The organism is Novosphingobium sp. HR1a (assembly GCF_015594425.1).
In the GTDB taxonomy this organism is placed as follows: domain Bacteria; phylum Pseudomonadota; class Alphaproteobacteria; order Sphingomonadales; family Sphingomonadaceae; genus Novosphingobium; species Novosphingobium resinovorum_A.
This window is the reverse complement of sequence record NZ_JABXWS010000090.1, coordinates 55,989-113,659: the sequence shown is the minus strand read 5'-3', so window position 1 is coordinate 113,659 and position 57,671 is coordinate 55,989. Positions and strand designations below refer to the sequence as shown.

General features: G+C 65.7%; 45 protein-coding genes and 1 pseudogene (2 of these 46 cut by a window edge). 21 read left to right on the top strand and 25 right to left on the bottom strand.

The window, feature by feature from the left end:
- A protein-coding gene (locus HWN72_RS23590) for a response regulator transcription factor (RefSeq protein WP_211151553.1) crosses the window boundary here: on the bottom strand, positions 1 to 496 show its 5' portion. The gene continues 185 nt to the left of window position 1, outside the view; 496 of the gene's 681 nt are visible here — the first part of the coding sequence; its start codon is at positions 494 to 496; the stop codon falls past the left edge of the window.
- Positions 497 to 733: 237 nt separating this feature from the next.
- Here HWN72_RS23590 and HWN72_RS23585 point away from each other — a divergent pair, with 237 nt between their 5' ends.
- From HWN72_RS23585 to HWN72_RS23545, 9 genes are all read left to right on the top strand, one after another.
- Positions 734 to 1,312, top strand: coding sequence for an ANTAR domain-containing response regulator (locus HWN72_RS23585; protein ID WP_008828468.1), 579 nt, complete (start codon positions 734 to 736; stop codon positions 1,310 to 1,312).
- Positions 1,312 to 2,520 carry an ABC transporter substrate-binding protein gene (locus tag HWN72_RS23580; protein WP_036525173.1) on the top strand — a complete coding sequence of 403 codons (1,209 nt, stop codon included), beginning with the start codon at positions 1,312 to 1,314 and terminating at the stop codon, positions 2,518 to 2,520. Before HWN72_RS23585 ends, HWN72_RS23580 begins: the two co-directional genes overlap by 1 nt.
- Before the next feature lie 254 nt (positions 2,521 to 2,774).
- Positions 2,775 to 4,031: a NarK/NasA family nitrate transporter gene (locus HWN72_RS23575; protein ID WP_211151552.1), complete on the top strand. Its 1,257-nt coding sequence runs from the start codon at positions 2,775 to 2,777 to the stop codon at positions 4,029 to 4,031.
- A gap of 73 nt (positions 4,032 to 4,104) precedes the next feature.
- Positions 4,105 to 5,325, top strand: a complete 1,221-nt coding sequence (locus HWN72_RS23570) for a hypothetical protein (protein ID WP_211151551.1) — start codon at positions 4,105 to 4,107, stop codon at positions 5,323 to 5,325.
- A gap of 228 nt (positions 5,326 to 5,553) precedes the next feature.
- Positions 5,554 to 8,094 (top strand): nitrite reductase large subunit NirB, encoded by a 2,541-nt coding sequence (nirB, locus tag HWN72_RS23565; protein WP_008830578.1) that lies wholly within the window; start codon positions 5,554 to 5,556, stop codon positions 8,092 to 8,094.
- Between the two features lie 5 nt (positions 8,095 to 8,099).
- A complete protein-coding gene (nirD, locus tag HWN72_RS23560; protein ID WP_008830579.1) occupies positions 8,100 to 8,435 on the top strand; it encodes a nitrite reductase small subunit NirD in 336 nt (111 codons plus the stop codon).
- Positions 8,435 to 11,059: a nitrate reductase gene (locus HWN72_RS23555; RefSeq protein ID WP_008830580.1), complete on the top strand. Its 2,625-nt coding sequence runs from the start codon at positions 8,435 to 8,437 to the stop codon at positions 11,057 to 11,059. The genes nirD and HWN72_RS23555 overlap by 1 nt, the downstream gene beginning before the upstream one ends.
- Positions 11,046 to 11,846, top strand: a complete 801-nt coding sequence (gene cobA, locus HWN72_RS23550) for a uroporphyrinogen-III C-methyltransferase (RefSeq protein WP_008830581.1) — start codon at positions 11,046 to 11,048, stop codon at positions 11,844 to 11,846. The genes HWN72_RS23555 and cobA overlap by 14 nt, the downstream gene beginning before the upstream one ends.
- A gap of 4 nt (positions 11,847 to 11,850) precedes the next feature.
- Positions 11,851 to 13,074: a molybdopterin molybdotransferase MoeA gene (locus HWN72_RS23545; protein ID WP_211151550.1), complete on the top strand. Its 1,224-nt coding sequence runs from the start codon at positions 11,851 to 11,853 to the stop codon at positions 13,072 to 13,074.
- A 72-nt stretch (positions 13,075 to 13,146) separates the two neighbouring features.
- On the opposite strand, the gene HWN72_RS23540 is transcribed toward HWN72_RS23545, so the two are convergent.
- The 4 genes from HWN72_RS23540 to HWN72_RS23525 are packed head-to-tail and all read right to left on the bottom strand — an operon-like array spanning position 13,147 to position 19,545.
- Positions 13,147 to 14,556 carry an efflux transporter outer membrane subunit gene (locus HWN72_RS23540; RefSeq protein WP_008829794.1) on the bottom strand — a complete coding sequence of 470 codons (1,410 nt, stop codon included), beginning with the start codon at positions 14,554 to 14,556 and terminating at the stop codon, positions 13,147 to 13,149.
- Positions 14,553 to 15,722: an efflux RND transporter periplasmic adaptor subunit gene (locus HWN72_RS23535; protein WP_037519115.1), complete on the bottom strand. Its 1,170-nt coding sequence runs from the start codon at positions 15,720 to 15,722 to the stop codon at positions 14,553 to 14,555. The genes HWN72_RS23540 and HWN72_RS23535 overlap by 4 nt, the downstream gene beginning before the upstream one ends.
- Before the next feature lie 8 nt (positions 15,723 to 15,730).
- Positions 15,731 to 18,919, bottom strand: coding sequence for an efflux RND transporter permease subunit (locus tag HWN72_RS23530; protein WP_008829792.1), 3,189 nt, complete (start codon positions 18,917 to 18,919; stop codon positions 15,731 to 15,733).
- A complete protein-coding gene (locus HWN72_RS23525) occupies positions 18,916 to 19,545 on the bottom strand; it encodes a hypothetical protein (protein WP_211151549.1) in 630 nt (209 codons plus the stop codon). The genes HWN72_RS23530 and HWN72_RS23525 overlap by 4 nt, the downstream gene beginning before the upstream one ends.
- A 57-nt stretch (positions 19,546 to 19,602) precedes the next feature.
- Between HWN72_RS23525 and HWN72_RS23520 the strand changes: the two genes are divergently transcribed.
- On the top strand, positions 19,603 to 20,532 hold the full coding sequence (locus HWN72_RS23520) for a LysR family transcriptional regulator (RefSeq protein ID WP_008829790.1): 930 nt from the start codon (positions 19,603 to 19,605) through the stop codon (positions 20,530 to 20,532).
- Here HWN72_RS23520 and HWN72_RS31915 read toward each other — a convergent pair.
- Together HWN72_RS31915 and HWN72_RS23510 are read right to left on the bottom strand one after the other, a co-directional pair.
- On the bottom strand, positions 20,485 to 21,840 hold the full coding sequence (locus HWN72_RS31915) for an ATP-binding protein (protein ID WP_051211475.1): 1,356 nt from the start codon (positions 21,838 to 21,840) through the stop codon (positions 20,485 to 20,487). The two genes, HWN72_RS23520 and HWN72_RS31915, sit on opposite strands and share 48 nt — an antisense overlap.
- Before the next feature lie 8 nt (positions 21,841 to 21,848).
- A complete protein-coding gene (locus HWN72_RS23510) occupies positions 21,849 to 22,517 on the bottom strand; it encodes a response regulator transcription factor (RefSeq protein WP_008829788.1) in 669 nt (222 codons plus the stop codon).
- Between the two features lie 236 nt (positions 22,518 to 22,753).
- Here HWN72_RS23510 and HWN72_RS23505 point away from each other — a divergent pair, with 236 nt between their 5' ends.
- The 5 genes from HWN72_RS23505 (at position 22,754) to HWN72_RS23485 (ending at position 34,683) form a co-directional block, all read left to right on the top strand.
- Positions 22,754 to 25,375, top strand: a complete 2,622-nt coding sequence (locus tag HWN72_RS23505; protein WP_211151548.1) for a TonB-dependent receptor — start codon at positions 22,754 to 22,756, stop codon at positions 25,373 to 25,375.
- A 19-nt stretch (positions 25,376 to 25,394) separates the two neighbouring features.
- Complete coding sequence (locus HWN72_RS23500) at positions 25,395 to 26,396, top strand: YncE family protein (RefSeq protein ID WP_211151547.1); 1,002 nt, start codon at positions 25,395 to 25,397, stop codon at positions 26,394 to 26,396.
- 332 nt (positions 26,397 to 26,728) lie between these two features.
- Positions 26,729 to 29,365 carry a TonB-dependent receptor gene (locus tag HWN72_RS23495; RefSeq protein ID WP_289357122.1) on the top strand — a complete coding sequence of 879 codons (2,637 nt, stop codon included), beginning with the start codon at positions 26,729 to 26,731 and terminating at the stop codon, positions 29,363 to 29,365.
- A 319-nt stretch (positions 29,366 to 29,684) separates the two neighbouring features.
- The gene (locus HWN72_RS23490) at positions 29,685 to 34,109 is read left to right on the top strand and encodes an autotransporter domain-containing protein (protein ID WP_211151546.1); all 4,425 of its coding nucleotides are present in this window, start codon (positions 29,685 to 29,687) and stop codon (positions 34,107 to 34,109) included.
- 22 nt (positions 34,110 to 34,131) lie between these two features.
- Positions 34,132 to 34,683 (top strand): invasion associated locus B family protein, encoded by a 552-nt coding sequence (locus tag HWN72_RS23485; RefSeq protein WP_172705153.1) that lies wholly within the window; start codon positions 34,132 to 34,134, stop codon positions 34,681 to 34,683.
- A gap of 537 nt (positions 34,684 to 35,220) precedes the next feature.
- Here HWN72_RS23485 and HWN72_RS23480 read toward each other — a convergent pair.
- The 8 genes and pseudogenes from HWN72_RS23480 to HWN72_RS23450 all read right to left on the bottom strand — a co-directional run bounded on the left by HWN72_RS23480 (position 35,221) and on the right by HWN72_RS23450 (position 42,991).
- A complete protein-coding gene (locus HWN72_RS23480) occupies positions 35,221 to 35,559 on the bottom strand; it encodes a hypothetical protein (RefSeq protein WP_008832106.1) in 339 nt (112 codons plus the stop codon).
- The gene (locus tag HWN72_RS23475) at positions 35,556 to 36,308 is read right to left on the bottom strand and encodes an SDR family NAD(P)-dependent oxidoreductase (RefSeq protein ID WP_008832105.1); all 753 of its coding nucleotides are present in this window, start codon (positions 36,306 to 36,308) and stop codon (positions 35,556 to 35,558) included. Before HWN72_RS23475 ends, HWN72_RS23480 begins: the two co-directional genes overlap by 4 nt.
- 16 nt (positions 36,309 to 36,324) lie before the next feature.
- Positions 36,325 to 36,873 (bottom strand): nuclear transport factor 2 family protein, encoded by a 549-nt coding sequence (locus tag HWN72_RS23470; protein WP_211151545.1) that lies wholly within the window; start codon positions 36,871 to 36,873, stop codon positions 36,325 to 36,327.
- Positions 36,874 to 36,942: 69 nt separating this feature from the next.
- Complete coding sequence (locus HWN72_RS23465) at positions 36,943 to 39,438, bottom strand: TonB-dependent receptor (protein ID WP_172705150.1); 2,496 nt, start codon at positions 39,436 to 39,438, stop codon at positions 36,943 to 36,945.
- Between the two features lie 126 nt (positions 39,439 to 39,564).
- Entirely contained in the window at positions 39,565 to 40,236 is a 672-nt protein-coding gene (locus tag HWN72_RS23460; RefSeq protein WP_211151544.1) for a TetR/AcrR family transcriptional regulator, read from the bottom strand.
- Positions 40,237 to 40,488: 252 nt separating this feature from the next.
- A pseudogene (locus HWN72_RS31305) lies at positions 40,489 to 40,696 on the bottom strand (transcriptional regulator); the annotation flags it as partial.
- Between the two features lie 61 nt (positions 40,697 to 40,757).
- Positions 40,758 to 41,387 carry a ParB-like protein gene (locus HWN72_RS23455; RefSeq protein WP_197524480.1) on the bottom strand — a complete coding sequence of 210 codons (630 nt, stop codon included), beginning with the start codon at positions 41,385 to 41,387 and terminating at the stop codon, positions 40,758 to 40,760.
- A 2-nt stretch (positions 41,388 to 41,389) separates the two neighbouring features.
- On the bottom strand, positions 41,390 to 42,991 hold the full coding sequence (locus tag HWN72_RS23450) for a SulP family inorganic anion transporter (protein ID WP_211151543.1): 1,602 nt from the start codon (positions 42,989 to 42,991) through the stop codon (positions 41,390 to 41,392).
- Here HWN72_RS23450 and HWN72_RS32060 point away from each other — a divergent pair.
- On the top strand, positions 42,973 to 43,401 hold the full coding sequence (locus HWN72_RS32060; protein WP_202902832.1) for an SDR family NAD(P)-dependent oxidoreductase: 429 nt from the start codon (positions 42,973 to 42,975) through the stop codon (positions 43,399 to 43,401). The genes HWN72_RS23450 and HWN72_RS32060 overlap by 19 nt on opposite strands.
- Here HWN72_RS32060 and HWN72_RS23440 read toward each other — a convergent pair.
- The 4 genes from HWN72_RS23440 to HWN72_RS23425 are packed head-to-tail and all read right to left on the bottom strand — an operon-like array spanning position 43,311 to position 46,044.
- On the bottom strand, positions 43,311 to 43,880 hold the full coding sequence (locus HWN72_RS23440) for a DNA-3-methyladenine glycosylase I (RefSeq protein WP_036525206.1): 570 nt from the start codon (positions 43,878 to 43,880) through the stop codon (positions 43,311 to 43,313). The two genes, HWN72_RS32060 and HWN72_RS23440, sit on opposite strands and share 91 nt — an antisense overlap.
- A gap of 20 nt (positions 43,881 to 43,900) precedes the next feature.
- Positions 43,901 to 44,890: a trans-acting enoyl reductase family protein gene (locus HWN72_RS23435; RefSeq protein WP_069709353.1), complete on the bottom strand. Its 990-nt coding sequence runs from the start codon at positions 44,888 to 44,890 to the stop codon at positions 43,901 to 43,903.
- Position 44,891: 1 nt separating this feature from the next.
- A complete protein-coding gene (locus HWN72_RS23430) occupies positions 44,892 to 45,287 on the bottom strand; it encodes a VOC family protein (RefSeq protein WP_036525210.1) in 396 nt (131 codons plus the stop codon).
- Between the two features lie 13 nt (positions 45,288 to 45,300).
- Entirely contained in the window at positions 45,301 to 46,044 is a 744-nt protein-coding gene (locus HWN72_RS23425) for an SDR family NAD(P)-dependent oxidoreductase (protein WP_008828500.1), read from the bottom strand.
- 136 nt (positions 46,045 to 46,180) lie between these two features.
- Here HWN72_RS23425 and HWN72_RS23420 point away from each other — a divergent pair, with 136 nt between their 5' ends.
- Positions 46,181 to 47,074 (top strand): AraC family transcriptional regulator, encoded by an 894-nt coding sequence (locus HWN72_RS23420; RefSeq protein ID WP_248006272.1) that lies wholly within the window; start codon positions 46,181 to 46,183, stop codon positions 47,072 to 47,074.
- On the opposite strand, the gene HWN72_RS23415 is transcribed toward HWN72_RS23420, so the two are convergent.
- Positions 47,055 to 47,852, bottom strand: coding sequence for an IclR family transcriptional regulator (locus tag HWN72_RS23415; protein WP_069709351.1), 798 nt, complete (start codon positions 47,850 to 47,852; stop codon positions 47,055 to 47,057). The genes HWN72_RS23420 and HWN72_RS23415 overlap by 20 nt on opposite strands.
- A 129-nt stretch (positions 47,853 to 47,981) precedes the next feature.
- On the opposite strand from HWN72_RS23415, the gene HWN72_RS23410 reads away from it, so the two are divergent.
- The 4 genes from HWN72_RS23410 (at position 47,982) to HWN72_RS23395 (ending at position 52,127) form a co-directional block, all read left to right on the top strand.
- Positions 47,982 to 48,767: a 2-keto-4-pentenoate hydratase gene (locus HWN72_RS23410; RefSeq protein WP_036525212.1), complete on the top strand. Its 786-nt coding sequence runs from the start codon at positions 47,982 to 47,984 to the stop codon at positions 48,765 to 48,767.
- Positions 48,768 to 48,771: 4 nt separating this feature from the next.
- Positions 48,772 to 49,716: an acetaldehyde dehydrogenase (acetylating) gene (locus HWN72_RS23405; RefSeq protein ID WP_036525214.1), complete on the top strand. Its 945-nt coding sequence runs from the start codon at positions 48,772 to 48,774 to the stop codon at positions 49,714 to 49,716.
- The gene (gene dmpG, locus HWN72_RS23400; protein WP_036525216.1) at positions 49,713 to 50,741 is read left to right on the top strand and encodes a 4-hydroxy-2-oxovalerate aldolase; all 1,029 of its coding nucleotides are present in this window, start codon (positions 49,713 to 49,715) and stop codon (positions 50,739 to 50,741) included. Before HWN72_RS23405 ends, dmpG begins: the two co-directional genes overlap by 4 nt.
- A 243-nt stretch (positions 50,742 to 50,984) precedes the next feature.
- A complete protein-coding gene (locus HWN72_RS23395; RefSeq protein ID WP_211151541.1) occupies positions 50,985 to 52,127 on the top strand; it encodes an acyl-CoA dehydrogenase family protein in 1,143 nt (380 codons plus the stop codon).
- 53 nt (positions 52,128 to 52,180) lie between these two features.
- Here HWN72_RS23395 and HWN72_RS23390 read toward each other — a convergent pair whose 3' ends face one another.
- From HWN72_RS23390 to HWN72_RS23370, 5 genes are all read right to left on the bottom strand, one after another.
- Positions 52,181 to 53,188 carry a phosphotransferase family protein gene (locus HWN72_RS23390; RefSeq protein ID WP_211151540.1) on the bottom strand — a complete coding sequence of 336 codons (1,008 nt, stop codon included), beginning with the start codon at positions 53,186 to 53,188 and terminating at the stop codon, positions 52,181 to 52,183.
- Entirely contained in the window at positions 53,185 to 54,105 is a 921-nt protein-coding gene (locus HWN72_RS23385) for a hypothetical protein (protein WP_211151539.1), read from the bottom strand. Before HWN72_RS23385 ends, HWN72_RS23390 begins: the two co-directional genes overlap by 4 nt.
- A gap of 22 nt (positions 54,106 to 54,127) precedes the next feature.
- Complete coding sequence (locus HWN72_RS23380; protein ID WP_162177373.1) at positions 54,128 to 54,862, bottom strand: FadR/GntR family transcriptional regulator; 735 nt, start codon at positions 54,860 to 54,862, stop codon at positions 54,128 to 54,130.
- 127 nt (positions 54,863 to 54,989) lie between these two features.
- Positions 54,990 to 57,200 carry a TonB-dependent receptor gene (locus tag HWN72_RS23375; RefSeq protein WP_211151538.1) on the bottom strand — a complete coding sequence of 737 codons (2,211 nt, stop codon included), beginning with the start codon at positions 57,198 to 57,200 and terminating at the stop codon, positions 54,990 to 54,992.
- A gap of 182 nt (positions 57,201 to 57,382) precedes the next feature.
- Positions 57,383 to 57,671: the 3' end of a class II aldolase/adducin family protein gene (locus HWN72_RS23370; RefSeq protein WP_036525223.1), read on the bottom strand. Its footprint extends 371 nt past the window's final position; 289 of the gene's 660 nt are visible here — the last part of the coding sequence; its start codon lies off the right edge, out of view; it ends in the stop codon at positions 57,383 to 57,385.

Sequence of the window (57,671 nt, the reverse complement as noted above, 5' to 3'; positions counted from 1 at the left end):
CGTTGTGCATGAGGTGGGCCAGCAGGGAATATTGCTTGCGGTTCAGGATCATCGAACTTGCACCGTAGGCTACGCTGTGGCTGGCGACGTCCAGCTTCAGTGCCCCGATCTGCAGGATCGCCTTCCCCGCTTGCGGGGTGCCGCGGCGGACGATCGCCTGAAGGCGGGCATCCAGTTCGTCCATGCTGAACGGCTTGGCAAGGTAGTCGTCCGCCCCGGCCTGCAGCCCCTCGATGCGATTCTTGACCGACCCCAACGCACTCAGCATGAGGATCGGCATCGCACCTCCCTTCGCGCGGACCTGATCGATCACCGAAAGGCCGTTTATATCGGGCAGCATGCGATCGAGCACCACCGCGTCATAGACGCCATCGGCGATCGCCCTGGCCGCATCCGCGCCGGTTACGGCCAGCCTGGCGGTGTGGCCGCCCAGCTTCAGCCCGGAAACGATATGATCTGCGATGAGGGGGTCGTCTTCTACGACTAGAACATGCACGGCGCTTTTCTCCTTGCGCCTGTTCCTCGGAAAACATGACAGGAAAATGACGATCTCCGCCTGTAAGCGGTTCTCGTGCAGGGCGTCGTTGGCTGCCCGAAGCGGAACGGGAAGATGCGGCCTGTCACTCGGACGCTCCGGTCATGCTGCCGATGGCCTTCAAAGCGCCTCATATCTCTCGGCCTGCCGTTGACGTCCCATGAAAATCTGCTGCAGATAGCGAGCGAAGGGGCACTTATGCGCATTGTCATCATCGACGACAGCGGGCTGCGCGCGACCGTGCTCGAGGAGGGGCTGCGCGACGCGGGATATGACGACATCCATATCGTTCCCCCGCGCGGCGCTTTCGTGGCGCGGCTGGAGCGCATGGCGCCCGACGTCGTGCTCATGGACCTCGGCAGCCCCAGCCGCGATACGCTGGAGGAAATGCTCACCGTAAGCCGGGCGCTGGCCCGGCCGATCGCGATGTTCGTCGACCAGTCGGACGAGGCGATGATCGGTGCCGCCATCGACGCGGGCGTCTCCGCCTATGTCGTCGATGGCTTGCGCAAGGAGCGGGTGAAGCCGGTGCTGGAACTGGCGGTCCGGCGTTTCAACGCTTTCTCGCGCATGCAGACCGAGCTTGAGGAGGCGCGCACCGCGCTTGCCGACCGCAAGGTGATCGACCGCGCCAAGTCGATCCTGATGAACCAGCGCGCCTTGTCCGAACAGGACGCCTATGCGCTCCTGCGCTCCACCGCGATGAACCAGGGCAAGAAGATCGCCGAGGTCGCGCAGGCGCTGATTACCGCCAGCGACCTGCTGGGAGGGGTATAATGACGACGAATCTTCGCATCGCCTTCCTGCCGCTCAACGACGTCGCGGTGCTCGCCGCCGCCCGCGAACGCGGCTTTGCCGAGGAGGAGGGCCTTGCGCTCGACCTCGTGCGCACGACGAGCTGGGCGACCTTGCGCGACCGGCTGGTCTACGGACAGGTGCAGGCCGCGCACATGCTGGCGCCGCTGGCGGTGGCGGTGACGCTGGGCCTGAGCCAGCAGCCCGCCGCACTGGCCGCGCCGTTCAAGCTGGGCGTCAACGGCAACATGCTGGTCATGGCGAAGGACTTCGCCGCCGCCCTTGCGCCCGATCCCGCCGCGCGGCTGGCCGACCCGCTGGGCACCGCGCACGACTTCGCCGCTGCAATCGGGCTGTGGCGGCGCAAGCCGATCATCGGCGTCGTCCACCGCTTTTCCAGTCATGCGCTGATGCTCCGCTACTGGCTGGCCAGCGCGGGCATCGATCCCGACCGCGACGTGGTGCTGCGCGTGCTGCCTCCCTCGCTGACGGTCGAGGCGATCCATGCCGGCGAGATCGACGGTTTCATCGCGGGCGAGCCCTGGGGCAGCGCCGCGATCGAGTCCGGACGCGCGGAGGCGGTGGCGATCGGTCAGCGCATCTGGCAGCGCGGGGTGGAGAAAGTGCTGGCCTTCCGCGAACCATGGCTCGAGGAGAACCCCGAGATCACCGACCGCCTGCTGCGCGCGCTCGCCCGCGCCGCCGTCTGGTGCGACGAGCCGGACAACCGCGAGATACTGGCCGACATTCTCGCCGACCCGCGATATGTCGGGCAGCCCTCCGACCTGATCCTACGCACGCTGAGCGGCACGATCGTCCCCAGGGCGGGCGATGCGGCGGTGTCCTGCCCCGACTTCGTGCTGTTCTCCCGCGAGGCGACGCCGTTCCCATGGCGCAGCCAGGCGCTGTGGATCTATTCGCAACTGGTGCGCTGGAACATGGTGGAGCCTTCCGCCGAAACCGAGGCGCAGGCGGCGGCGGTGTTCCGTCCCGACATCTACCGCCGTGCGCTTGCGGGCAGCGACCTGCCGATGCCGGGAGCGAGCATGAAGCTGGAAGGGGCGGTGGATGCGCCGCTCGGCGTGGGTTCGCGCAAGGGCGACCTGCTGCTGGGGCCTGACCGGTTCTTCGACGGCCGCGTGTTCGATCCTGAACGGATCGAGGACTACCTCGCCGGTTTTGCCCGTTAGGATTTTTGGGCAGCATTGAAAATGCGATGACGCTGAAAACGCGTGCAATTTTACGTCTTGCCAGATCTGCGAAATCGCGTGACTATATAGGCGTCTCGCGATGAAGCGCGACCACACCGGATAGGCTGTCCCAAAGACGGGACGCCATCCTCACCGAAATTCGCAGCAAAGCCGCTGACCGGGCTCACCGCAAGGGTGACGTCCGGCCTGCGGCTTTTTTCGTGTCCGCTTTCATGATTTATGGGGGACGTACCATGGCAACCGCATTCTTCCGACCTGACGAAGACAATGACGTGCTTGCGCCCGCGCAGAAGCCCGCCGTCGGCTTCTGGAAGGCCGGCCACACGCCGACTCTGATCGCAGCTTTCCTCTATTTCGACCTCGCCTTCATGGTCTGGGTCCTGCTCGGCCCGCTGGCGCCGGAGATTTCGAAGACTCTCGGGCTCACGCCCGCGCAGAAGGGCCTGATGGTGGCGCTTCCCACGCTGGCGGGCGCTCTCCTGCGCGTCGTCAACGGGCTGCTGGTCGATCGCATCGGGCCGAAGCGCTCGGGCGCGATCAATCAGGTCATCGTCATCACCGGGCTGTTCTTCGCCTGGTCGATGGGCGTCACCAGCTTCGGCGGGACGCTGGCACTGGGCGTGATCCTGGGCTTTGCGGGAGCGAGCTTCGCGATCGCACTGCCGCTCGCCAGCCGCTGGTATCCGGCCGAGCATCAGGGCAAGGCGATGGGCCTGGCGGGCATGGGCAATTCGGGCACCGTCTTCGCCGCGCTCTTCGCGCCGACGCTGGCCAAGATGTTCGGCTGGAACGCGGTGCTGGGCCTTGCCTGCATCCCGCTGACCGTGGTGCTATGCATCTATCTCGCGCTGGCGAAGGACGCACCGAACCAGCCAGCGCCGCGCAAGCTGGTGGACTATGCGGCGCTGCTCAAGCAGGCGGACGCATGGTGGCTGATGGCGTTCTACGCGGTGACTTTCGGTGGTTTCGTGGGGCTTGCCGCGTCGCTGCCGATCTACTTCACCGACCAGTTCGGCCTCAGCACCGTCGTCGCCGGATATTGCACGGCGGGCTGCGTCTTCGCCGGATCGCTGGTCCGTCCGATGGGCGGCGCGCTGGCCGACAAGATCGGCGGCGTGAAGGCGCTGATGATGGTCTATGCGGTCGCGGCCATCGCGCTTGTCGGCGTGTCGCAGGCGCCGAGCCTGATCGCGGCGCTCGGGCTGTTCGTGGTGGCGATGCTGGCGCTCGGCACCGGCAACGGGTCGGTGTTCCAGCTGGTCCCGCAGCGTTTCCAGGCCGAGATCGGCGTGATGACCGGCCTCGTCGGCATGGCGGGCGGTGTCGGCGGGTTCTACCTCGCCAGCTCGCTCGGCCTTGCCAAGCAGTTCACCGGCAGCTTCGCGCCGGGCTTCCTGATCTTTGCCGGCCTTGCGGTCGTGGCTCTCGCCTCGGTGGCGAGCGTCAAGGGCCGCTGGCGCGCGACCTGGAACACCGGCGCGCGCATCTGAGCCGGTAACCGGGGCGGCGGCACCCCAGCGCCGCCGCCCCACTTCCTTTCGTCCTGAGGGGGACGCTTTCACCATGAAAAACATAAGAAAAGCGGCGGCCGTGCTGGTCGTCGGCGGGGTCGCTTGCGCGGGATCGGCGCAGGCCCAGGACATCACCGTCAAGCCGGTCGCCGAGGCGCGGGTACGCTACGAGCATGTCGATCAGGACGGCATCGCCGCCAAGGCCGATGCGCTGACCGTGCGGGTACGCGGCGGCGCGCAGGCCACCAGCGGGGCGCTGAGCGCCACCGTGGTCGCGCAGGGCAACCTCGCCGTGGCCGACGACTACTACGATGGCGTGAACGGTGCGGCCACGCGGCCGCTGGTGGCCGATCCGCAGAACATCGCGCTCTACATCGCGCAGTTGCAGTACAAGGCGAAAGGCGTGACGCTGACCGCCGGGCGCCAGAAGATCGCGCTGGACGACGAGCGCTTCGTCGGCAACGTCGCCTTCCGCGACAATGCGCAGACCTTCGACGCGGTGAGGGCCGAGGTCACCCCGGTCAAGGGCCTGAAACTGGACGTTTCCTACGCCTGGAGCGTGCGCACGATCTGGGGCATCGACGGCAACGCCGCGCGCCAGCAGGCGGTGGGCGGGGACAATCTGCTCGCCAACCTCTCGTGGGAGACACCGCTTGGGGTGCTGACCGGGTTCGCCTACCTCGTCGATCAGGATGAGGCGGCGGTGCAGGCGTTTCGCCTCTCCAGCCAGACATATGGTGCCCGTTTCGCGGGGACTCATGCGTTCGGCAAGGCGGTGAAACTGACTTATCAGGCGAGTTACGCGCGCCAGTCGGACTGGCACCGCAATCCCAGCGACTACAGCGCCGAATACTGGCTGGCCGACGCGACGCTCGACGTGAAGGGTTGGAAGGCCAATGCCGGTTATGAAGTGCTTGGCTCCGACAAGGGCGCGGCGCTGACCAGCTTCCAGACGCCGCTGGGCACCAACTTCAAGTTCCAGGGCTGGGCGGACAAGTTCCTGACGACGCCCGCGAACGGCGTACGCGATCTCTATTTCGGCGGCGGGTACGGTGCGAAACAGATCGGCGCACTGTCCGCCGTCACCCTGCAGGCAACGTGGCACCGCTTCGACAGCGACCGGCTGGACCAGCACTACGGCAACGAAATCAATCTCCTGGCCTCGGCAAAGCTGCGCAAGACGGCGATCGCGCTGCGCTATGCCCACTATGACGCGAAGACCCTCGCGACCGACACCGACAAGGTCTGGGTCCAGTTCGACTGGGCGATTTGACAGGTTCGTTACGGAATCGCTTGAGCCTTCGGGCGATTCCATTTATGTTGCAGTGCAAAGGGCAGCGTTGTCCTTCTTACATCGCCGAAATGTCCCACTGACGGGGCACGTAGGCACCGAATGATGGCAAGGCCGCCATCCTGACTTCCGGTTTCGAACCGGGGGTCTGGATGGCGGCCTTTTCTCGTTTTCAACTCCCTTTCCCATGACATTGCCGGAGTTTCGAACATGGACTTTCAGGACGGGATCGAACCCAATTCCGACTATGACGACGCGCTGATCGTGCCGAGTGACGATGCCAATGGTGATGACAGGCGCGAGCATCTGGTCGTCGTCGGCAACGGCATGGCGGGCTGCCGCGCGGTCGAGGAACTGCTGGCGCGCGATGCGGACCGCTACCGCGTGACGATCTTCGGCGCCGAGCCGCATGTAAACTACAATCGCATCATGCTTTCGCCGGTACTGGCGGGTGAGAAGACCTTCGGGCAGATCGTCATCAATACCCGCGAGTGGTATGACGAGAACGGCATCGACCTCATCACCGCCGATCCCGTCACCGCGATCGACCGGGCGGCGAAGACCGTCACCTCGCGCTCGGGCGGCACGGTGCATTACGACCGCCTGCTGATCGCGACCGGCTCCGATCCGTTCATCATTCCCGTGCCCGGCAAGGATTTGCCCGGCGTGATCTCGTTCCGCGACATGAACGACGTCGATACGATGCTGGCGGCTGCCGAAGCCGGAAAAGCGCAAGGCGGCGGCTCGGCCGTGGTCATCGGCGGCGGCCTGCTGGGCCTCGAGGCGGCGCATGGCCTGACCTTGCGCGGCATGAAGGTCACCGTCATCCACCTCATGTCCACGCTGATGGAGCGCCAGCTGGACGAGGCCGCGGGCTGGCTGCTCAAGTCCGCGCTGGAAGGGCGCGGCCAGACTATCCTGACAGGCGCCGACACCGCCGAGATCTATGGTGAGGGCAAGGTCGAGGGCGTGCGCCTCAAGGACGGGCGCGAGATTCCGGCCAGCCTCGTCGTCATGGCCGTGGGCATCCGTCCCGCCACCGCGCTGGCGCGCGAGGCGGGGCTGGACGTCGGGCGCGGCATCAAGGTCGACGACCACATGGTCACCAGCGACCCCTCGGTGCTCGCGGTCGGCGAATGCGTGGAGCATGACGGCAACGTCTACGGCCTCGTCGCGCCGCTGTGGGACATGTGCCGCAGCCTCGCCGACGGGCTGACCGACCGGCACACCGGCTATCGCGGCTCGGTCACCTCGACCAAGCTGAAGGTCGCCGGGCTCGACGTGTTCTCCGCCGGCGACTTCTCGGGCGGCGAGGGATGCGAGGACATCGTGCTGCGCGATGCCGCGCGCGGGGTCTACAAGCGCGTCGTGGTGAAGGACGACAAGGTCGTCGGCGCCGTACTCTACGGCGATACGGCGGACGGCGGTTGGTACTTCGACCTGCTGAAGAAGGGCGAGGACGTTTCCGAAGTCCGCGACCTGCTGATCTTCGGCCAGGCCTTCGCCTCGGGAGGAGGCGCGCTGGACCCTAAGGGGGCCGTTGCGGCGCTCTCGGACGATGCCGAGATCTGCGGCTGCAACGGCGTCTCCAAGGGCCAGGTCGTCGGTTGCATCGAGGCGGGTGCCTGCAGCCTCGACGCCGTGCGCGCCACCTGCAAGGCTTCGGCCAGCTGCGGGCAGTGCACCGGCCTTGTCGAGAGCCTGCTGGCGCTGACGCTGGGCGAAGAGGTCGAGGCAGGGCCGAAGACCTTGTGCAAGTGCACCAGCTTCACTCACGACGACGTGCGCCGCGAGATCGTGGCGCAGGACATGCGCTCGATCCCCGAAGTGATGCAGAAGCTGCACTGGGCGACGCCGGATGGCTGTTCTTCCTGCCGCCCGGCGCTCAACTACTACCTGCTCTGCGCGCTGCCCGGCGAATACGTGGACGACCAGCAGAGCCGCTTCGTCAACGAGCGTATGCACGCCAACATCCAGAAGGACGGCACGTATTCGGTGGTCCCGCGCATGTGGGGCGGCCTCACCAGCCCGCGCGAGTTGCGCGCGATCGCCGACGTGGTCGAGAAGTACGATGCGCCGATGGTGAAGGTGACCGGTGGCCAGCGCCTCGACATCTTCGGCATCAAGAAGGAGGATTTGCCCGCCGTCTGGGCCGATCTCAACGCTGCCGGGATGGTCTCGGGCCATGCCTACGGCAAGTCGCTGCGTACGGTGAAGACCTGCGTGGGTTCGGAATGGTGCCGCTTCGGCACGCAGGATTCGACCGGCCTCGGCGTCAAGACCGAGCGGATGACCTGGGGCAGCTGGATGCCGCACAAGTTCAAGATCGCGGTTTCCGGCTGCCCGCGCAACTGCGCCGAGGCGACGATCAAGGACTTCGGGATTGTCTGCGTGGATTCCGGCTACGAACTGAGCGTGGGCGGAAACGGCGGCATCAAGGTGCGCGCCACCGACTTCCTGTGCAAGGTCGCGACCGAGGAGGAAGCGCTCGAATATTGCGCCGCCTTCATCCAGGTCTACCGCGAGGAAGCGCGCTATCTGGAACGCACCGCACCGTGGATCGAGCGCGTCGGCGTCGACTACGTGAAGTCCCGCGTGGTCGAGGACGAGGCGGGCCGCAAGGCGCTCGCCGCGCGGTTCCTCTATTCGCAGAGCTTCAGCCAGGACGATCCGTGGGCCGAACGCGCCTCGGGCGATCGCGCCGACCTGCACCAGCACCTCCAACCTCTTGCTCTCGAAGCAGCGGAGTGAACGCCATGACCGACTGGATCGATATCGGAACCCTGAGCGACATCCCCCAGCGCGGCGCGCGCACCGTGCGGTTCGAGGGGGAGCCGGAGATCGCCGTCTTCCGCACCGGCGACGACAAGGTCTTCGCGCTCGTCAACGAATGCCCGCACAAGAAGGGGCCGCTCAGCCAGGGCATCGTCCATGGCCACGCGGTCGCCTGTCCGCTGCACAACTGGAACATCGCGCTGGCGAGCGGCGAGGCGCAAGGGGCGGACAGCGGCTGCACCCCGACCATTGCCGTGCGTGAGGAGAACGGTCGCATCCTGCTGGCGCGTCCCGAAGTGATGAGGGACGCGGCCTGATGCGCGAGGCGGTCCGCACGACCTGCGCCTATTGCGGCGTCGGCTGCGGCATCTCGGCCACCCCCACGGGTGCGCGCGAGGTGACGATCCGGGGGGACGAGGCACACCCGGCGAATGCGGGGCGCCTCTGCTCCAAGGGTACGCATCTGGGCGAGACGGTCGGGCTGACCGGCCGCCTTCTCCACCCGATGATCGGCGACAAGCGCGTACGCTGGGACAAGGCGCTGGACCTCGTCGCCAAGCGCTTTCGCGACACCATCGCCCGCCATGGGCCGGACAGCGTGGCGTTCTATGTCTCCGGCCAGTTGCTGACCGAGGACTACTACGTCGCCAACAAGCTGATGAAGGGCTTCATCGGTTCAGCCAACATCGACACCAATTCCCGCCTGTGCATGTCGAGCGCGGTCGCCGGCCACACCCGCGCCTTCGGCGAGGACGTGGTGCCCGCTACCTACGAGGATCTGGACAAGGCCGACCTCGTCGTGCTGGTCGGTTCGAACACGGCATGGTGCCATCCGATCGTCTACCAGCGCATCCAGGCGGCGCGTGCAGAGTGGGGCACGAAGCTGATCGTCATCGACCCGCGCCGCACAGAAACCTGCGAAGGCGCCGACCTGCACCTGCCGCTGCGCCCCGGCAGCGACGTGGCGCTGATGAACGGGCTGCTGGCATGGCTCGCCGAGCAGGGCATGGTCGACAAGGCGTTCATGGCTGCCCACGTCGATGCGCCCGAGGGTTTCTGGGAGCACCTTGCGACCGGCCATGACGTGTGGACCACGGCGCAGACCTGTGACCTCGATCCCGCGCTGCTGCTGCAGTTCTACGAGATGTTTGCCGCGAACCCGCGCACGGTCACGATGTTCAGCCAGGGGATCAACCAGTCGATCCGCGGCACCGACCAGGTCAACGCGATCATCAACCTGCATCTTGCGACGGGGCGGATCGGCCAGCCGGGCGCGGCGCCGTTCTCGATCACCGGGCAGCCCAATGCGATGGGCGGGCGCGAGGTCGGCGGGCTCGCCTCGACGCTGGCTGCGCACATGGACTTCGCGGCCGAGAACGTCGCGCGCGTCGGCCGCTTCTGGGCCGCGCCGACGATGGCGACGAAGCCGGGTCTCAAAGCAGTGGACCTGTTCCGCGCGATCGGCGAGGGGCGGATCAAGGCGCTGTGGGTCATGGCGACCAACCCCGCCGTCTCGCTGCCCGACGCGGGCAACGTGCGTGCGGCGCTGGAGAAATGCCCCTTCGTCGTCGTCTCCGACGTCATCGCGAACACGGACACCACCGCCTATGCCCATGTGCGCCTCCCCGCCGCCGCATGGGGCGAGAAGGACGGCACCGTCACCAATTCGGAGCGCACCATCAGCCGCCAGCGTCCGTTCATGGACCTGCCCGGAGAGGCCAAGCCGGACTGGTGGATCGTCAAGGAAGTGGGCCGCCGGATGGGCTGGGGGAGCGCCTTCGCCTATGACACCCCCGCCGACATCTGGCGCGAACATGCGCGCCTCACGGCCTATCAGAATGATGGCGCGCGCGTCCTGAACCTCGCTGCCCACGCCGCGATCGGCAACCTTGCCTATGATGCAATGGAGCCGTTCCGCTGGGGTGGTACACCGTTCGCCGACGGTCGCTTCCCGACGCCGAGCGGACGCGCGCGGATGGTCAAGGTCGGGCAGATGGACCTGCAGGCCCCGCTCGCCGACTGGCCGTTGACGCTCAACACCGGACGCTACCGCGACCAGTGGCACACGATGACGCGCACCGGGCTCGCCCCCAAGCTGGCGCGCCACCGCGAGGAACCGCTGGTCGAGGTTCATCCCGCCGACGCCCTCGCGCTGGACCTGAAGGACGGCGATCTCGCCCGCGTCTCGACCCCGCAGGGCAACAGCACCTTCCGCGTGCTGCTCAGCGACGGCCAGCGTTCGGGCGAGATATTCACGCCGATCCACTGGACCGACCAGATTTCCACCGGCGGCCGCACCGGCCTGCTGCCGCGCCCGCTGGTCGATCCGCACTCCGGCCAGCCCGGCTTCAAGTCCACCCCCGCCGCGCTCGCCAAAGTCGAGACCGAATGGAAGGGCTTCCTCATCCTGCGCGGCGATGAACCCGCCCGCGTGCCCTGCCTGTGGGCGACACGCGTGGCGGTGCCGGGCGGCGCGCTCTACGAGATCGCGGGCAATGGCGATGCCGCGCGCATCGAAGCCTGCCTGCCCAAGGGCGAGCGCATCGAGGCCATCGACCACACCCGAGGCTCGCGCCGCATCGCGGTGATCGTCGAGGGCAGGCTGGCGGGCGTGCTGTTCCTCACCCGCACCGGCCTGCTGCCTTCGCGCGACTGGCTGATCGGGCAACTCGCGGTCGGCGACGTAGGCGCCACCGTGCTCGCCGCGCGCGGCCCCGGCAGCCAGCCGGACAAGGGCGCGACCGTCTGCGTCTGCTTCGACATCGGCCTCAACCAGATCGTCGCCGCCATTCGCGAACAGGCGCTGGTGGACGTTCCCGCCATCGGCAGGGCGCTGGGCGCAGGCACAAATTGCGGGTCGTGCCGCCCTGCCCTCGCCAAAATTCTTGCACAGACCAATACGCCACAGGCCAACGAGGAGGTTCTCGATGCAGCCGAATGAACTGATCTCCCCCGGTGAAGTCTGGCTGGTCGGCGCCGGGCCGGGCGACCCGGATCTTTTGACCCGCAAGGCGGAAAAGCTCATCGCGGCGGCCGACGTCGTTTTCCACGACGCGCTCGTCGGCCCCGGCGTGCTCGATCTCATCCCTGCCCGCACGGACCGCGTCAGCGTGGGCAAGCGCTCGGGCCGCCACTCCCGCGATCAGCAGAGCATCGATGAGATGCTCGTCGCAGCCGCGCTTGCCGGTAAGCGCGTGGTGCGGCTCAAGGGCGGCGACCCGGCCATGTTCGCCCGTGCGACCGAAGAGATGACGGCCTTGCGCAAGGTCGGCGTGCGGGTGCGCATCTGTCCGGGCATCACCGCCGCCAGCGCCGTTGCGGCATCGGCCGGGCTGTCGCTGTCCCTACGCGGCATAGCCCGCCGGGTGCAGTTCGTCACGGCCCATAGCCGCAACGGGCAGGCACTCGATCTGGACTGGCCGGCGCTCGCCGATCCCGCCTGCACGCTGGCCGTCTATATGGGCCGGGAAGCGGCACCGGAACTGAGCATGGCGCTCATCGCCGCCGGTCTGCCGGGCTCCACGCCTGCCCTGATCACCTGCGACGCGTCGCTGCCGCAGGAGCAGCAATTGCGCACCCGGCTGGACCTGCTGCCGCTGGTGGCCCAGGCCTTTGCCGAGGACCGCCCCACTCTGATCCTGATCGGAGAGGCCGTCGCGCAGGCCGACGGCACGGTGCCCGTCGGTTCGGCGGTGGCCATGCCCCTGCGCATCGCGGCAGGGGAGTAGGCGAATGGCCACCGCTCCCGAACTGCCCTGCCACGCTGCCGCAACCTTCGATGACGCGCAGGCGATAGTCCGGCAAAGCTGCGCGCCGCTGGGGGTCGAATGGGTCCCGCTGGCGAAGGCCGGTCGCCGGACGCTGGCCGGTGATGCCATCGCGCAGATCGATTCACCAAGGCGGGACAGCGCGGCAATGGACGGTTTCGCCGTCCGGTCCGAGGACTTTGCCGGGGATTTCACCCGCTTCGTGCTGCAGGGAGAGAGCGTGGCCGGGGGAAGCCAGCCGTTGCCATTGCGACCCGGAGCCGCGATGCGCATCTCGACCGGCGCGCCGATACCCTTGGGAGCAGACCGGGTGGTGATGCGCGAACACGCCCGCCTCGACGGCAAAGAGGTGATCCTGCCGCGTACTTCGGGCAAGCCCCATGTCAGGCCGCGCGCATCCGATTTTGCGAAAGGTACGGCGCTGCTCCCGGCAGGCAGCCGGATCGGTCCCCGCGCCATGGTGGTCGCCGCCGCTGCCGATATCGCGAAGCTGCCCGTGTGGCGCCAACCCCGGCTTCGGGTGATGGTCAATGGAGACGAGCTTGTCGTTCCCGGCAATGCCGCACCCGACGTCGATACCATCCCCGACAGCCTGAGCGAAGCCCTGCTGCTGATGGCGCGTCAATGGGGTGCGAAACCGCTCGGCACCTTGCGATCGATGGACCGGGTCGAGGACCTGCGTGCGGCTGCGATGGCGGCGATGGACGGGACGGACCTTATCGTCATCGCGGGCGGCGCCTCGCACGGCCACCGGGATCTGGCACGGAGGGCGCTGATGCCGCTGGGCCTGCGGATGGCCTTTGCCGGTGTGGCGATGAAGCCCGGCAAGCCGCTGTGGTACGGCAAAATCGGCCGGACTCATGTGCTTGGCCTGCCCGGCAATCCGACCGCCGCGCTGACCACTGCCCGCCTCTTTCTGGCGCCCATGATCTGCGCGCTTTCCGGCGCGGGCTTCGATCAGGCTTTGCAGTGGAGCGAGAACCGGCTGCTCCACGATGTGCCGGGCGGAAGCGATCGCGATCAGTTCCTTTGCGCGGCAGGAGACAATGCGGGAGACGGCGTCGCCATCATCGAGCGGCAGGAAGCATCGGCCCAGATGCTGCTCGCCCGCGCCGACCTGCTGGTGGAACGGCGCGCGCATGCGGTGCCCGCGGTTGCGGGCTCCCGGGTGCGATGCCTCCGCTTCTGACGCTGCCGTGCCCGGCGCGATCACGGGCGGGATAAGATTCGTCCGCTCCGGTTCGGACAAGGCGGCGGCATGCTACCATCCACCGCCTAATGCGCGGACAAGGTCCACCGCGGCGACGAACTGGCGTGTCCGCACGTCGAGGGCGGCCTGCTGCGCCTGAAACAGGGAAGTCTGGGCGGTGACCACATCCAGATAATTCGTGGTTCCTGCACGATAGAGATCGCTCGCCGCATTCGACGTCTGCGTCGCGGCGGCAACGGTCGTGTCGTTGAACACGCGCTCCTTCGCAAGATCGGACAGCAGCACGCGATTGTCCTCTACCTCGCGAAAGGCGCGGAGCACCGTTCCGCGATACTGCGCGGACATTTCGCGAAAGCGCGCATGCGCCGCATCCAGGTCAGCCTTCAGGCGGCCGCCCTGGAAGATGGGCAGGTTGATGGACGGCCCCAGCGACCAGAGGATGTCGCTGGTCTTGAAGGGATCGCTGCCTGCGCTCTGGAACCCGCCCAGCGCGTTGAAGCTGATAGAGGGGTAGAACGCCGCGCGCGCGACGCCGATCCCGGCATTGGCCGAGGCCATCGCTCGTTCGGCCGAGGCGATGTCGGGGCGGCGTTGCAGCAGTTCCGAGGGCACCCCTTCCGGAACGGTGGGCAGTGCCGGCGGAAGATCGGCCGGGGTAACTGCGAAGTCGCTCGGCATGGCGCCGACAAGGACGGCGATCGCATCCACCAGCAGCGCGCGGCGGCTGTGCACCTCGGTCAGCGCGGCCTGCGCGGTGCCCAGCTGCGCTTCCGCCCGCGACACGTCCATCTGCGCCGCCAGCTTGCCGCGATAGAGAATGGCGGTCAGGTCGCGGCTCTTGCGATAGAGCGCTACCGTATCGTCGAGCAGCCGGGTCTGGGCATCGAGACCGCGCAGCTGGAAATAGCTGTCGGCAAGCTGGGCCTGCAGGCTCAGCTGCGCCGCCGCGCGATCCGCGTCGCTGGCCTGCGCCATCGCCTTGCGGCTGGTGAGCTGGTTGCGCAGCTTGCCCCACAAGTCCAGTTCGTAGCCCACCACGCCGTTGGCCTGGTCGGCGCTGTAGACGTCGGGCTGTCCCGAGCCGCGCAGGGGCTTGTCCGCCGACTGCCGGTTGCGGGTGGCGCTGCCCTGCAGGCTTGCCGAAGGAAGAAGCGCGCCGCGTGCCTGCCGGGCATAGGCGCTGGCCTGGTCGTAGCGGGCGACGGCGGCCTGCAGGTCGGGATTGTCGGCGGTCAGGCGGGCCTCGAAGGCATTGAGCGCAGGATCGCCGAATGCCTCCCACCATGCCCCGCGCGGCGCGGCATCGGCGGGCGCCGCCTCGCTCCATCCGGGCAGCGGGGTGAAATGGTCCGGCACCGGCATGGTGGGGGGGTGATATGCCGGTGCCAGGTTGCAGCCCGCCAGCGATGACGCGGCGAGGAGGGTAAGGCCGAAGCGCAGCCTGCGGGCAAGGCCGGTCATGCGCCGGCCTTCGTCTTGGCGGGAGCGGCGATCCGCACCGCGTCGCCGGTGCGCAGCGTTTCGGGCGGGGTGTCGACGATGCGGTCGGAGGGCGACAGCCCGGCGACGACATCGACGGCATCGCCGTAGTCGCGGCCCAGCTTGACGTCGCGGATCACCGCCTTGTTGCCGGGGCCGACGATGGCGACGGCGCTGCCGGCGTTGCGCACGATCAGCGCGGTCGCGGGAATGCGGATGGCGTTGCTTGCCGCCGCCGGTTCATCGAAGGTCACCTGGCAATAGGCGCCGGCGCCCACGTTGCCGGGATTGGCCGCCTGCAGCTGCACCAGCATGGTGCGCGCCGCCGGGTCCAGGGCGTGGGAAATCGCCGCCACGCTGGCTTTCAGCGTCTGTCCGGGTTGTTCGGGCAGCGTGAACGTCGCCTGCTGCCCGACCTTGAGCTTGGCCGCCAGCGTCTGCGGCACCTGCACGTAGATGCGCAGCTTGCGCAAGTCGGCGACCTCGAACAGTTCCTGCCCGTTCGATCCGGCGGTGATGAGCGCGCCGATATCGGTCTTGCGCGCGGTCACGATGCCGTCGAACGGCGCGGCGATGCGCTTGTAGGCGGACAGGGCCTCAATCCCGCGCACTTTGGCCTGAAGCGCGGAGACGACCGCGCGCTTGGCCTCGCGGTCGCCCGCCTTCTCGTCCACCACCTGCTGCGCAACGGCGCCGGTCTGGCTCAGGTCGGACCAGCGCGTGGCGGTCAGCGTGGCCAGGCGGTAGTTCGCCTGGGCCATCGCCAGATCGCCGCGCGCGGCGGCCAGCTGCTGGTCGAGGTCGGGCGCATCGACGACGGCCAGCGTCTGCCCGGCGTGGACCGGCGCGCCGATATCGACGCTCCACGATTTCAGGTAGCCGTCCACCCGCGCATAGAGCTGCGCCTTCTGGAAGGGCTGGATCGTCCCCGGCAGGCTGATCGCGCTGGCTTGTCCGACCTGCGGCTTCGCGAGGTTCACGGTGGGCACCGCGTTGCTGCCCGACCACTGCGCGTTGGCGCTTGCCGAACCGGCGCGGGTGATCAGGCCGGAGGCGGCGATCACGATCGCCAACGCAGCTCCTGTCGCTCCCGCGATCAGGAGGAAGCGGCGGCTGGGCGTCTTTGGGGTGATGGATGGAGTGGACATGATGGCTCTCAGATGGTGGCGGGTTCGGGAGCGATGCCCGAAGTATCGCGCTTGATGACCTTGCCTGCGCCGTGGACGATGGCGAAGAGCGTGGGAACGAGGACGAGCGTGGCGCACGTGGCGAACAGCAGCCCGCCGATCACCGCGCGGCCCAGCGGCATGTTCTGGCCCGGCTCGATCGCCATCGGGATCATGCCCAGGATCATCGCGCTGGCGGTCATCAGCACCGGGCGGAAGCGCGCGGCGCCCGCTTCCATGGCCGCCGTCAGCGGCGCGGAACCGCCATCCAGACGTTCACGGGCGAAGGCGATCAGCAGGATCGAGTTGGCGGTCGCGACGCCCATGCACAGGATGGCTCCGGTGAGCGCGGGCACCGACATCGTCGTGCCGGTCGCGAACAGCATCCACACGATGCCCGCCAGCGCCGTCGGCAGGCCCAGCACGATCACCAGCGGATCGAGCCAGGACTGGAAGTTGACGACGATCAGCAGGTAGATCAGCAGGATCGCGAAGGCGAGGCCGACGAACAGCTGCGTATAGGCGCTGGTCATCGTCGCGACCTGACCGCGCAGCGCCACGCTCGATCCCTTGGGCAGGGTCTTGGCGGCATCGGCGACGATCTTGTTCACGTCCGCCGCGACGGCACCCAGATCGCGCCCCTGTGGGGTGGCGTAGATGTCGATCACCGGGCGCACGTTGTAGTGCGAGATCAGCGCGTTGTTGGGTGCGCGGCTGATGTCGGCAAGGTTGCGCAGCAGTTCGGGCGTCTGCCCGGCGGAGGCAGTGCTGGGCGTCAGCGGGATGTTCTTCAGCCCGTCGAGCGAGGTGATGTCGCGCTGAGGCATCTGCACGGCGACCGGGTAGGACACGCTGGTCTTGGGATCGAGCCAGTAAGTCGGCGCGACCTGCCCGCTGCCCGAGAACGTCGTAAGCATCGCATTGGCCGTGTCGCGGGCGTTGATCCCCACCGCGCCTGCCATCGAGCGGTCGAGCGACACGCTGAGAGCGGGCTGCTGGAAGGCCTGCTGGATACGGGCGTCGGCGACGCCGGGTATCTTGCGGATGCGGGCGAGCAGCGCGGTGGCATAAGCGCGATTGGCGGCAAGGTCGCTGCCGACGATCTGGAGGTCGATCGGCGCAGGTGTGCCGAAGTTCAGGATCTGGCTGACCATGTCGGCGGGCAGGAAAGCGAAATCGACGCCGGGGAAGCGGCGCGGCAGTTCCTCGCGCAGGGTCTTCACGTAGTCCGCCGTCTCGCCGTGCTCCGGCGCCAGGCTGACCTGGATGCTGGCGTCCTCGGTGCCGATGGTGCCGGCGTTGTCGTAGGCCATGTTGATGCCGCTGACGCTGAGGCCGATGTTGCTGACGACGCCCGCGACCTCGCCATGTGGCAGGATATCGCGGATGGCGGTGCTGACCTGGTCGGCGGTGCGCGTGGTCGCCTCGATCCGGGTGCCGGTCTGGGCGCGCATGTGGATGCGAATCTGGCCGCCGTCGACTTGCGGGAAGAAGTCCTGTCCCAGCAGCGGGTACAGGCACAGCGACAGCAGCGACAGGCCAATGAAGCCGATCACCACCGGACGGCGGCGACCGAGCGCGAGTTCGAGCAGGCCCAGGTAATAGGCGCGCAGCGTCTCGAACCCGGCCTCGAACCGGCGCTGGGCGCGCTGAAGGGTCTGCGAGATCCGGCCGCCGGTCGGCGCCTCGCCGTGACGGATCGGCTTGAGCAGGCGGTCGGCCATCGCCGGGACCAGCGTGCGCGACAGCAGGTAGGAGGCGATCAGCGCGAACACCACCGCTTCCGCCAGCGGACGGAACAGGCTGCCGGACACGCCGTTCAGCCAAAACATCGGCACGAAGGCGATGCAGATGCACAGCAGCGAGACGGTGGCGGGCTGGACGATCTGTTCTGAGCCGTACAGCACCGCATCGCGCACGTCCTCGCCGCCTTCGAGATGGGCGTTGATGTTTTCGATCGTCACCGTGGCGTCGTCGACGAGGATGCCCACCGCCAGCGCCAGGCCGCCCAGGGTCATCACGTTGATCGTCTGCCCCAGCACCGCCAGCGTGCCCAGCGAGGCCAGGATCGACAGCGGGATCGAGACGAGGATGATCAGCGTCGAGCGCCAGTTGCCCAGGAAGATCAGGATCATCAGCCCGGTCAGCGCGGCGGCGATCACGCCTTCGCGCACCACGCCCGACACCGCGCTGGTGACGAACACCGACTGGTCGCCGGTGGCCAGCAGGTTCAGTCCGGCAGGCAGGGTATCGCGGATGGCGGGGAGCAGGCCGGTGACGCCGTTGATCACGTCGAGCGTGGAGGTCGCGCCGGACTTGATGATGCTGAGCAGCACCGCGTTGCCGCCGTCGACGTGGACCACGTTGGTCTGCGGCGGGTTGCCGTCATGCACGAAGGCGACGTCGCGCATGTAGACGGTGGCGCCGTTGACGGTCTTGATCGGCAGGTCGTTGAACTTGGCCATCGCATCGGGCGAGGCGTTCAGGTTGATGGTGTATTCCAGATTGCCGATCTTCTGCGTGCCCGCCGGAATGATCAGGTTCTGGCTGGCCAGCGCGGCGGTGACGTCGTTGGCCGAAAGGCCGTACTGCTGCAGCGCCTGCGGATTGAGGTCGGCCTGCACCTGGCGCACCTTGCCGCCGTAGGGCAGCGGCACCGACGCCCCCGCGACCGAGGCGAGCTGCGGGCGGATGAACGCGGAGGCCTGGTCGAACAGCGTCGTGTCCGGCAGCGTCTTGGACGACAGCGCCAGCTGCAGCACCGGCACGCTCGATGCGTCGAAGCTCAGGATGGTCGGGGAGGTGATGCCGGCGGGCATCTGCTTGAGCACCGTCTGCGAGGTCGCGGTGACCTGCGCCAGCGCGGCGTTGATGTCGACCGAGGGCTGGAAGTAGATCTTCACGATGCCGTAGCCGGGCAGCGACTGCGATTCGACATGCTCGATATTGTTGACGCTGCCGGTCAGCGCGCGCTCGTAGAACGTGACGATGCGCCCGGACATCTGGTCGGGCGAGAGGCCGTTGTAGCTGAAGACCGCGCTGACCACCGGCACGTTGACCGAGGGAAAGATGTCGACCGGGGTGCGCACCACCGCCGAAAGACCGTAGATCAGGATGAGGATCGCGAGAACAACGACCGTATAGGGCCGGTGCAGCGCGAGCTTGATGATGTTTTTCATGCAGCGTCCGTGGAGTCGTCCTGCCGGGTGGGGTGCCGGGCTGCGGAAGGATAGCGGCTCGCGTGGGCCACGAGCTCGACCAGGAAAGTGTTCAGCGCGCCGTTCGTGGGGTCAGGCCCGTCCCACAGCGCGAAAGTGCGGATGTCGAAGGAGAGGTCGCGCAGCACGCGGATCATCTCGTGAAAGGCGCGCCCCTCGGGATCGTCCTCGTCGCGGTGCTGGACGAAGCGCAGCGAGGCGGGCGCCGCGCGCATCACCCGCGGCAGGGCGGGACGGGGAAGATCGACGACGATCGCGCCCGCACCCGGCGCCCGGCCCTGCAGCACCAGATCGAGCGCGACGTGCCCGGCGCTTCCCGCGCCGACCAGCACGACTTGTCCGAAGGTCAGCCCCATTTCGTCGATCCGCGCCCGGATCAGCGCGATCAGCGCGGCGTCGGCGCTAGATTTCCGTTCCGTCAGGATCGCCGCGAAAGCGGCGCGGGGCACCGCTTCGTGCCAACCCGGCACGAATGCGGCCATGTCGGATCGGTCGGCGCCCTGCAGGATGACGATCAGCGCTTCCGGCCCCACGCGGGGCAGGTGAAGCATATGCCATACCGGCTCGGGGCTATCCGGGATATCCATGGGCGGCTGGATGCCCGCACTTGCAGCATTACTCCAACTCATTCTAAAAATTCGTACATGCACAATGTGAATGAAGAGCGGACCGGCGCCCGGCTCGACCTGAACCTGCTGATGGTCTTCGAGGCGATATTGCGCGAACGCAGCGTCACCCGCGCCGCCGCCCGCCTAGGCCTGAGCCAGCCGGCGATCAGCCACGCGCTCAACCGCCTGCGCCATCTGCTCGGCGATCAGGTCTTCGTCCGCACGCCGCAGGGGATGCTGCCGACGCCGCGCGGGGAGCGTTTGGCGGAACCCGTTCGCCATGCCCTGCTCGAACTGCGCACCGCCCTGGAAACCGAGCACTTCGCGCCCGAGGAGACGCATCACCGCTTCGTCGTCGCGGTCAACAACCATGCCGCGATCGCGCTGGTCGGGCCGATCCTGCAGAAGGTGGCGGCGATGGCGCCGCACATCCGCCTGCGCTTCGTGCCGAGCGGCACTCTGGACGTCGCCGACCTGCTCGACCGCGCGGAACTGGATCTTGCACTGGTCGCGCGGCCTCCGGCCCAAGCCCGTTTCCACGCACGCGAACTCATCGACGATCAGTTCGTGGGACTGGTGCGCCGGGGCCATCCGGTCCTCGGATCGCGGATGGACGCCGCCGCCTTCGCGGCGCTACCCCACCTTGCAATCTCGTCGAGCGGCGACGATCTGAGCGCCATGGATGCAGGTCTCGCGGAAATGGACCTCGAACGCGCCGTCCGCGTGGAGGCGCCTTACCTGTCGATCGGCGCCATCCTCATGCAGTCGGACATGATCGCCGTCACGGCGCGGCATATCGGCGAGGAATTCCGCCGCGCCTATGCGGTGCAACTGGTCGAACTGCCGATCCAGCCGGAGCCCTTGCGCAGCCACATGGTCTGGCATCGGCGGTTCGACGACCACCCTGCGCATCGCTGGCTACGCGAGACGGTTCTGTTCGGGGTCCGCGAACTGGGGCCGCGTTGACGGCCTATCCTGCGGAAACCGGACGCGCACGCATAGACCGCCCAGCGAGGCCGCATCTTCCAGCGTGATCGCCGCCGCATGCCGATCGGCAATGCGCTTGGCGATCGCCAGGCCGAGGCCGCTTCCCGCCACGGTATGTCCGGCACCCCGGAAGAATCGGTCGAACGCGCGTGTACGCTCGGCCTGCGGAATGCCTGGCCCGCTGTCCTCGACCGTCAGGTCGAATGTGCCATTGCCCCGCCACAGTGCCACATCGACCTGCCCTCCGACCGGCGTATAGCGGATCGCGTTGTCGATCAGATTGAGTACGAGCAGCATAAGCTCGTCCCCGTCGCCCGGCACGACAGCCTCGTCATCGTGCACGAGGCCAATGTCGATCCGCTTGGCCTGGGCCAGCGGATCGAGCCGGACGAGCGCTTCGCGCACGATCGTGTTGATCGTGATCGGCCCGCGGCTGGCCACCGAACCCTCCGCATCGAGGCGCGAGGTCGCAAGCAACTGTTCGACCAGCCGCCCGGTCCGCTTCACGCTGGCCTTGAGCGCTTCCAGCCCGTTCCGGCGCTCCGCATCGGATCCTGCCTGCTCTACCATCTGGACCTGCAGTTGCAGTCCGGCCAGCGGCGTGCGCAGTTCGTGCGAGGCGTCGGCCAGGAACCGCTGCTGCGCCCCGGCCGCCCTCCCCAACCGGTTCAACAGGGTGTTGATCGCCTGCACCAGCGGCTGGATTTCCGCTGGCTCGCCAGTGGGGTCGAGCGGATTGAGCCGGTCGATGTGCCGGGCATCCAGTTCGCGCGAGATCCTGTGCAAGGTCCGCAGCCCCGCCGTGACCGCCAGCGGCGTGAAAAGCGCAATGACCACGATCAGCAGGATCAGCGGTGCGACCAGATGCAAGGCACGCTCCCGCGCCAGTGCGCTGCGCTCTTCCAGCGATTGTCCCACCTGGATCGTGTAAGGCCCCGCATGCCGGAGGTACACCTTCCACCGCTCCCCGCCGATCGAGCGGATACCGAAGCCGGGTTGTGTGAAGCGGGGCAGGCCGCGATCAATCGTCGAGCGGTAGATTTCCCGGTCGCCGGTCCATACCTGCAGCAGGAAATCGTCCCTGCCGTGGAACAGCTTGACGTTGATCGCCCTGAAATCCGCGGTCTTGAGCCTTGGCGGAATGCCTGTGGCGATCTGGCGCAGGCGAAGGTCCTGGTAATGTTCGATGGCTGCCCGCTCGACCGCGTAAGTGCCGCCGATGAAGACGACGCTCAGCCCCAGCAGGGGCACAAGCAGCCACAGCAGAAGTCTTTGCTTGATCGACACCAAAGCGGTCAGTCGGCCGGCTCGTCGGCCAGAAAATAGCCGACGCCGCGAATATTGCGGATGGCGTCCGGCGACAGCTTGCGGCGCAGGGCATGTACATGGAATTCCACGGCATTGCTCTCGATCTCGACGTCCCAGCCGTATACGCGGTCGATCAGCTGGTCACGCGAAAGCACTTTGCCGGGCTCCTCCAGAAGCACCGCCAGGAACGCGAGTTCGCGCCCCCGCAGGTTCACCGGTTTGCCGCGATAGGTCACCACCTGCCGCGCGGGGTCGAACACGACCTGCCCGTAGCGGCGCAGCACGCTCGCCCGGCCTTCGCGGCGCCGCCGGACGGCGCGAAGGCGTGCGGCAAGCTCGTCGAGGTCGAAGGGCTTGGGAAGATAGTCGTCAGCCCCGCAGTCCAGACCGGCGATGCGGTCCTGAACGGCATCGCGCGCCGAGAGGATGATGACCGGCGTGTCGTTGCCCCGCCCGCGCATCCAGGACAGCACTTCGAGCCCGGACTTGCCCGGCAGGCCGAGGTCGAGCAGTACCGCCCAGTAATCGTTGGTGCCCAGCGCATGCTCGGCCGCGTCGCCGTCCTCGACCCAATCGACCATGAAGCCATAAGACCGGAAACCGCTGCGGACAGCTTCGCCGATGGTCTGATCATCTTCGACAAGACAGAGACGCATGGCAGACAATCACCAGTCGCACAGAGGCAAATTGCGATGCTGATTAATCCGCCGGCCATTACATAAATATGACGTTTTTGGCAGAATTCTGTACATTGCAGCAATATTGCTTGCACCTCCCGATCGCTAATTTTCGCATAATCCGGCGCGCCTAACCGGCGCCCCCGAACCACCGGACGACGGCTTCGCGATGTGATTCGCCCCGCCCCGTCCGACGCAACTCGGGGGTCAGTTCAATGTCCGGAAACACATCTTGCGCAGGCCGAACGGCACGCGCCGTCATCGTATCCACCCTTCTTTGCGGCACCGCCGTACCGGCACTCGCCGATGACCTCGATACGGGCGAGCACGCCGACATCGTCGTCACTGCGGACGGCAGCGCCGAGAGCCGTGCGCGGCAGAGGGACGCACCCAACATCGTTCAGTCGATCTCGCAGGAAGAGGCGTTTCGCCTGCCCGACCTGAATGCGGGCGAGGCGATCGCCCGCCTGCCGGGCGTCACCATCGGTGCGGACAAGGGTGTCGGCCACTTCGTCAACATCCGCGGGCTCGACGCCGACCTCACCAGCACGACCTTCGGCGGCACGCACCTGCCGCCCCCGGACCCCGTGACCCCGCAAGGTGGCGGCCGCGCCTTCTCGTTCGACGTGATGCCGACCGGCGTGTTCGGCTCGCTCACGCTGACCAAGACCAACCGTCCCGACATGGACGCCGAGGCGCTTGGCGGCACCATCGAAATCTCGCCCAAGGCAATTCCGACCGGCCGCGACCATTTCCTCACCGCCCGCCTGGGTTCGGGCGAGCAGTTGTCGCGCCACACCGGCGTCGTCGACCTGTCCGCTAGCGGCGGCATCCGTTTCGGCGACAAGGACGGCGGCGGGCCGTTCTCGATCGTCGGCTCGCTGGCCTACTACCGTGACGCGCTGGGCATGGACGACCGGCGCACCAGCTACGTCAACAAGGCCTCCGCCCCGGACCTGGCCTGGTCGAGCATGTCGCAGTCCTACAACACGTTCCGCCATGTGACGAAGGGCGGCAGCATCGAGTTCGCCTACGAACCCGATGCCGATACCCGTTTCTATGCCCGCTACCTGAACACCGGCTACCAGGAAGACAACTGGCGCCAGCAGCTTGCGATCAAGACCTCTGGCACGGCGACGGCCAACGCCGACGGCACTTACACCTCGCCGGTCAAGCAACTCGACAAGAGCCTGCGCGACACCCTGCTGAAGGTGAACCTGCAGCTTGCCGAAATCGGTGGCCGCAACAAGCTGGGCGATCTGGCACTCGACTACCATGTGTCCTTCGCGCAGGGGCGCGAGTACCGTCCTTACGACACGATTTCGACTTTCACCTCGAAGCCGGGTTCGGCAAACATCACCTATGGTGATGCAGGCGGGTACTATCCGTCGTACACCGTCACCGGGACCGATCCTTTCGGGACCGGTGGCTACAAGCTCTCCAGCCTGACCAACAACGACAACCTCTATCGTACCCGCGAGTGGTCCGGCGCGGTCAACGCCGCCTTGCCGACCGCGCTGACCGGCGGCGCCAATGAGAGCATCAAGTTCGGTGTCGCCGTGCGACTGCGCACCAACACCCACGTCATCAACCCCTACACGGCCACCGCCTTCCCCTCGACCGGGCTCGCGGTGGTTGCGCCGGGTGCCAATGCGATCGTCGACCAGAGCCATTATTCGAACGGCCCGGACATCGATATCGACGCCATGCGCGGCCTGTGGTCCGGCGGAACCGGCACGGGCTTCGGCAACAATGTTCAGGCCGATGCCTATGCGGGCGGCCTTTCCCGGCAGGACAACCGCGAGAACGTGTTCGCGGGTTACGTGCAGGGCGAGGCCGACTTCGGTGCACTGCATCTGCTCGCCGGTCTGCGCGCCGAGTTCACCGACGCCCGCTACCAGGGCAACACCGGCGTCCCGATCACATCCTCTGCAGCAGCAGGCGGCACGATCACCAACGGCAAGGGTTCGATCCTGGTGCCGACCTCGTCCACGTCGCGCTACACGAACCTCTTTCCTTCGCTTCAGGCCCGTTACGAGTTCTCGCCGAGCCTGATTGCCCGCGCGGTCTACTCCTCGACGATCGCGCGTCCGGGCTTCAACCAGGTCAATCCGTCGGCAACCATCGACGCCGCCAACAACATGGTCACTACCGGTAATCCGAACCTGAAGCCGATCACCGCCAACAGCTTCGATCTTTCTGTTGAGCACTACCTGCCGTTCGGCGGCATCGTCTCGGCGGGCGTATTCGACAAGGAACTGTCGAACTACATCTTTAACCGCACCCAGTCCGGAGGCATCACCGACCCGGTCACCCTTGCCGTGCTTGGCAATCAGGCGACGCCTACCCAGGTCGTCACGTATGCCAATATCTCCCACGCCTGGGTGCGCGGCATCGAGCTGAACTACGACCAGCACCTCTCGTTCCTGCCCGGCCCGCTGTCGAACCTCGGCGTTTCGGGCAACTACACCCTCATCGACTCTTCGGCCGATATTCGTCCCGGCGAGAAGGGACCGCTGCCCGCCAGCTCGAAGCATATCTACAATGCCGCGGTCTACTGGGACGACGGCAAGCTCAACGTGCGCACGGCGATCTCCTATGCGGGGCGAAGCCTCTGGTCGGTCGGCACAACCCGCGCACTCGACCAGTATGCCGAGGCCCGGTTCATGCTCGACATCGGCGCCAGCTACGCCGTGACCGACAATGTCTCGATCTACGCATCGGGCCGCAATCTGCTCAACACCCCCAAGATCCGTTCGGAAGGCACGCGGGACCACACCGTCCAGCACCAGCTTTCCGGATCAGCGGTGTTCGGCGGCGTAAACGTTCAGTTCTGAAGGAGAATACGATATGCGCATGATCCCCTCCCTCCTGCTCGCGGCGGCCACGGCCTGCATCAGCGGTGCAGCCATCGCCGCCCCGGCCGAAAAGCCGGTCTACGAGCAGCTTGCCGTCACCCTGGTCCCCAACATGCCCGAAGGCGACTGGGACCAGCTGGTGACGGACGTGGCACACAACCGCATCTATGTTTCCGGCGAGGACGGCGCGCTCATGGCCGCGTTCAATCTGGAGACCGGGGCGCTCATCGCTTCGGGCGGTGACGTCGTTTCGCCGCACAAGGTCGCCTTCGACCCCAAGACCGGCCATCTCCTGGTGGCCGAAGGCAAGGATGGCACGGTCAAGGTACTGACCACCGACTTCAAGACCGTCGCCTCGATCCCGGTCGGCGCGAAGTCCGACACCGGCGCCATCGATCTCGTCGGCCGCGTCTTCTACGTCAGCGGCCGCGACGGCGATACCGGCTCGCAGATCAGCGCGATCTCGCTCGACACGCTCAAGGTCGTGCGCCGCTTCCCGGTTCCGGCGATGACGCTCAAGGGCCTCGTCCTCGACCGGGCTGGCGGACGTCTTTTCGTCAGCATGCGTGACAAGAACGCGGTCGGCGTCATCGACATCAGAACCGGCACGCTGCGGACCTGGACTTCGCCCAACCTCAACAAGAACGTGCCGCTGGCCTACGACAAGCGCAGCCAGCGCCTGTTTGCCGGTTCGCGCGAACCCGGCCGCCTCGTCGTGCTGGATGCGCGCAGCGGCAAGGAACTCCAGTCGCTGCCGGGCACCGAGACGGCCGACAGCATGTCCTTCGACGAGAAGGGCCGCATCCTGTACGTGTCGGGCGATACCGGCATGAGCCGTTACCGCATCGCCGCCAACGGCAACGCCACCCTGCTGGAAACCGACGCCTCGCTGGTCGGCAAGTCCTCGCTCTACGTGGGCGAGAACCATCGCCTCTACGTGATGCGCCCACGCAAGGGGGAAACCGTCGCCGCGCTGCAGGTCTACGCCATCCACGACTGACAGCCCGTATTCGACAGCCGGTGAAGTATCACACCCCGCCATTCGCAAGAGTGGCGGGGTTAAGGCACATACACCTGAATGAAAATTAGAACAACTCCCCTCATATCGAGAGAGATATTTGATAACAGAGTAATTTACATTTATAGAAAATGTAGTTTATTTCATTTTTATGAAAATATTGAAAATTTATTCAATCATTTTCCTTAAATTATAATTCAAGATAATTCAGCGATAATTTTCCCTCTCTAATGGCGCTCTTCGACAAGCAAGGGGTTGCAGCAGCGGCAGATCCACCGCCGCTGGACAATCACGACATCTCGGAGGCTGTCATCGTGTCGAATAGAAGTTCTGCCCTGCCTCGCGCCCAGCGCGCGGTACTCGTCGCCATGCTCCTGTGTTCGGCGGCCTCGCCCGCGTTCGCAGCGGCCGATGAAGACGAAGCAAACGAGCCGAAGGGCGACATCGTCGTCACCGGCCATGCCGCCACCGACAGCCGTGCCAAGCAGGAAGCCGCGCCCAACATCATCCAGACCGTCTCGGTCGAAGAAGCGCGCCGCCTGCCCGACCTCAACGCCGGCGAGGTCATCTCGCGCCTGCCCGGCGTGACGATCGCGGCGGACAGCGGCGTCGGCCACTGGATCAACATCCGCGGTCTCGATGCCGACCTTACCAGCACCACGCTTGCCGGCACGCACCTGCCGCCGCCAAGCCCCGTCACGCCCCAGGGCGGCGGCCGCGCTTTCGCGTTCGACGCTTTCCCGACCGGCCTCATCGGCTCGGTGACGGTCACCAAGACCAACCGCCCCGACATGGATGCCGAAGCATTGGGCGGCACCATCGAAATCACCCCGAAGAAGCTGGCGCCGAACCAAGGCTACTTCGTGGAAGGCCGCCTGGGTTCGGGCGAGCAGTTTTCCCGCAGCACCGCGATCGCCGACATGGCGGTCAGCGCAGGCATCCGCTTCGGCGGCCATGGTATCGGCGACGGTCCGTTCACCCTGGTCGGCTCACTCGCCTATTATCAGGACGCGCTCGGCACCGACGACCGCCGCGTCTCCTTCGCCAATAAGAGCGGCACCCCGGATCTGGCCTGGTCAGGGGTGACCCAGGCGTACTACCAGTTCCACCGCAAGACCAAGGGCGCCACGATCGAACTCGGCTACGAGCCTGACGTGAACACCCGGCTCTACATCCGCTACGTCAACAGCGGCTACCAGGAAGACATCGCCCGCAACCAGCTTGCGTTCAAGCTGGGCAGCCCGACGGTGACCAACGCAAACGGCTCGCTGACGACGCCCGCGACCCAGTACGACAAGTCGGTCCGCGACATGCTGCAGCGCGTCAGCCTGCACCTCACCGAAGTCGGCGGCCATCACCAGTTTGGCAATCTGGACCTCGCGGCGCGCGCATCCTACGCGCAAGGTCAGGACTACCGCCCCTACGACACGCTTTCCACCTTCAGCAACAAGGCCGCCTCGGGCTCGAGCGTCACCTATGCGGATGCGGGCGGGGAGTTCCCGACCACGACTTTCACCGGCACCGATCCCTTCGGCACCGCGGGCTACAAGCTGTCCAGCGTGACCAACAACAGCCAGATCTATCGTACCCGCGAGTGGTCGGGCGGGATCGACGGCACGCTCGCGACTTCGCTGCTGGGCGGCGAGAACGAGAACATCAAGTTCGGCGTCAACGTCCGTCTGCGCACCAACACGCACGTGTTCAATTCCTACACCTCGACGAGCGTGCCGGTGCTGGACATGGCAAGCGCCGCCCCGGGGCGGAACATCCTGTTCGACCAGAGCCACTATGCAAACGGCCCGAATATCGACATCGACTACATGCGCAGCGTCTGGGCGAACGGCACCGGTCCCGGCTTCAGCAACAACGCTCAGGCCGACGCCTACGCCAGCGGGCAGGCACAGCAGGACAACCGCGAGAACGTCTTCGCCGGCTACGTCCAGGGCGAGACCGACTTCGGTGCGCTGCACCTGCTGGCGGGTCTGCGCGTCGAACACACCGACGCGCGCTACCAGGGCGTTACCAGCGTCCCGATCACGTCCTCGGCGGCCGCAGGCGGTACGATCACCAATGGCAAGGGCTCGATCCTGGTGCCGGTCTCGTCCTCGTCGAGCTACACCAACTTCTTCCCGTCGATCCAGGCACGCTACGAACTGTCGCCCAGCCTGATCGCGCGCGCTTCCTACTCCTCGACGATCGCGCGTCCGGGCTTCAACCAGATCAATCCGTCGGCAACCATCGACGCCGCCAACAACGTCGTCACCACCGGCAATACGAACCTCAAGCCGATCACCGCCAACAGTTTCGACCTCTCGATCGAGCACTACCTGCCGTTCGGCGGCATCATCTCGGCCGGCGCGTTCGACAAGGAGCTGTCGAATTACATTTTCAGCCGGACCCAATTCGGCGGCATCACCGACCCGGTCACCCTCGCTGTGCTCGGCAATCAGGCGACGCCCACACAGGTCATCACCTATGCCAACATATCCCACGCCTGGGTGCGCGGCATCGAGCTGAACTACGACCAGCACCTCTCGTTCCTGCCCGGCCCGCTGTCGAACCTCGGCGTCTCGGCGAACTATGCCTTGATCAAATCGTCGGCGGACATCCGACCCGGCGAGAAGGGCAGCCTTCCGGGTACGTCGAAGCACGTGTACAACGCCGCGGTCTACTGGGACGACGGCAAGCTCAACTTGCGCGCTGCCTTGTCCTATAACGGCCGCAGCCTGCTTTCCGTCGGCGCGACCCGGGCCAAGGACCAGTATCTGGAGGACCGCCTCTCGCTGGATATCGGCGCCAGTTATGCCATCACGGACAATGTGTCGATCTACGCATCGGGCCGCAATCTGCTCAACACCGCGAAGATAAAGAGCGAAGGCGATGCGACCCGCATCACGCAACTGCAGCTTTCCGGCTCGGCAGTAATGGGCGGGGTCAACTTCAAGTTCTGACGCCAGCGGGCCGTTCCGACCGTCGCCGCCAAGGAACGACCGCAACGCGTACGCGGCGACGGAGTCATCCGTCGCCGCGTTTACCGTCTTGCAAGATCGGAAACGCAAAGCCGCCACAAACGCATAGCCATTGCGGCTTCTGAAGCCGTCGCAGTGAAATATAAAACTCGATGTTAACTTAACTCTCCATAACGGATCAAACTGTTATTGCTCGAAATTTCTGTGAGCATCTAAAGCCGCTTGTGCGTGCGACGGACTTTCCCATCTCCCCTAGCCGCAAGTTCGATCAAGCTAATCACAGAAAAAAGGGGCACATCGGATGGCAATCCGGAAACGGCACTTCGCCAAGATCGGACGCGAGCGTCTTCTTCAGAGCGCGGCATCGCTGACGTTTCTCGTCGGTACACGGTCTGCAATGGTCACGATTGCCTCGGCGGGCCTTGTCGCGGGCGCGGGCATGGCCAGCGCGCATACCGATGCCTTGGGCTATCTCGTGTCCGACGGCTCGGCCGCGGGATTGTTCGATGTCCAGATCATCTACGGTAGCTGGCACGGCGGCTCCGTTTCGGCGGAGGGCGCCGTACAGCTCAATCGCGCGGACAGTTCCGCAGTCGGCACGCAGGCATTCTCGATCCTGCTGAGCAACGTCCCCAACGGCACGTTGCCCGCAGGCCTGACGGCAGGGCAGAACTTCTTCTACATCAGCCCGGACGGGAATTCGCTGGTAGCATCCGACAGCGCGAACAACGGCGTCTACAATTTCCAGGCCGCGACCTTCTCTGACATCACCGCGGGGACCTACACGTTCGCTTACGCCAGCACGAGCGGCCTTTCCCAGGTGTGGACGCCGGCCGGGAACGCGATCTCGTCCGGGACTTTTACGGTGACCTCGGACGGCGGCGTGACGGTGCCGGGACAAGCCAACGACATCGACACCGCAAGTCCGAACTACGGTTCGAGCAACCTTGGAACCTCGGTAAACCCGACCTTCGCAGGCGGCACCTTGCTGATCGACCAGAACGGGCAGACCTATCCCAACAGCTTCGCGCTGGACGATACGAACACCAACACCATCGATATGAACGGCAACACGACCGTGCTGTCCGGTGGATTTTCGGATGGCACGGCCGGCACGCCGGGCGTCATCACTTACATCGATTCGGGATCCGGCGGCCAGGTGACGCTCACCGGTGCAAGCGGGTACACCGGCACCACGACGCTCGAATCCGGCACTTTGGCTCTGGCGGGCAACGGCACGCTCGGCGCGGATACGGCATCGACGATCGTGAATGGCGGAACCCTGGACCTCGGCGATACGCAGCAGATCCAGGCGTCGCTCACACAGGGCGGCGGAACGATCCGCAACGGTACGCTATCGGTCGATACCTACACGCTTGCGGGCGGAATCCTCGCCAGCGATGCCTCCGTGGATGCAGGCACGGCGATCGATGCACAGGCGGGGGCGATCGATGGCGCACTGAGCGGCTCGGGCACGTTGACCAAATCCGGCAACGGCACTGTCACGCTCGGTGGAGCGAACAGTTACACCGGCGGCACCGTCGTCAACGGCGGTACACTGGCGCTGGCAGGTGCCGGGACTTTGGGCTCCGGCGACGGTACGACAACGATCAATGGCGGCACCCTGGACCTGGGCGCGGGCAGTCAGAGCCAGGCCACGCTCACGCAGGGCGGCGGAACCGTCCAGAACGGTACGCTCTCGGTCGGCACCTATACGCTGACAGGCGGAACCCTCGCAGGCAATGCGGCCATCGATGCCGACGATATGCTCGACCTCCGGTCCGGGAGCGTCGATGGCGCGCTGTCCGGCACGGCTGGGTTGATAAAGACCGGCTCCGGCGGCGTGATCCTCAAGGGTGCCAACAGCTATACCGGCGATACCGTCATCGATGACGGATCGTTGGTGTTGGCCGGCGCGGGCACCCTCGGTTCGGCCAGCGGTTCGACGGTCATCCACGGCGGCACGCTCGACCTCGGCGGAACGAGCCAGACGCAAGTATCGCTGACGCAGGGCGCGGCCACGATCCTGAACGGGACCTTGGTACTCGATACTTATACCATTGCGGGCGGAACGCTGACGCGAACCGTGGCCGCCAACGTGAGCAGCACTATCGATGCCCGGACCGGCATGATCAACGGCGTGCTGTCGGGTACGGCCGGTCTGATAAAGACCGGGAACGGCGGCGTCACCCTCACCGCAGCGAATACCTACACCGGCGGGACCACGATCGATGCCGGCGCGCTGGTGCTGGCAGATGCCGGTGACATCGTCTCGTCGGTTGCGATCGGCGCGACGGGCACGTTCGACATCAGCGCAGCGGACGGCGATCGCGATCTCGACACGGTAACCGGCGCTGGTGCCATCGCCCTGGGAGACAACACCCTGACGCTCACACAGGCCGGCGGCACTTATGCGGGATCGATCAGCGGTACGGGCGGACTGATACTCTCGGCCGGACAGGGCTACGCCCTGAATGGAAGTAGCACGTATTCGGGCGGCACGGCACTGCTGACCGGCACACTTTCGCTGGGGAACAACGACGCGCTCGGCACGGGCGCGCTGGCGATGAGCGAATTCACCGCCATCAACCTCGTCCAGAGCGGCATGGTCATCGGCAACGATATCACCGTCAGCGGCGATCCGACGATCTTCGTACCCACCGGCGTGACGGCAACCGTCGCAGGAACGATTTCAGACGGCACACAGCCGGGCGACGTCGTCAAGACTGGCGGTGGCACGCTGATTTTCACGGGCAACAACACATATTCCGCCGGCACCACCATTTCCGACGGCACGCTGCAGCTTGGCGATGGCGGGACCAGCGGCGGCATCATCGGCAACGTCCTGAACAACGCAGCCCTGGCGTTCGACCGCGCTGACGCCGTGACGTTCTCCGGGACGATTTCAGGCACCGGCGCAGTCGTGCAGGCCGGTGCGGGCACGACGACGCTTTCCGGCGTCAACACGTATTCCGGCGGCACGACGATCTCGGACGGCACGCTCGTCGGGTCGGCGACCGGCTTCGGCAGCGGTGCGATCCTCGACAACGCCGCACTGGTCGTGACCCAGGGCACTGACGCCACTTTCGCAAACGCGATCAACGGCAACGGCACCTTCACAAAGCAGGGTGCGGGCATGCTGTCCCTGACGGGTACGAGCGGCCTGTCCGGCGCCACCATTCTGGCTGAGGGCGAATTGCGGATCACTGGTTCGCTCGCGGCCTCGTCGGTCTCCCTGGCCAGCGGCACACGCATATCGGGCACCGGAACCGTGGGCGGCATCGTCGCCGCACCGGGTTCGACGATCGCCCCGGGCAATGGCGCGATCGGGACATTGGCCGTGGATGGCAACGTCACGCAGCAATCCGGGTCGATCTATGCGGTTCAGGTCGCCGTGGATGGATCGCTTTCCGACAGGATCACCGCCACGGGCTTTGCGGCAATCGGGAGCGGCGCGACACTGGAGGTGACCAAGACCGACACCGCAACGCCCTATGTGCTTGGCCGGCGCTACACGGTGCTGACGGCGGCTCAAGGCGTGACGGGCACTTACACGCTGACGGGCGATACGGCGGTATCGGCCTTTTACGATCTTACCGTCGGGTACGACGCCAGCAACGTCTACCTCGATGTGGCCCAGACCAGCAGCTTCGTCTCTGCCGCGATCACCCCCAACGAGCGCAGCGTCGCCGGCGCGCTGGATGCACTCGACCCGGCCGTGGGCCTGCGCAACGCCCTGGGCTATCTCCAGACCTTCGAAGAGGCGCGCGGCGCGTTCGGGCAACTTTCAGGCGAAATCCACTCTTCCGCCAAGAGCGCGCTGATCCAAGACAGCCAGTATCTGCGCGATGCGGTGTCGATGCACCTGCGGTCAGGCACCGATGGCCGGGAAACAGAGCGGCCCGGCGTGTCGCTGTGGGGACATGGCTACGGCTCGTGGGGTTCCCTCGCGGGCAATGGCAATGCCGGGGTCCTGCACCGTTCGGCCCGGGGCTTGCTGGTCGGTGTCGATCTGCCTATCGGCGATGTCGCAAGGGCGGGCGTATTGGGCGGCTACAGCCGCTCGAAATTCAACACTGCCGGGCACCGCGATACCGGCCATAGCGACAATTACCACTTGGGCGTCTATGCGGGGACCGGCCTTGCCCCCCTCAACCTGCAGGTCGGCGCGGCTTATACCTGGCACAAGCTCGATGTCGATCGCGCGGTCGGGTTCACCGGCTTCGCCGATGCACTCTCCTCGCGATACAAGGGCAACAGCGCGCAAGTCTTCGGAGAAGCGGGCTATCAAATAGAGGTCAATCATGGGCACTTCGAACCATTTGCCCAGATCAGTCACGTGCGTCTTCATACCGATGGGTTCGCCGAAAATGGCGGCGATGCGGCGCTGATCGGGGAATCGAAAAATACCGAAGTGACCTTTTCGAGCCTGGGCTTGCGCGGCGACCTCGATCTGCCGAGAGAAGGCGCGCTGCATGCGTTCTGGTCGACCGGGTGGAGGCACGCCTTCGGCAACCGTACACCGTTCACCGATCTGCGCTTCGATGCGGGCTCGCAGGTCTTCGGGATATCAGGCACACCGATCGCTCGGAATGCAGCCGTCCTTCAGGCCGGGATCGAAGCGGGCCTGGGGGCTGGCGTCAGCATCGGGGCATCCTATTCGGGCCAGATCGGGCGCAATGTGCAGGATCACGGCGTGAAAGGTAACCTGACGTGGCGCTTCTGACGATGCACGAAGGGCCTTGTCCGTGACGGTTGAGCGCGGTGGCCGTGTCTGCCGGTGGCCTGTTCTGGCCATCGTGGCAGCGCTGTTTCTCACGGGCGGCATGGCCGCTGCCGCGGAACCATCCGCTGCCCCGCCACATGAGCGCCATGGAGACTGGGAGGTCGTCTGCGCCATGGCGGGCAAGGCCACCAAATGCTCGGCAGTGCAGCGACAGGCGACCACGGCGACTTCCGGCCATGAAATGCAGCGCGTGCTCGCGATGGAACTGGTCGCCGTGCCGGATGGGGCAGTGGGCACCCTGCTAACGCCCTTCGGGGTGGATTTGGCTAGCGGCCTCGTTCTCAAACTGAACACATCCGGCCCGCCATTGCCGTTCAAGACCTGCCTGCCCTCCGGCTGCGTGGTCCCGCTGCAATTCGGCAAGGAAGCCGTCCGTTCCTTGCGCAAGGAGACGTTGTTACGCATCTCGTTCGTAACCGCGGGAGATGGGCGTAGGATCGACCTGCCGGTTTCCCTCAAAGGACTTGGTCAAGCGCTCGACAGAGCGAGGGTACTTGCCGGCACAAGCCGCTAACTCATATCTTCGGTAAGGTTTTTCGGCACCCATGCGCCAACTGCCGAGACAAAAGACATTTTAAGGCAGTCTTTCGAACGATCGCAGCATAGGCCCACGAGAAAATCGACGCCTGCCGTGGCAAATCGAGGCGTGCGTCGCGGCTTCACCCCCACCGGAAGCGAAGGTTTCAACTAAGGCTCTCGCGCCGATCTGACGGCGATCCCGAAGCCCAAGCCTCTACGGCCCTGCCGGCCGACGAACGCCATGATGCCGGCGGGTTGGGTGAGAACCTTCAAGGCGCCGTATCTGCCCATCATCCCGGCGCGCTCCTACCGCCAGATTCCAGGTCTTCCTGATCATCGCCGCTACCGCGAGCGCTTGCAAACCCATCAGGGCATCTCCCATCAGTTCGAATCGCGCCCCCCTGCGCCACGCATGGGAGCACCGCCCCTCATCTCGACGACATCGCAACCGCGCGATTTGCCGTCGATCGCCGGATCAAGGAACGCCGGATGACGAATGAGAGGCTGCCTGTCGAGATGTCGCCCTCGTTCCTCAGACCCGGCTAGCCAACGCCACCACCGCGCAGGAAAGCGTCAGCAGCCCGAGCCGCGCCCATGAGGCACCTTCGCCCAGCCACACCACCGCGAGCAGGATCGCACCCATCGGTACCACGGCCGCCATCAGCGGCATCAACAGGCTGAGCGCGGCGCCCTCGTGCAGTAGCAGCGCCAGGCAGTAGAGCGAGACAACGTAGACCGCCGCGCAAAGCAGCGACCAGCCGGGCGAGGTAAACCCGGCGGTGCGCGCCAGCAGCACGCTCCCGCCGATCTGACCGACCACGACCACCACGAACAGCGCGATCGCTCGCGCCGTAAGGCCCGCCGCAATCACTGCGCCGTCAACCCGCCGTCGACGACGAACTCGCCTCCGGTCACGTACTTGGCGCGGTCCGAAATAAGAAACGCGATCATCTCGCCGATGTCGTCGGGCTCGCCCATGCGCTTCATCGGGATCGCCGCGTTGATGGCGTCGTACTGGTCGGGGTTGTCCTCGATCGCGACCTTCTGCATCTCGGTCCAGATTACGCCGGGGTGGACCGAGTTCACGCGGATGCCCTTGGCCGCCACTTCCAGCGCCAGCGCCTTGGAATAGAGCCGCACGCCGCCTTTGCTGGCCGCATAGGCCGAGGCGCCGGCAACGCCGACGAGGCCCGCGATCGACGAGAGGTTGACGATCGAGCCCGATCCCTGCGCCTCCATCACCGGCAGCACCGCGCGGCAGCCGAGGTAGACGCTCTTGAGGTTGACGTCGATCTGGCGGTCCCAGGCGGCGGAGTCGAGGTCGGCGGTCCACTTGAGCACGGCGATGCCGGCATTGTTGACGAGGCCGTCGATGCGGCCGGTCTCGCCGCTGACCTGCGCGATCAGCGCGGCCCAGCCCGCCTCGTCGGTGACGTCCTGCGCGAGGCCGGTGGCAGTCAGGCCCTCGGCGCGCAGTTCCTCGGCGCGGACGGCGGCGGCATCGCCGTCGAGGTCGGTGAGGGTGACGGCATGGCCCTGCCGCGCGAGCAGGCGGGCGGTGGCGAAGCCGAGGCCGCCGGCCGATGCGGCGCCGGTGACGATAATGGTCTTGCTGGTCATGAAGGTCTTCTCCGGGTCAGGCGTTTTTCAGCCAGTCGCAATCGTAGGAACGGTCCTGAGTATCGTGGCGGCCGAGCAGGCAGGCGGCGAGATCGGTGGACAGTATGCCGTCGGCGGCGATGTCCTTGCGCGCCCAGTCGACGAATTCGCTGCGATGGGCGAAGCGCCATTCCGGGCCGGTGGGGGTATCGCGCCGTTCGTAGCGGTCGAGATAGCGACCGCTGATGATGAGGTCGGTCGCCACCCCATCATCAAGGATGCGGTGGAAGGCATAGTAGTAGACTTCGCCAAAGGCGCGGTTCGGGTCGGCCTCGTCGAATTGAATATGGTGCTGGCCGATGATGTGCTGGTTGGCGAGATGCTCTGTCAGCAGGCCTTGCGCGAAGTCCACGAAGTCCGGGCCGCTTCCTGCGAAGATGCCGTAATCGGTGGTTGAATCCGGCCAGAACGTCCCCAGCTGCAGCGCGTGGTCGAGGCGGTCCTGCCCCCGCATGTAGCGCATGGCGAGGTCGCGTATGTCGTCCTTGGCGATGAGCGCGGCGAGCCTGCTGTCGGTATCGGTCATGATGCTGTCCTCTCCCCCGGCGCCCGGGTCTGAACCGGGGCGCCGGGTTTCACGATTACGCCCTGCCGTTCAGAACCGTACGCTGGCCTGCAGTTGCACGGTGCGCGGAAGGTTCACGAAGCCGATCTGGTCGGCGATGCGCGTGGTGCCGGTGTTGGGACCGTCGATGGCGCCGCCGACGATGAACTGGTTCGTCAGATTTTTGCCGATCAGGGCCAGTTCGAAGCGCTCGTCATCGAACTTGACGCGGATGGTGCCGTCCACGGTCAGGTACTTGGCCTGGCCCGAAAGCGGATGCGCGAAGCTGGAGGCGAGGTAGGAACTGGAATAGCGCGTGTCGATCGTCGCGCCCAGCTTTGTGCCGGTGCCGATGTCGGTCTCGTAGCCGATGCCGAACGAGCCGGTCCAGCGCGGCGCGACGGCGGTGGGCGCGCCGCTCAGGTCCTGGCCGGGGGCGGCGGGCGAGTCCGGATTGGGCTGGAACACGGTGTTACAGCCCTGCGCCGCCGTCTGCCCGCCATAGCACGGGGCGATGTATTCGAGGTAGCGCGCCTTGTTGTAGTTGATCGAGCCGTGCAGGTTCAGGCCCGGCACCGCATAAGGCGCGAACTCGAATTCCAGCTCCGCGCCCCTGGTGCGCGCGGCGCCCGCGTTGGTGGTGATGAACGCGAACGTGGCGGGGTTGAAGAAGTCCACCTGCAGGTCGGTGTACTTGTAGCTGTAGACGTCGAAGTTCAGGCGCAGCTGGTTGTCGACCAGCTTGGTCTTGATGCCGACTTCGAAACCGCGCGCCTTTTCTGGCTTGAAGGCGACGTCGCTGGGCACGGTCCCGGCGCTGACAAAACCGGAGTTGGAGAACCCGCCCGACTTGTAAGCGGTCTTGTACGCGCCGTAGACAGTCACGTCGTCGGTCGGCTTCCAGGTCAGGGTGGCTTCGGGCGACCAGTTGTTGAAGGTCTGGTCGGCCGCGATCGTCTTGTTTTCCGGGAACAGGAACTGCAGCGCGGCATTCACGTACGGCTGGACAAGGTAGCTGTCCTTGGTCTCGTGAATGTAGCGCACGCCCGCTGCGGCTTCGAGGTTGGACAGAATCTTCCAGGTCGCCTGACCATAGGCCGACAACGTCTCGCCGTGAGTCTCGGAATGCTTGAAATAGCCGAGGTATTCATACTCGGCCGGCGCGGTCGAATCCGAAACGTTGCCGAACGAGCCGGTCTGGCGGTGGTTGCGGTGGGTCTTCTGGTAATAGGCACCGGCAAGCAGGTTGATCGGCCCGTCGAACTTGGTCTGCGCGCGCAGTTCGCTGGAGAAGGCGTGGAACAACGACCGCTCGGTCGATGGGGCGGCGGCGCTGCTGCTCGACACGAAGGTGCAATCGCAGGCCCACTGGTTGGTGTTGCGGTTGAAGTTGTTGACCCAGGTGATGTCGACGTCCTTCAGCGCATACTCCGCCGTGCCGGTGACCGCCCAGCTGCTGTACTTGTTGTAAAGCGCGCCGTCGTCACGCGACCAAGGGTTGGTGCCGGCAAGGTCTTCGGGGAAGTAGTTCTGGTAGACCTGGAACTTCTTCTCGCACTTGATCGAAGGATTGGTTTCATACGTGCCGCCGACGCAGCCGAAGGGCACGTAGTTCCACGAGTTGTTATTGTTCTTCGAGATCGAGCCGTTGGCTTTGACGGTGAACTTGAAGTCGTTGCCCGGGTCCCAGACCAGCGTGACGCGGCCCAGCAGTTCCTTGTTGCCGGGATTGTCGCCGTCATAGGCAGGCGCGAAGTGCGAGGTGGTGACGCCGGTGGCGATGTCGGTGGTGTTGTAGGTCTTGTCGACCCCGGCATTCTTGAAATAGCCGCCCCACATGTTCGAGGCACGCACCGCGACGCGTAATCCCAACGTGTCGGTCAGCGGGCCGGAGCCGACGAATTCGCCGACCAGTTCCTTGGCGCGGAACTCGTAGCCGAGCTTGGCCTTGAATTCGGGGGTCGAAGTCGGATCGGCGGTACGCAGAGAGATCACGCCCGCCGTGGCGTTCTTGCCGAAGAACAGCGACTGCGGGCCCTTGAGCACCTCGACGCCGTCGAGATCGAGAAAGCCTTCATTGATGACGCGGCCCTGGCCGTAGTAGACGCCGTCCACCACCACCGCGACCGACTGCTCGATGCCGATCGAGGTCGAAGACGAACCGATACCGCGCAAGGTAAGCTGCGCGCCCGAACCGTTCGAGGAGCGGCCGATCGTGAACTGCGGCGTCTGCGTGGAGATCTTCTCCAGGCTGGTCATGTCGTAGCGTTCGAGCGTCTCGGCGCTGAGCGCGGTGACGGCGACAGGCACGTCCTGCAGGCTTTCCGCACGGCGGCGCGCAGTCACGACGATGTCGTTCAGGCCGCCTTCGGCATGCTGCGGGCCGATTGCGGAAGCGGCTTCGGGAGTGGCTGCAGGCGGCGTCGCGCCGGCTGTGGTCGTCGCTGCCTCCTGGGCACCGGCGGATGCGGATGCGAATGTGAATGCCGATGCGAATACCCCGGCCATAAGCGCGGCGCGTGCAGACGGTCCTGCCGTTCCAGACATGAAAAGCTCCTTTCCCCTTTGACCGGAGAAGGGCCTGTTATGACCTGTTCGCCCTCCCGGTTGCCTCTATGCTGAGACCGTCGGCAGAGTACTCCAGTTAAAAAATGCAGCTGACTGCAATTAGTGCTAGGCGCCGCCGCCGAGGGCACGGGTGAGAGCACGGGCTTCGTCGCGCAGTTGCACGCCCAGCTTGCCCTCGGCGTAAGGCAGGACGATCTGGCAGATCGCCAGACGCAGGTGCGCTTCCAGCGCGGCGTCGGCGATCTCGTTCTTGGCCCACAGCAGGATCGTCGCGACCATGCGCATGCAAACCAGGCGCGAAACCAGGCCGACGTCCTCAAGCGCCAGCACCCCCGCTTCGGCCATCGCCCGCAGCGCGCCGCCCGCGAAGCGCTCGTAGACGTCGGGCAGGCCGACAAGGTCGGCGTGCTCGATGAGGATGGGAGCGAGAGCGCGGGCAAGTTCGGGCGCCTCGAAAGTCTTTTCGGCGAGGCGTGCGGGCAGTTCGCGAAAGAACGCCATGCCGTCCCCGCCGCCGTGCACGGAGGCGGCATGGGCGATCGTCTCCTCGCTGCGCTCGCGCACGGTGGCGGCGAACAGGCGGTCCTTCGAGCCGTAGATATTGAACAGCGTCCGTTCGGCCACCCCGGCGGCCTCGGCAATGAGCCGCATCGAAAGCGCCTCGCCGCCGTGCCGGGCCAGCAGTGCGAAGGTCGCAGCCCGCACCCGCTCGCGCCGCTCGCGCTGGCGCGGCGTGAGTCTGCGCCCGATTGTCTGACCATCCGATATTGCGTCCATCACACGACGTTTAAGTCGTAAACGCAAGAACGTCACCATCGAGTGACCGCCATCGAGCCGTGCGGCATACCACATCGTCGGGCCCGGGCACTCACCGTGCCGGGCAGGTTACGCCTTCATCGCGGACACACTTCTCTCCTCTGAAGAAGAGGGGCAAGGGATTGGCAGCGCAGGCATAGCACTACGATAGGTCCGGCCAAGCGGGTTATGGTAGATCACGATATCGATCATCGTTGCCTCTTCAGCAGCAGGTAATTCGGCCGGAAGCGGCTCGCACAGTTCGGCGCGCCCCTGGCAGCAATCCTTGGCCAGACACACCATTCAGTTCGTGCGGCGCGTCGAGGTTGGCGCGCTGAATCTGCTGCCAGCCACGTTTCTCGGAGAACACCAGCCCTGCCTTCACCATCACGGCGAGGTGCGTCGAGAACGTGCTCTGGGCCCGCCCGGATGACTCGACCAGTGCGCAGCCTTAGAGCGATTGATCCCGTGTAACCGGATCGAAAACCGCTCTAACTGGCAGTTCAACGGATCGGGCTTTGCCCGGCCCACCCGGGCAGATGCTGGGCATCCCGTTCACGCGCGAGGATCAGCGCGTGTGCGACCGCCTCTGGATATTCGCTGTCCAGCGCCTTCCTGCGGATGTGATCGCGAAAATAGTCCGCCCAGAGAAATTCGGAATAGGGCGTCTGCGTCTTGGCGAAGCCGCCTGCCTCTCGCACGTCGCCGGCCAGGGAGCGATAGGGATCATCGATCAGCCCCCCGACATGGTGCGGAATATCCTTCCATGGGCAGGGGCGCCCTTCCTCATCATAAGGATGCAGCCAGTTATGCGCGTCCATGAAAGCGAAAAAGCGTTTCTTTGGCAGATGATCGAGCCGGGCGAGGATGGAGATCAGCACCATTTCCACGCCCTCCAGATGCAGCGCCAGCGCAAGATGATGATGATCGACGATCCACGGCCGCTTTTCGGGGCCAATCACCGCCGGGATCATGCGCTCGCCCAGATAGCGCCCGGCTTCGTCGTGCGGCCGCTCACGCCAAGCTCGCGCCTTGCGCTCCACCTCGCGCATGCCGACTGTCATCTGGGTAGGGCGCAGGTCGCTGATCTTCACCGGGTCCAGTATCGGCTGGATGAGGGTCGCGATCGCCATCGTCAGTTCTCCTTCAACGCCAAATCGGCGGCGTCCGCAACGCTATAGGTGCCGGTGGATGCCAGTTCATCCTGTCCGCTCGCACGCAATATTCCGCGCACCCGGTCATGCGCGCGGGCCAGGATGAGGCGACAGTTTATCGTACGCAAGGCCGTGGCAAACTCGCCCAGCGCCTCTACGGCCGTGCTGTCGAGATCGTCGCTCTCCTCCAGGCTCAGGATCAATGTGCCAGGCTTCCTCTGCCGCGCTCTGTCGGCCATGGCCCGCAGCACGCTCTCGGCATTGGCGAAGATCAGCGGAGCGTTGGGCCGGACGATTATGATACCCGGCAGCGCCGATGTGTCGGGATGGCGCTGACGATCGACGAAGTCATGGCCATCACCCACTCGCCCCAGTTCGCTGAAGGACGGATGCGACAGACGATAGAGCAGTTCGACGATCGACAACGCGATGGCCGCCAGCATGCCGTTGAGTACGCCGAGTGCCAGCACGCCCAGTGTTGCCGTCACTGCCACCCACTGGTCCCGCTGGAGGTGGAACAGCCAGAGCAGCGGCGCGGGCGAGAGAGCATGGGTCAGCGCGCCGATCACCACGGCGGCGAGAACCGGCTCCGGAATATGGGCGATGAGCGGCGTCGCGAACAGAGCGAGGGCCAGAAGCGCCAGGCTGGCCGTCAAAGCAGCCATGCGGCCGGTCGCGCCGGCACTCGCATTGGCATTGCCGGCGGAAAAGCCCGCGCCCACCGGCATGCCGTGCGCCAGGGCAGAAAGGCTGTTGGCAAGGCCGAGCCCGGCCAGTTCCCGATTAGGGTTCACGCTGTCGCCATGCGCCAATGCAAGGCCGCGGATGGTGCCCCAGCTTTCGGCAAAAAGGATGAGCGCGATCGGAGCGGCCAACTGGGTCAGGCGCGCCCATGTCGAAAAATCGTCGGGCAGACGTAAATCCGAGAAGGCGAGCGCGACCGGTCCCGCCTCCGCCACGCCCCATGCCGACAGGTCCATGGCTTGCCCCAGTGCGATCCCGGCAAGGATCACCAGCAAGGCAGCAGGAATACGCGGCGCGCGGCGCAGCAAGAGCAAAGCACACAGCGCGCCCACTCCGATCAGGATGCTCGGCCAGTGCCAGCGCCCGACCTGTGCCCCAAGGCCATCGAGCACCGAGAGGATGGAACCCCCATCAACGCGTACACCTGCGATGTTGGGCAATTGCTTGATGATGATCGTGATCGCCAGTCCGAAGGTGAAGCCGCGCAGGACGGGGCGGGAGATGAAGTCGGACAGCCCGCCGACCCGAAAGGCCGCAAGGCCCAGGAATATAACGCCCGCAATCAGCGTGAGCGCCGTCGCCATCATTCCCCTGTCTGCAGCATTTGCATTCAGGCCGATCAGCGCGGCGGCAAGGATCGCGGCCGAGGAGGATGTCGGCGAGACGATGGCATAGCGGCTGCGACCGACGACCAGATAGGCGAGCACACCGGCGATTCCGGCTGCCAGCGCGCGACCGGGGGGCAGGCCCGCTATCCCGGCATAGGCAATCCCTTCGGGCAGGACGAGGCCGGCCACGGATAGCCCAGCCACCACGTTCCGTGCGATCGATTGCTGCATCGCGCTGCCTCCTCCCGGCTATTCCGTGTAATGCCGACATCACCGGGGGGCAATCGCCAGCGCGGATTACGGCCTGCCCAAACCTGGCGATCGAATATCGGTTGCTGCATGACTGCACTGGGCCAGCCAGTTCCGAAGCATTCTACCCGTCTTTCGATGGCGTCATTGCGCAGCACTGCAAGCTGGATATTGTTGTCAACAATGCCGGCGTCGCGCGGTTCGAGATGGCCGATAGCCTGACCCAAGACACCTTCCACAAGCAGTTCAATGTCAATGTGCTCGCCTATTTTCTCCAAGGGTGCGCGCGGTGTCTGAAGCATCAGGGCCGGGTCTGGCCTGAAATCTGCGCCTTGCGGAAGCAGGCGGGGACGTGGTCGTTGGTGATGCCGACGGCCTGCATCCAGGCGTAAACGATCGTCGGCCCGACGAACTTGAAGCCTCGGGCCTTCAGGTCCTTCGAGAGGATCGCCGACAGCGCGGTCTGCGCATCGGTGACCTTGCCCTCGATCGGCGTGCCCGAAGTAAAGGACCAGCAATAGGCGGCGAAATCCTCGCCGCGATCCTGCATCTCGTTGTAGATTTGCGCGCCCCGGATCGTCGCTTCGATCTTGGCTCGTGCCCGGACAATGCCGGGATCGCCCATGAGGCGTTCGATATCCTGCCCGTTGAACAGGGCGACCTTCTGAGGATCGAACCCGGCGAAGGCTGCGCGGAACGCCTCGCGCTTGCGCAGGATGATCTCCCAGGAAAGTCCGGCCTGGAAACCTTCCAGCATCAGCGTCTCCCACAGCATGCGGGAATCGCGTTCGGGCACGCCCCATTCGGTATCGTGGTACTGCTGCATAAGCGGGTTCGATCCCGCCCAGCCGCAGCGTTGCTTGTCGTCCATAGTCGGCTCCTCCTGTCGCGTCACTGATCGACTATACGCGTATCGGCGATTGTCTCTGCAAAGCCGTTGCCGAACAGCGTGGCCGGGGTCTGGAAGCCCGGCCGCGCCTCGCCGCCGATGACCCGCCGTGCCGCTTCCGCCGCGGCGATCGTCGTGAAGGTATAACCGTTTACGGTATCGAGCAGCGAGCGAACCACGGTTCCGTCCCTACCCGTCACTTCCACTGCCGCATGGTAGCGATTGGCTTCGCGCTGTTCCAGCGTGGGACCATCCGGCATTTGCGCCAGATCGCCCTCGGGGAAGGCGCCTTCCGCGACATATACGAACGTCTCGATGTTCGGGATGCCCGTGGAGTGCCAGATCGTGATGAGATCGGGCAGCGTCACCGGGAAGGCCATGGCCGGGCCCTTGCCGAAATCGAAGGCGCGGACCTCATCCGCATTGCGGCCGACCAGCGCGCCGTCGATGCGGTGAAGCGTCTGCGCCGTCACGTTCTCGCTGGCGCTGACCGCCGACCCGCGCGAGAAGCCGCCGGTTACATGCAGCGCGATGCTGAGCCTGATGGGACCGGCAACCCGCTTAGCCGCGTGTCCGGCCAGCGATCCGAGCATTGCCACGCTGCCGCCGCATCCGGGCAACAGCATGATACCCTTCGCCCGGGCCTCAGCATCCAGCGTTTCGGCAAGCCGGTAGCTGTCCATCTCGGCCGCAATGTCGAGATAGTGGACTCCGGCTGCCAGGCATGCACGCATCAGCGGCTCAGCCGTGTGCATGAAAGGCCCGGCGCAGTTCACCAGCACGCCGATGCCGTCCATCGCCGCGTGCGCAGCGGCGCGATCGTCGGCCGTGAACAGCCGGTACTCCGCGCCGAGTTCCGCGGCGAGCAGTTCGAGCCTGCCTTGGTCCTTCACTCGTCCGGCGATCACGAAGTCCAGCCCGTGCGCCTTCGCGTTAGCGCAGACCATGCGCCCGGTGTACCCGGCCGCGCCGTAGATGATCAGTTTCGTCATGTCAGTGCTGCCAGTTCTTGTAGGTGAATTCGAGGCTGTATCCGTCCGGATCGAGCACGTTCGCGGCGTAATAGCGTGGATCGTAATAGAGCCGGGGGCCGGGCGGTCCATTGTCGGTCGCGCCCGCGGCGATGGCGGCGGCATAGGCGGCATCCACCTCCGCTTGCGAACTGGCGATAAAGCCGACATGCGCCGCCTTGCCCTCGACGGTGCCCTCCCGCAACCAGAAAGCCATCCGGTTGTCCTTGCCGAACCCCTTGAGGTCCGGATGCCCGGGAGGGCCGTCCTTTCCATCGTAATCGACCCGCTGCGTGATCCCCAGCGGTGTCAGTACGGCGGTGTAGAAGGCGACCGCGCGATCGAGATCGCTGACCGACAGGAAGACGTGATCGAGCATGTGGCTCTCCCGTTCAGATGATGTAGCCGCCGGCGATTTCGATCGACTGCGCATTGACCCAACGATTGTGATCGGAAAACAGCCCCGCGATGGCACCGCCGACGTCGTCCGGTTCGCCGACCCGGCCGAGCGCGGTCTGCCCGGCCAGCATGGCCTCGAACTCGTCATCGAGACCGCCGCCCAGATCGGTGCGGATTGCGCCCGGTGCGATGGAATTGGCACGGATGCCGCGATGCCCGAACTCCTTCGCCATGTAGCGGGTAAGCACTTCGAGCCCGCCCTTGAAGCTGGCGTAAGGGGCGACACCGGCGGTCGCGACGCGGGTTGTGGCGCTGGCGACATTCACGATATGCCCGCCATTGGCCATGAGCGGCAGCAGCGTCTGCGTCAGGAAGAACGGTCCCTTGAGGTGCACGGCGAACAGGCCGTCGAACTCCGCTTCCGTGACCGTCGCGATCGGATTGAAGACGCCGTAACCCGCGTTGTTGACGAGGCCGTCGAAATCCTCGCGGCCCCAGTGGGTCTTCAGCGCGGCACCGACGGCATCGCGGAAGGCGAGAAACACGGAGGTGTCAGCGACGTCGAGCTTCAGTGCGGCCGCCTTGCCGCCATCCGCCTCGATCCCGGCCACGACGGCCTCGGCACAGGCGGGGTTGCTGTTGTAGGTGAGGATCACCCCCATGCCTTCCCTGGCGCAAAGGCGGGCGGCGCTGGCACCGATGCCCCGGCTTCCACCGGTGATGATGACGATTTTCATTGGGTAGTTCCTCGCGATGTTGTCGAGCCTTGAACTACGCCGACGAGCCGGACGGCGCTCACCGGATCCTCTTCGATCCATGCCTATTTCTGCTTTTGACTTGGCCGGGTGAACTGCGCGTGAGATGGTCATGCGCATGAACGCGAACCTCACCGAACTGCGCCGCCTGGCCGCGCATGCCGAGAACCGGCGCACCGACACAGGCATACCCCGGGTCGCGATGGTGCAGGGCGAAATTCCCGAACATCAACTGGCGGCGGTCTACGATCCGATGATCAACCTCATTCTCACCGGATCGAAGACGATGACGGTCGGAGACCGCACTCTGCGCTACGATCCGGCCACCTACTTCGTGATGTCGATCGACCTTCCGGCGGTGGGCTCGGTTCACCCGACCGAGACCGGCGAGCCCTATCTGGCAGTGAGCCTCACGCTGGAGCCGACGATCGTTGCGAACCTGCTGGTCGACCTGCCCAAACCTGCCGGAGGCGATCTCTACAGCCCCGGTTTTTCGATTGCGCCGGTGACGGACGAACTGCTCGACGCCTGGCTGCGCATGCTGCGCCTGATGGAGCGCCCCGCCGATATCGCTGCTCTCGCTCCCGCCTATGAACGTGAAATCCTCTACCGCGTCCTCCAGGGACCGCATGGCTGGATGCTGCGTGACATTGCTGCGCCTGGCACCGCGCTCTCGCGCGTCAGCATCGCCATCCAATGGATACGTGAGAATTTCACCAGGCCGCTGAGAGTCGAGGCCCTGGCCGCGATGGCGGCACTCAGCGTTTCCGCGTTTCACCGGCACTTCAAGGCAGTCACGGCGCTTAGTCCGCTTCAGTATCAGAAGCGGATTCGGTTGCTGCATGCCCGGTCGTTGCTGATCGCCGGAGAGGGAAACGCGACCTCGGTTTCATTCGGCGTAGGCTACGAAAGCCCCACCCAGTTCAGCCGGGAGTATGCCCGCTATTTCGGGACGCCACCATCGAAGGATACGCTGCAGATTGTGGGCAGGGTCAATTCGAAGAGGCCGTAGCTGGCGGCACCACATCAAGAGCTTGGACGCCACGGCTATACCTGAGAATGATAAATCGACCATTGAACGACCGGCCAAAGGCCCGTTGCTCCAACACGCCTCGCGCCTCTTCCAGCAACGGCAGCGCTGCTTCCAAGTCCACCGAATGGCCTGGTCCGATCGACCGTGAGGCGGAAATCGCCGCGACGACCATGCCGTTCGCATCCCGCAGCGGCACGGCGATGCATGCCAGCCCTTCGCTGATCTCTTCACGGTCACAGGCGAAACCCAACCGGCGCACCGCAGCAAACTCTTTCGCAAGCGCGCGTGGCTCGGTGATCGTATGCGCAGTCAACTGAACGAACGGACCGGCCTCCAGATAGCGGGCCTGCTCCCCGTCCGGCAGATGCGCCAGCAGGACCTTGCCGATCGCGGAGCAATAGGCTTCCAGCTGCATCCCCACTTTCGTGAACAAGTCGCCGCCCGCCTTGACGCGGTACGTCACCATATCGCCGTCGAGAGTGCCCAGTTGAACCACACAGTCCAGTCGCCTCGCGAAGTCGGGCAACAATTGGCGGCCGATACCGGACAGCACCTCCGGCACGCTGATCCGGCCCGCGAAGGCGAGCATTCGCGGGCCGGCAACATGACGCCCGCCTCCAACCGGCGTCAGCAACCCTGCGTCACGCAACGCGGCAAGATGCCGGTGCATGGTTGCCACGGGCACATTGAGACCGCCCGCAAGCGATGAGGCGCGGCTGCGCCCGCCATCGACCAGGACCGCTTCCAGCAAGTCCATTGCCCGCTCGAAAGATGAAAGGCGTGGCATTCCATTTCTCATATTGTGAGAAGTAAACCTGCTAGCCAACTGGCGCAAGTCATGCCGCGCATCTATGCTCGACGGCAAGCGAGAGGGAGACCATCGGTAATGACCGAAACACCGCACGAGAGCCTGGCGAAAAGGCTGCGCGACGCATACGTCGCGGGCGCCGTACCGCCGCTACGAGATGGACTTGAGCCGGTGGATGCGGCGGGCGCCTATGCCGTGCAGGAGATCAACACGCGTCACTGGCAGGCACAGGGCCGTCGCATCGTCGGCAGGAAGGCGGGGCTGACGGCAAAGACGGTCCAGCTACAACTCGGGGTCGATCAACCGGATTTCGGCGTCCTGTTCGATGACATGCGCATCGCTGATGGCGGGCGCCTCGCGGCTTCCCGGACGATCCAGCCGAAGGCCGAAGCCGAGATCGCGCTCGTGCTGGCACGCGACCTGCCGGACGACACGACCACCGCCGCGCAGGTGGGCGCGGCGACGGGCTCGGTTCACGCCGCGATCGAGATCGTCGATTCCCGCATCGCCGACTGGAAGATCACCTTTGCCGATACCGTGGCGGACAATGGATCGTCCGCCTTCTTCGTGATCGCAGAGGAAGGCGTTCCGATCGCCGGGCGCGACTTGTGGAGTTGCGGCATGGTGATGACGGTGAACGGCGCGATCGCATCGATCGGCGCTGGCGCTGCCGCCCTCGGCCATCCGCTCGAAGCGGCCGCCTGGCTGGCACGCACGCTGGCGGCACGGGGCGATCCGCTCAAGGCAGGCGACATACTGCTTACCGGCGCACTGGGGCCGATGGTGCCTCTCTCGCCGGGAGATCAGGTGCGCGCCGTGGTCGGCGGCATCGGCGAATGCGCTTTCAGCTTCGGCGGAGAATGACGCCATGAGCAGAACCAAAGTCGCGATCATCGGCTCGGGGAACATCGGCACCGACCTGATGATGAAGATCATGCGGCTCTCGAAGACGCTCGAGGTGGCCGCGATGATCGGCGTCGATCCGTCCTCGGACGGCCTCGCACGCGCCGAGCGCATGGGCATCGCCACCAGCAGCGCGGGGATCGACGGGCTGCTCGCCCTGCCCGGCTTCGACGAGATCGGCATCGTCTTCGACGCCACGTCCGCAGGCGCGCACGAGCGGCACGATGCCGTCCTGCGCGGGCATGGCAAGCGCGTGGTCGATCTCACCCCCGCCGCGATAGGGCCTTTCGTGGTGCCGCCGGTCAACGGCGCGGCGCATCTCGATGCCGCCAACGTCAATATGGTGACCTGCGGCGGACAGGCGACGATCCCGATCGTCCACGCCATCAACCGCGTAGCGCCTGTGCACTATGCCGAGATCGTTGCCTCGATCGCCTCGAAAAGCGCAGGTCCGGGCACGCGCGCCAACATCGACGAATTCACCGAGACGACCAGCCGCGCCATCGTCGAGATCGGCGGCGCCACGCGGGGCAAGGCGATCATCGTGCTCAACCCCGCGGAACCGCCGCTCATCATGCGCGACACAGTGCTGTGCCTGTGTGAAGACGCGGACCGCGAAGCGATCGCCGAAAGCATCGCCGCCATGGTCGCGCAGGTCCAGGAATACGTCCCCGGATACCGCCTGAAGCAAGCGGTCCAGTTCGAAAGCATCGGCTCCAACCGCCCCTTGCGCATTCCCGAAATGGCATCGACCGGCCGGACCGAATTCACCGGCCTAAAGGTTTCCGTCTTCCTCGAGGTGGAGGGCGCGGCGCATTACCTGCCCGCTTATGCCGGCAACCTCGATATCATGACCTCGGCGGCCCTGCGCACGGCCGAGCGGATCGCCATGAAGGAGGCCGCCCTGTGACCCCCGCCAAGCCAAAGCTCTATATCCAGGACGTCACCCTGCGCGACGGGATGCACGCGATCCGTCACCAGTACGGCCTCGACCACGTCCGGTCGATCGCGCGCGCGCTCGACCGTGCCGGGGTGGATGCGATCGAAGTGGCGCACGGCGACGGGCTCAGCGGGTCCTCGTTCAACTACGGGTTCGGCGCGCATACCGACTGGGAATGGCTGGAAGCGGTGGCAGAAGTGCTGGAAAGCGCGGTGCTGACAACGCTGCTGCTCCCGGGGATCAGCACGGTCCATGACCTCAAACAGGCGCACGACCTGGGCGTCCGCTCGGTCCGCATCGCGACGCACTGCACCGAGGCGGACGTATCGCGCCAGCATATCGAGGCGGCGCGCGGCCTCGACATGGACGTGTCCGGCTTCCTGATGATGAGCCATATGGCAGAGCCGGAAGTACTGGCCCGGCAGGCGCTCCTGATGGAGCAATACGGCGCCCACTGCGTCTACGTCACCGACAGCGGCGGCGCGATGAACATGGACGACTACGCGGCGCGGCTGCAGGCTTACGACCGGGTGCTCAAGCCGGAAACGCAGCGCGGCGTGCATGCGCACCACAACCTCTCGCTCGGAGTGGCGAACTCCATCGTCGCTGTGCAGAACGGCGCGGTGCGCGTCGATGCCTCGCTGGCGGGGATGGGCGCGGGGGCAGGCAATGCCCCGCTCGAAGTGTTCATCGCCGCTGCGGACCGCAACGGCTGGGACCACGGCTGCGATCTCTACGCGCTGATGGACGCGGCAGAGGATCTGGTTCGCCCTCTGCAGGACCGCCCCGTGCGCGTCGATCGCGAGACGCTGACGCTCGGCTATGCCGGGGTCTACTCCAGCTTCCTGCGCCATGCGGAAAAAGCCAGCGCCGATCACGGCGTCGACACCCGCGCCATTCTTGTCGAGGCCGGGCGTCGCAAGATGGTCGGCGGGCAGGAGGACATGATCGTCGATATCGCGCTCGACCTCGCGCGGGCACCATCGGCGCAGTGAAAAGAAGACCTGGTCCGTTTTCAGTGGACCAGGTCTTTCGAGTCATAGGAGAGAGACCGCCTGAAGCGATCCGGTCGAACCGGAAGACAGGCACCGCCTGCGGAGGCGATGCGCTTCCCGTGGATGTGAGGTCCGACGATTCCAACCTCGCATAAAGTTCACAGGTTTACAATATGTGATTTCATAGGCTAACCCGAGGGGCGACGGGGCGACATACGATCGCCGCCAAAAAGGGATGATGCCATGTTGGAACGCGATGCCAGCCACCTTTTCGACGAAGACCTCCGGCTGTTTCGCCAGACCGTGCGCCGCTTCGTCGAGCGCGAATTCTCGCCCCGGGTGGAGGAGTTTGAGGACGCCGGAAAGGTCGCCCGCGATTTCTGGCTGAAGATGGGCGAGGCCGGGTTCCTGTGCCCCGGAATTCCCGAGGAGTTCGGCGGTCTTGGGCTCGACTTCCGCTTCAATGCCATCCTCAACGAGGAACTGACTTATGCGATGATGTCGGACAGCGTGACGCTGCAGTCCGACATCACGATGCCCTATCTGCTGCACTACGCATCGGACGAACTCAACGCGCGCTGGCTGCCGGGCATGCTGTCGGGCGAGACAGTGTCCGCAATCGCGATGACCGAACCGGGCGCAGGCTCGGACCTGCAGGGCGTGCGCACCACGGCGCGGCGTGACGGCGACGAATACGTCATCAACGGCTCCAAGACCTTCATCACCAACGGGCAGAACGCCGACGTCATCATCACGGTATGCAAGACCGAGCCGGAACTGGGCGCCAAGGGCACCTCGCTGATCTTGGTCGAAGCGGACCGCGCCGGGTTCGAGCGCGGGCGCAATCTCGACAAGGTCGGGCAGTGGATGGCGGATACCTCCGAACTGTTCTTCAACGACATGCGCGTTCCCGCCGGCAATCTCATCGGGCAGGAGAACCGGGGGTTCATCTACCTCGTCAGCGAACTGGCGCAGGAGCGTCTGTCGATCTCCATCACCGCGCAGACCGCCGCGCAGCGCGCCTATGACGAGGCGGTCGCCTTCACCCGCGAGCGCAAGGCGTTCGGCAAGGCGATCATCGATTTCCAGAACACCCGCTTCACCCTCGCCGACATCAAGGCCAAGCTGCAGGTCGGTTGGGCGCACCTCGACTGGGCGATCGAGCGCCATGTGCGCGGCGAACTGACGGCGGAGGAAGCGGCGGCGTCGAAGTACTGGCACACCGAGATGCAGTGGCTGGCCTGCGACGCGGCGCTGCAACTGCATGGCGGCGCCGGGTACATGAACGAGTACCCGATCGCCCGCATCTGGCGCGATGCGCGCGTGCGCCGGATCTACGGCGGGTCGAGCGAGATCATGCGCGAATTGGTCGGCCGCTCCCTGTGAGCGGCCGCATCTAAGCGGCTAGGCCGTCCGGCGTAGAGCCGGACGGCCGCGCATCAATCCCGGCAGTAATGCGCCGCTTCGGCAAGGAAGCGCGCCTCGTGCGTGGGATCGGCGAAGTAGGAATCGTGCCCCGCGAGGCGCGAATAACGATAGAGCGCCGCCAGCTTGAAGTTCACCATGGCCTGATACCAGCGGATATCGATCGCCTCGCCCCCGGTCTGCGCAAAGTAGCGCGCGATCACCGTTTGCGGCTCGGGGCAACCGGCTTCCAGCAGCGCGGCTGCCAAATCCTGCACCGGCGTATGGCACGCCCCTTCGCGCGGGAGCGAGCAGGCGAGATAGGCAAGGTCCAGCAGCGGATCGCCGACGGTCGCCAGTTCCCAGTCGAGGATGGCGACGAGCCGGGGCACCCCCTCGCCGCTCCACATGACATTGCCGAGGCGCATGTCGTTGTGGATGATCGCCGCGCCGGAAGGCTCGGGCACCCTGCCCTCCAGCCATGCCGCGACTTCGCGAAACGCCGGAGACGGCTCCTCGCGCCCGTCATCCAGCATGCGCGCGAATATCCGCAGGTGCCGGGCGTTGAAGGCTTCCGGCCTGGCCTTCCCGGCAAGCGGGGTGGCGCTCCAGTCGATGCCGTGAAGCTGCGCCATCGCCGAGACCAGTTGCCCGGCCATGCCCTCGCCGACACTATCGCCGGTAAAGGCGGCCGGAAGCGTCTCGGTGACGACCACGCCGTCAACCATGTCCATGATGTAGAACGGCACGTCGAAGACCGCGCCCGCCTCGGCCGTTGCCAGCACGCCCGGGACGGGGACGCCGTGCGGCCCGACGATGCGCAAAAATCCGGCCTCGCGCAGCACGTCGTTGCTGCCCGGTGGGAACGGCGGCGGCGGCGGACGACGCAGCACCATGCACCGCCCGCCCGTGTCAAGGCGGAACGTCAGGTTGCTGTGCCCGTCGCCGATCGGCGCGATTCTGGGGGCTTCGTCGGCAAGGTCATGCTCGCGCAGGAAGGCATGCAGGTGCTCGCGCGTGGGCGCATCGAAACTCCAGCTCAACGGGTCGCTCCGCTTTCCACCAGATGGTCGAGGTAGGCTTGCTGCCAATGCGTCTCGTACTGACCCGCCGCTACCGCGCCGTCGATCGACCCGGTACAGGCGGCTTCCTGGATGAGTGTGCCGAACTTGTCCTTGGTCGGCAGCTTGACGAGGCCGAAGCGCTGCAGTTCGAGCAGGCAGGTTTCCCCCGCAGTATCGACGATCTCGGCGCGCAGGGTGTCCTGGCTCATGTCGTCACGATAGGTGCCGTGCTGGCGGATCGTGGCGATCGGCGTCAGCGTCCCGTCGCGCACGACATAGCCCGCGCAGCCCAGTTCGCCGCGCGCGATCCAGATCCAGCCGTTTATCATGCGGCTGCCATCGGGCGTATAGGCGCACAGCCACTTCCAGTGCTGCGGCACGCCCCAGTTGCGGTTGCCCCAGCTGTGATCGCGGTGCGCCATGCCCGAAAGGTCGATCGTGCGCCCGCCCGTGCGGATGCTGCCCTCGATCCGCCCGGTCTGCTCGTAGCGGTTGAGCGCGAACCATGCGGGCAACCCATCGGGATTGTCATGATAGCTGAAGGGCGGATGGCTGCCGGTGAAGGTGAAATCCAGTTCCACGCGCTCGCTGCGATAGCTGACTCTGGCCGGCTCTCCGAAGCCGGTCTTGCGCAGTTCCAGCCCCTCGAACGACAGCGCGTCGAGGTCCATCCCCGCAGGTATCTCGCCATTGACGAGTTCGAGCAGCAGCGGCCGCTTCTCCTCCCCCCAGAGCACCACGTTGAAGCCCGCCTTCCCGGCGCTGGTCAGGTAGAGATAGGCCTGAAAACCGAGCTTCTGCTCGGGCAGGATCGTCTGCCAGAACAGGGAATCCCGCATGCGGCCGCTGTCGTCGGCGGGGTGGCGCAGATGATCGCGGGGGGAAAAGCGCGACATGAAATCTCCTTCGTGGGCTCGCTCAGGCGTCCGGCTTCGCTGCGCTGTTCACGCGGGAAAGGACATAGCGGGTGGTCTGCGCATAATGCGCCGTGAGGATACGCGCGGCCTCGGCCGCGTCGCGCGCGCGCAGCGCGGCGACGACGGCGCGCCGCGGGGCGACCAGTTCGATCTCGCTGGTCAGGCGGTAGACGCGCAGCACGTCGGCAACGATCTCGGCTACGGAATCGATCAGCATCGACAGCACGAGATTGTGCGAGGCCCGGCCCAGCACCCGGTTGAACTCCACCAGCGGATCGATCGTCGCCAGCGGATCGCCCATTTCCAGGCAGCGCACGGTTTCGGCGATATTGGCGTCGAACGCGGCAAAATCCTCGTCATCGGCGCGCTGCGCGGCCAGTTCGGCAGCCTGCATCAGCAGATTGACGCGCACCGCCATCAGGTCTTCCAGCGGCATGCGGCCCAGCACGATCATGTCACGGATCGACTGGCCGACGCCCTCGCCGCTGCGCTCGCGCACGAAGGCACCGCCGTTGACACCTTTGGCGAAGCGCAGCACGCCGGACATTTCCAGCGTCCGCAACGCCTCGCGCACCGCATGGCGGCCGACATGGAAGGCTTCGGCCAGGGCGCGTTCGCTGGGGAGCCGGTCTCCCGGATTGAGGCGCTGGGCGCCTATCTCGTCCAGGATGGCGTCGCGGACCCGTTCGAATATCCGTCGCCCGCCCGCGGCGCTCCCTTCGGCATGCATCGTCATGGGACTGCCCGCCTTGCTTCGCAGGTGCCGCGTTCGTTGGACGGTAGCCCGGCAGACCGGGACCGGGCGCGAGGGTTCGATCCCTGCGCCACAGTCTCCACCCCATGCCTGCCGGGCCGCCCCCATGCTACATCGCCCAGCCCAGCGTCAGGCCGTAAGTGCGCGGCTGGCCGTAGATGCTGATGACCTGCCCCGGCAGCGCCAGCACCGTGCGGCGATAGTTCACGTCGAAGGCGTTCTGCACCCATGCGCTGAGGCGCCACTGGCCGGTGCGGAAGGTCACCCGCGCGTTGCTCAGCACATAGCCGTCTTCCGAGGTGAACGGGATCGTCGTGCCATAGGCAAGTTCGCCCTGTCCCGGTTCGTGGAAGAAGTCGCTGAGCATCGCCACGTCGCCGTGCAGCGTCAGGTCGCTGTCGCCGCCGGTGTGGATGGTATAGTCCGAGCTGACGTTGACCGAATGCTTGGGCGCACGCACCATCGTCGTGCCCGAGAAGTCCAGCGCCCCGGTCGAGTAATCGAGGTACTTGGCGTCGGTATAAGCATAAGCCACCGCCACGCGGAAATCGCGGATCGGCTCGATCGTCACATCCAGTTCGGCGCCCTTGATCCGGCTCTTGCCCGCGTTGGTGATGAGCGACGGCGTCGATCCGTCCGGCAGCTGCGTTACGCGCGAGACCTGCAGGTTCGAATAGTCGTAGCGGAAGACCGCCGCATTAGCCTGCAGCGCGCCGTTCAGCCAGGTGCTCTTCACGCCGATCTCGTACGCCTTGATCTTCTCGGGATCGAAGACTTCGGCCGCCTGTGCCGCCGTCAGCGGAGTGTACTGGTAGCCGCCCGACTTGAAGCCCTTGCTGAAGCTGGCGTAGAAGTTGAGGTCGCGGTTGGGCTGGTAGGCCAGCACGAACTTGGGATCGAACGAGGTGAACTTCTTGGTCGGGTTCACCTGATCGAAATCGGCGCGAACCAGCGGCAGCGTGTCCGTGGTGCGGCCGCCCAGCGTCGCCTTCTTGCGGTCCTCGGTATAGCGCGCACCGGCCGTGAACTTGAGTTCGTTGCTGATGTTGAAAGTCGCCTGACCGAACCCGGCAATGCTCTTGGTGTCATAATGGCCGAAGGTCTGGTCGACCGATCCGGCCCCCGCGACGCTGTCCGCGCCGTAGCGGAAGAAGTCCTCGTGGTAGCTCTTGTCCTTGTAGAAGTAGACGCCGACGATCCAGTCTACCAGCCCGCCCAGCGACAGTGCGCCGTCATTGGCAGAAACGAACCGCAGTTCCTGCGAGAACTGCTTGGAGTCCTCGTTGCTGATCTGGCGGATCACGTCGAGGCTGGTGTTGTCGAAATCGCGGTCGTCGGTGTAGGTCATCTTGCGATAGGACGTGACCGAGACGAAATCGCCAACGTCCGTCGCCCAGTTGATCTTGCCGGTGAAGGCATCGATCTTGCGATCATAGAGCGGGTCGGTGGTGTAGTACTGCTTGTAGGGATCGTCCGAAAGCTGCGGCACCAGCCCGGCGCGGCCCAGCAGGATGCCGTAGGGATTGGTGGTGCTGCCGATGCTCTCGCCCTGGAACGAGCGGCCGGTATCGCGCGCGATCTCGCCGATGAGGTCGATCTTGATGGTCGAGGTCGGCTCGATCGCCAGACGCAGGCGGCCGCCCCAGTTGTTGACGCCCTGCGGGTGATTGCCGGTCGTCAGGTTGGTGATGTAGCCCTGCTGCTTGGTGCGCCACGCCGCGATGCGGCCCTTGATGACATCGCCTGCGATCGGGCCGGAAACGGCACCGAACAGGTTGTAGCTGTCGTAGTTGCCGACGCCTGCCTCGGCCTCGGCCTGGAAGTCGTCGGTCGGCCCCTTGGTGATGACATTGACGGCGCCCGCGATCGTGTTGCGACCATAGAGCGTGCCCTGCGGCCCCTTCAGCACCTCGACCCGTTCGATGTCCTTCAGCGCGCCGAGCACGCCGCCGGTACGTCCCAGATAGCTCTCATCCACGAACACGCCGACCGAGGATTCCGAACCGGGATCGAACTGGCGCGTGCCGATGCCGCGAATGTAGAGCTGCGGGCGCGCCGAGCCGAAGCCGCCGGCATAGAAGCCCGGCACGCGCGGCGCGATGTTGCTTATGTCCATGACGCCGGCGGCGACCAGCGCCTTGCTGTCGAGGGCGGAAATCGTGGCGGGAACGTCCTGCAGACGCTCGGCGCGGCGCTGCGCGGTGACGACGATGTCGCGCGAAGGGTCCGCCGCAGTATCCTGCGCTGCCTGATCCTGAGCAAACGCAACTTGCGGCATGGCGCATGCGGCAAGCAGAATCGTCCTGTACTTCAAGTTCATCCTCTTCCTCCCTCCGTTTGAGGTCCACCCGGCCACCGTCTGTCGCGGCATCCCGGATTTGGTTGGACCATTTATCAAGCTCGATTCAAAATCGTCAAGCTGTTTATCAATTACGAAATATTTCCGACAAGGTGTCTTCGAAAAACAAGGAATTTTGGGAATGTGGCGACCTCTTCCGAGGTCTACACTGAAATGAGCCAGTTCCACATTCTTTCGACGACTCCGCCTGACCACACCTGTCGTGCGGCCGCTTCCTCGGCATTCAGACGGCCGCTTTCGGGGGCGAAGCCCATCATGCGCACGTCGCGCTCGATGCGGGCGGCGTCTTCGAGAAACCAGTTCAACACCGCCGCCTGCTCCAGCGTCTCCCCCGCAACGACGACGCCATTGCCGCGCAGGACGATGGCACTCCCCTCGCCCAGCGCCTCGGCGACGCGCGCCGCCGCACCATCGTCGCGGAGCAGGCGGGGA

Bases quoted from the DNA above. Each gene is read 5' to 3' on its own strand.
- HWN72_RS23585 (WP_008828468.1), top strand. From the start codon at position 734: ATGCGCATTGTCATCATCGACGACAGCGGGCTGCGCGCGACCGTGCTC.
- HWN72_RS23580 (WP_036525173.1), top strand. From the start codon at position 1,312: ATGACGACGAATCTTCGCATCGCCTTCCTGCCGCTCAACGACGTCGCG.
- HWN72_RS23575 (WP_211151552.1), top strand. From the start codon at position 2,775: ATGGCAACCGCATTCTTCCGACCTGACGAAGACAATGACGTGCTTGCG.
- HWN72_RS23570 (WP_211151551.1), top strand. From the start codon at position 4,105: ATGAAAAACATAAGAAAAGCGGCGGCCGTGCTGGTCGTCGGCGGGGTC.
- nirB (WP_008830578.1), top strand. From the start codon at position 5,554: ATGGACTTTCAGGACGGGATCGAACCCAATTCCGACTATGACGACGCG.
- nirD (WP_008830579.1), top strand. From the start codon at position 8,100: ATGACCGACTGGATCGATATCGGAACCCTGAGCGACATCCCCCAGCGC.
- HWN72_RS23555 (WP_008830580.1), top strand. From the start codon at position 8,435: ATGCGCGAGGCGGTCCGCACGACCTGCGCCTATTGCGGCGTCGGCTGC.
- cobA (WP_008830581.1), top strand. From the start codon at position 11,046: ATGCAGCCGAATGAACTGATCTCCCCCGGTGAAGTCTGGCTGGTCGGC.
- HWN72_RS23545 (WP_211151550.1), top strand. From the start codon at position 11,851: ATGGCCACCGCTCCCGAACTGCCCTGCCACGCTGCCGCAACCTTCGAT.
- HWN72_RS23540 (WP_008829794.1), bottom strand. From the start codon at position 14,556: ATGACCGGCCTTGCCCGCAGGCTGCGCTTCGGCCTTACCCTCCTCGCC.
- HWN72_RS23535 (WP_037519115.1), bottom strand. From the start codon at position 15,722: ATGTCCACTCCATCCATCACCCCAAAGACGCCCAGCCGCCGCTTCCTC.
- HWN72_RS23530 (WP_008829792.1), bottom strand. From the start codon at position 18,919: ATGAAAAACATCATCAAGCTCGCGCTGCACCGGCCCTATACGGTCGTT.
- HWN72_RS23525 (WP_211151549.1), bottom strand. From the start codon at position 19,545: ATGGATATCCCGGATAGCCCCGAGCCGGTATGGCATATGCTTCACCTG.
- HWN72_RS23520 (WP_008829790.1), top strand. From the start codon at position 19,603: ATGCACAATGTGAATGAAGAGCGGACCGGCGCCCGGCTCGACCTGAAC.
- HWN72_RS23510 (WP_008829788.1), bottom strand. From the start codon at position 22,517: ATGCGTCTCTGTCTTGTCGAAGATGATCAGACCATCGGCGAAGCTGTC.
- HWN72_RS23505 (WP_211151548.1), top strand. From the start codon at position 22,754: ATGTCCGGAAACACATCTTGCGCAGGCCGAACGGCACGCGCCGTCATC.
- HWN72_RS23500 (WP_211151547.1), top strand. From the start codon at position 25,395: ATGATCCCCTCCCTCCTGCTCGCGGCGGCCACGGCCTGCATCAGCGGT.
- HWN72_RS23490 (WP_211151546.1), top strand. From the start codon at position 29,685: ATGGCAATCCGGAAACGGCACTTCGCCAAGATCGGACGCGAGCGTCTT.
- HWN72_RS23475 (WP_008832105.1), bottom strand. From the start codon at position 36,308: ATGACCAGCAAGACCATTATCGTCACCGGCGCCGCATCGGCCGGCGGC.
- HWN72_RS23470 (WP_211151545.1), bottom strand. From the start codon at position 36,873: ATGACCGATACCGACAGCAGGCTCGCCGCGCTCATCGCCAAGGACGAC.
- HWN72_RS23465 (WP_172705150.1), bottom strand. From the start codon at position 39,438: ATGTCTGGAACGGCAGGACCGTCTGCACGCGCCGCGCTTATGGCCGGG.
- HWN72_RS23460 (WP_211151544.1), bottom strand. From the start codon at position 40,236: ATGGACGCAATATCGGATGGTCAGACAATCGGGCGCAGACTCACGCCG.
- HWN72_RS23455 (WP_197524480.1), bottom strand. From the start codon at position 41,387: ATGGCGATCGCGACCCTCATCCAGCCGATACTGGACCCGGTGAAGATC.
- HWN72_RS23450 (WP_211151543.1), bottom strand. From the start codon at position 42,991: ATGCAGCAATCGATCGCACGGAACGTGGTGGCTGGGCTATCCGTGGCC.
- HWN72_RS23440 (WP_036525206.1), bottom strand. From the start codon at position 43,880: ATGGACGACAAGCAACGCTGCGGCTGGGCGGGATCGAACCCGCTTATG.
- HWN72_RS23435 (WP_069709353.1), bottom strand. From the start codon at position 44,890: ATGACGAAACTGATCATCTACGGCGCGGCCGGGTACACCGGGCGCATG.
- HWN72_RS23430 (WP_036525210.1), bottom strand. From the start codon at position 45,287: ATGCTCGATCACGTCTTCCTGTCGGTCAGCGATCTCGATCGCGCGGTC.
- HWN72_RS23425 (WP_008828500.1), bottom strand. From the start codon at position 46,044: ATGAAAATCGTCATCATCACCGGTGGAAGCCGGGGCATCGGTGCCAGC.
- HWN72_RS23420 (WP_248006272.1), top strand. From the start codon at position 46,181: ATGAACGCGAACCTCACCGAACTGCGCCGCCTGGCCGCGCATGCCGAG.
- HWN72_RS23415 (WP_069709351.1), bottom strand. From the start codon at position 47,852: ATGGACTTGCTGGAAGCGGTCCTGGTCGATGGCGGGCGCAGCCGCGCC.
- HWN72_RS23410 (WP_036525212.1), top strand. From the start codon at position 47,982: ATGACCGAAACACCGCACGAGAGCCTGGCGAAAAGGCTGCGCGACGCA.
- HWN72_RS23405 (WP_036525214.1), top strand. From the start codon at position 48,772: ATGAGCAGAACCAAAGTCGCGATCATCGGCTCGGGGAACATCGGCACC.
- HWN72_RS23395 (WP_211151541.1), top strand. From the start codon at position 50,985: ATGTTGGAACGCGATGCCAGCCACCTTTTCGACGAAGACCTCCGGCTG.
- HWN72_RS23385 (WP_211151539.1), bottom strand. From the start codon at position 54,105: ATGTCGCGCTTTTCCCCCCGCGATCATCTGCGCCACCCCGCCGACGAC.
- HWN72_RS23380 (WP_162177373.1), bottom strand. From the start codon at position 54,862: ATGACGATGCATGCCGAAGGGAGCGCCGCGGGCGGGCGACGGATATTC.
- HWN72_RS23375 (WP_211151538.1), bottom strand. From the start codon at position 57,200: ATGAACTTGAAGTACAGGACGATTCTGCTTGCCGCATGCGCCATGCCG.